This window comes from Kitasatospora sp. NPDC004745, from assembly GCF_042873275.1.
Taxonomy (GTDB): Bacteria; Actinomycetota; Actinomycetes; order Streptomycetales; family Streptomycetaceae; genus Kitasatospora.
This window is the reverse complement of sequence record NZ_JBIALK010000013.1, coordinates 108,444-163,522: the sequence shown is the minus strand read 5'-3', so window position 1 is coordinate 163,522 and position 55,079 is coordinate 108,444. Positions and strand designations below refer to the sequence as shown.

Sequence of the window (55,079 nt, the reverse complement as noted above, 5' to 3'; positions counted from 1 at the left end):
CGCCCACCGGTAGAGTGACCGGCTCCCGTGGGAGCGCGAGGTGTTGACGACCAGCGGTGGCACCCGGCCCGACCGGCCCGGCCCGCCGACGGCAGGAACTGGGAAAGGGGACAACCGTGGACACGGCGGCACGACGACCGCAGACCGTGCGACTGGGCTTCCTGTGGCGGGCGGCCGGCGCCCCCGTCGGCTGTGTGCTCGCCCTCGCGATGGGCGCCGTCCTGGCCGACTCCGGGGACGCCGGCCGGATGGGCGCCGTCCCCGCACTCCTGCTCTCCGGCGCCGCGGTCCTGTGCGCGGCCCTGCCCGTCCCGTACGGCTTCTGGGTCCGCGCCGACGAACACGGCCTCACCCTCGTCCGGGCGTTCGTCCCGCGCCGCTACCGGTGGCGCGACATCGACGGCCTCACCATGGACGCCGGACGCGACACCGACTCCGGCATCCCCAGGCTCGTCCTGCTGCTGCGCCTGAACCCGGACCCCCGCGCCACCGCCCGTCCCGTCCGCTCCCGCCCGTCCCTCCGCTCCCTCCGGCCCCTCGGCTCCCTCCGAGGGCCCGGCCGCGCCGACCGGGGGACCCGCCTGCACGGGCCCGTCCTGGGCATCCTGGGCACCACCCGCGACGGACTGCCGCGCGGCACCGAATCCCGCCGCCTCGCCGACCTGTTCGACCTGCTGCGCCGCCACGGAGTCCCGTTCGAGGACCACCGCTACGCCGACCTCGTCCTCACCGCCCACGGCTACCCCGCACTCGCCCACACCGCGGGCCCCGGGGCCCGTCCCGAAGCCCGCCCCGCCGCCTGACCCCCGGGCGCCCCTGGCTCTGAAGCGGCCCCCTGACCCTCTGACGCCTGGAACGCCCTGCCGCCGCGTTGAGCCGCCCGGCGGCCCGCGGCCGTAGTCCCCGACGGGTGCGCGCCCGCCGGACGGCGCGCCAGGACGTCAGGAGGGCCGGCGTGCTCAGGTTCCACGGCGCGTGGCGGATCACCGTGGTCGGCAAGAACGCCGACTTCGACCAGCGCGCGGTGGTGCGCAGCCCCTACGGAGCCCGGGTGCTCCCCGGGCGGGTCGGCGCCACCCTGGACGTCGACGAGGACAGCTGGGCGCTCACCCTGGAACACCACCTGTGGGGCCGCAGCTGGCAGCCTAACCTGCGCACCACCCCCGGGCCGGTCACCGAACGCGACGGCGTGCGCAGCCGACTGCTGGTCAGCAACGACTGCCACTGGCCCGGCAAGCCCCTGGACTACGTCAACTTCGTCCTGCGCCTCGACCAGCTCCCCACCGCCGCCCCGCACCCGCTCCCCGTCCGGGCCGCCGCGCGTCACCTCGCCGCCGTGCCCCCGAACCCGGCCCCCGCCCGGGCCGCGCGCCACCTCGCCGCCGTCCCGCCGCCACCGGCCGCGCCCCGCGCCGTGCGCACCTCCTCCGACGGCCCCGCCACGGCCGCGCCCCGCCCGCAGGAGGACACCGCCACCCGGTAGGGCCCGGCCGGCCGCCGTCGGGCCCGGCTGTCGGGCCCGGCTGTCGGGCCTGGCCGTCGGGCCCAGCCGTCGGGCTGCTCCCGGGGTGGCCCCGGGGTCGCGGGCCCACCAGCCTGCCGGGGGCGCGGGCCACGGGGATAAAGTCCCAGGTGAGCACCGTCGCGCCCGAGGAGACCCCGCCATGCCGACCGACCCCGACGCCACCACGGCCCCCGCCGCCGACGCGCCCGCCGACCGCCCGTCGACCGCGCGCTACGGCCTGGGCACCGCAGCCGTCGGCCGGCCCGGCTACATCACCCTCGGACGCGACGCCGACCTGCCCGCCGAGCGCACCGTCGAGGCGCTGCGCGAGCGCACCCACGCCCTGCTCGACGCCGCGTACGCCGCCGGTGTGCGCTACTTCGACACGGCCCGCTCCTACGGCCGGGCCGAGGAGTTCCTCGCCCAGTGGCTCACCGCGCACCCCGAGGCCGCCGCCCACGCCACCGTCGGCAGCAAGTGGGGCTACACCTACACCGCCGGCTGGCAGGCCGACGCGGCGGGCCCGCACGAGGTCAAGGAGCACTCGACGGCGGTGTTCGACCGTCAGATCCGCGAGACCCGCTCCCTGCTCGGCCCGCACCTGGACGTCTACCTCGTCCACTCCGTCACCCCCGACAGCCCCGCCCTGACCGACCCCGACCTGCACGCCCGCCTGGCCGGCCTGGCCGCGCAGGGCGTGCGGGTGGGCCTGTCCACCAGCGGACCGGCCCAGGCCGACACCATCCGCGCCGCCCTGCGCGTCACCGCCGACGGCCGGCCCCTGTTCGCCGCCGTCCAGGCCACCTGGAACCTCCTCGAACCCTCCGCCGGCCCCGCCCTCGCCGAGGCCCACGCGGCCGGCTGGCTCGTCGTCGTCAAGGAGGGCATGGCCAACGGCCGCCTCGCCGACCGCAACGCCACCGGCCCCGACACCACCGCCCTGCGCGCACTCGCCGCCCGCACCGGCGCGTCCACCGACGCCCTCGCCCTGGCCGCGGCCGCCGCACAGCCCTGGGCCGACCTGGTGCTGTCCGGCGCCGCCACCCTCGACCAGCTCGCCTCCAACCTCACCGCCGCCACCCTCCACCCCACCCCCGAGGACCTGGCCGCCCTCACCGCGCTCGCCGAACCCGCCGACGCGTACTGGCGCACCCGCTCCGCCCTGCCCTGGGCCTGACGCACCCGCAGCCTGCGGCCACCGCGGCGGCCGGGCCGTCGGTGCCCACCGAGGGCCGGCTGTCGGTGCCGGCGCCTAGCGTGAGGCGCATGACCCAGCCCCAGCCCCTGCCGCCGCAGGCCACGCTGCCCGTCCCCCTCCCGCCCGGCCGCCCGATAGCCGGCGAGGAGTGGGGGCGCCGCGAGCCGTACCTGTGGATCAGCGACGACGCGGCCCCAGCCGGCCTGTGGCAGCAACTGCACCACGCCCACCCGCAGACCGGCCTGTGGCCGCTGCTGCTCGTACCGCTGCGCGAGGACGGCGAGTTCCGCCCCTGGCTGTCCGGCGAACTCAGCCCCGAGGCCGCCTCCGACCCCTCCTCCTACGACCCCGCCGCGCTGCTGCGCACCTGGTGGCGGGGCATCAGCAGCACCGGCGAGGACGAGGACGGGGACGAGCTCTTCCCGGAGGACGCCGCCGAGCTCCAGGAGGCCCTCGCCCCCTTCGGCCCCCAGTGGCCCGGCCCCGCCCCCGCCGCCACCCTCCCCGAGGGCGCCGCCGGCAGCGAGGCCCGCGCCCTGGCCGACGTCCTGCAGGGCCTGCGCGGCCCGCGCCTGGGCCTGGTCGGCGCCGCGAGCGGCGCCGACGCCCTGGTCGCCTGCGGGTGGCGCGGCCCGACCAACCACGAGGAGGACACCGCGAAGATCGCCGCCGTCCTCGCCGACTGGGAACGCCGCTTCGGCGCCCAGGTCGTCCAGGTCGGCTTCGACACCCTGGACCTGAGCGTCGCCGCCCCGCCCACCACCCCCGCCGAGGCCCTGCGCGTGGCCGCCGAGCACACCGCCTTCTGCCCCGACCTCGTCTTCCAGGGCACCGGCGCCCTCACCGCCTACGCCGAGGAGCTCGTCGGCAGCCACCACTGGTCCTTCTGGTGGGACTGAGCCGGCGGCGAGGCTGAGCCGGTGGGGGCTGCCTGCCGTGCGGGGGCCGGGCAGCAGAGTGGCGTCGTTCCAGCGGTGCCGCGGGGTGCCGGCGGGGCCCGGCCGTGCCGCGCTCCCGGGGGCCGGGGCCGGGGCCGGGGCCGGGGCCGGGGCCGGGGTCGGGGTCGGGGCCGGGCCGCGCAGGGCTGTGGCATGCTGCCGTCCGTCGTCCGGGATCGTGGTGACGGCGCTGGTCCGCGGCCCGGTCGCCCCTCCGCGATCCTCCCCGTCCCCACCGAACCCGAGGAGCGTCCCCTGAACACCGCCTGCGCGGAGGCCCTGTCGATCGCCATGCTGGCCCTGGTCCTGGTCGGCGCGGTGGTGCATCCCTGGGACTGGCCGGAGGCCGCGCTCGCCCTCCCGCTGCCGCCCTGCTGATCGTCACCGGAGCCGTCCCGCTCGACCACGCGACCGCCGAGGCCGCCCGGCTGGGCCCGGTGATCGGGTTCCTCGCCGCCGTCCTGGTGCTGGCCCAGCTGTGCGACGACGAAGGGCTCTTCCACGCCTGCGGGGCCTGGATGGCGCGCAGCGCGGCCGGGCGGCCGCAACGGCTGCTGGTGCAGGTCTTCGTCGTCGCCTCCGTGGTGACGGCCGTCCTCAGCCTGGACGCCACGGTCGTGCTGCTCACCCCGGTCGTCCTCGCCACCGCCGCCCGCCTCGGCGCCCGCCCCGCCCCGCACCTCTACGCCTGCGCGCACCTGTCGAACACGGCCTCGCTGCTGCTGCCCGTCTCCAACCTGACCAACCTGCTCGCCTTCACCGCCAGCGGCCTGAGCTCCAGCCGCTTCGCCGCGCTGATGGCCCTGCCCTGGCTGGTCGCGATCGCCGTCGAGTACGTGGTGCTGCGCCGTTTCTTCGCCGCCGACCTGGCCGCCGGGGCCGAGGCGCCGCCGCCCGGCGAGGAGCCGCGGATGCCGCTGTTCGCCCTGGTCACGGTGGGCTGCACGCTCGCCGGGTTCGTCGTCGCCTCGGCGGTCGGGGTCAACCCGGCCTGGGCGGCGCTGGCCGGGGCCGCGGTGCTGGCCGTGCGGGCGCTGGTCCGTGGCCGCACCACGGTGGCGGCGATCACCCGCTCCGCCGCCGTGCCCTTCCTGGCGTTCGTGCTGGGGCTGGGCGTCGTGGTGCGCGCGGTCGTCGACAACGGGCTGGCCTCCGGGCTCGCCCACCTCATCCCGCACGGCACCGCGCTGCCCGCCCTGTTCGGCCTCGCCGCGCTGGCCGCCGTCCTGGCCAACGTCATCAACACCTGCCCGCCACCCTCGTCCTGGTGCCGCTGGCGGCGCCGGCCGGCCCCGGCGCCGTCCTGGCCGTGCTGCTGGGCGTCAACATCGGCCCCAACCTCACCTACGCCGGCTCGCTGGCCACCCTGCTGTGGCGGCGCATCGTCCTCGACCAGGGCGGCGAGGTCAGCCTGCGGCAGTTCACCCGCCTGGGCGTGCTCGCCGTCCCCGCCACCCTGGCCGCCGCCGTCCTGGCGCTGTGGGCGTCCCTGCAGCTCATCGGGACGTGACGGCGCACCGGGAGGAGAAGGCGCACCGGGAGGAGAAGGCGCACCGGGAGGGGAGGGCGGGGGCCGCGGCGCCCGCCCTCCCCTCCCGCGGTCAGTACTCGGAGCTGGGCGCGGCCGCCGTCGGCCCGAGGTCGGGGGCGTCGCGCAGCTCCACCGCCGAGCCGGGCCGGTCGAGTTCGAGGACGACCAGCTCGTTGCCGCCCGCGCGCCACAGCGGCGCGGGGGCGTAGAGGGTGCGCTGCGGCCCCTCGGCGCTGTGGCGTCCGAGCAGGAAGCCGTTGAGCCACAGCAGGCCGCGGCCCCAGCCGGGCAGGGCCACGAAGGCGTCGGCGGGGGAGTCGAGGACGGCCGTGTAGCGGTGGAACGCCGGACGGCCCCCGGACGCCTCGCCGCCCCCGCCGACGTGGCCGCCGCCGTCCCCGCCGCCGTGGTCCTGCGCATCGTCGTCGTAGCGCAGCCCGGCCAGGTCGGTCAGCGGCAGCGGCCGGATCTGCCAGCCGAACAGCCGCTGGCCGCCGTGCGAGACGCCGCGGGTGATGCCCTTGCGGTCGTCCATCTGCGGGCCGTAGTTCACCCGCCCGAGCGCCTCGACCAGGACGTCCAGCACCACCCCGTCCTCGCCGGTGGCCAGCTCCAGCGTCTCGCCGGGGGAGTTGCGGTCCAGCACGCCGAGCAGCCGCCCGTCCGCGAAGACGTGCGCGCGGTCCGCCAGCCCGTCGATGCGCAGCGGCAGCCCGGGCCGGGGCCCGGGCACCCGGGTGCGGTAGTGGATCAGCCCGCGGTCCTGCCCGAGCTGCTCCATCGGCAGTGGCGCGGCCCGCTCCGCCACCCGGGACAGCACGTCCAGGTGCTCCAGCAGTCCGGCCCGGCCGTCCGCCCGGTCCAGGCGCTGCGGCGCCACCCGGGGCGGGTCGGCGGGCAGCTCGCCCGGCGGCAGCGGCAGGTAGCGGCCGATGACCTCGCGCAGGGCGTGGAACTTCTCCGTCAGCTCGCCCGCCTCGCCGATCGGCGCGTCGTAGTCGTAGCTGGTGACGGTCGGCTCGTACCCGGCGTCGCACGGGTGGGCGCCGGAGTGGTTGGCGCCCGACCACAGGCCGAAGTTGGTGCCGCCGTGCGCCATGTACAGGTTGACGGAGGCGCCGGTGGCCAGCAGCTCGTCCAGCGAGGCCGCGGTCTCCTTCGCGTCGCGCACGTGGTGCGGCAGGCCGAGGCGGTCGAACCAGCCGATCCAGAACTCCATCGCCGCCAGCGGCCCCTGCGGCTGCTGGCGGCGCAGCACCGCCAGGCGCTCGGGCGCGCGCGAGCCGAACGTCGCGGTCGACAGGTGCCCGGGGATCGTGCCGCCCTGCTGCATGGTGTCGTGGGCGCCGTCCGTGGTGAACAGCAGGCAGTCCACGCCCCGGCGCACCAGCCCGTCCCGCAGGTGCAGCAGGTACGCGGCGTCGGTGCCGTAGCTGCCGTACTCGTTCTCCACCTGCACCGCCACCACCGGGCCGCCCCGGCTCGCCAGCAGCGGCAGCAGCTCCGGCACCAGCGCGTCGAACCAGCCGTCCACCTCCGCCAGGTACGCCGGATCGGCGCAGCGCAGCCGCAGCCCCTCCACCGCCAGCAGCCGGGCAGGCAGCCCGCCGAACTCCCACTCCGCGCAGATGTACGGCCCCGGGCGCAGGATCACGTCCAGGCCCAGGTCCCCGGCCAGGCGCACGAAACGGGCCACGTCCCGCCACCCGGTGAAGTCCACCTCCCTGCGCCGCACCTCGTGGAAGTTCCACGGCACGTACGTGTCCACCGTGTTCACGCCCAGCGCCCGCAACCGCCGCAGCCGGTCCTCCCACAGCGCGGGATGGACCCGGAAGTAGTGCAGGGCCCCGGCCACGATCCGGTGCGGCACCCCGCCGCGCAGGAACCCGGTGGCGTCGTACTCCAGCATGCGCAGACCCGCTTTCAGTCGCCCGACATCGGAAGGCGAACCCGCAGGTCGAGGGCCCGCCGGACCCCCACCACCCACAGCCCGCCCCAGCTGCGGCCCCGAGCCTAACGAACCCCGCCCGCGGGGGCCTGAACCTCCACCCTGTCCGCTTTCGCCGGGTTCATTCCTGTGATCCGCACCTCTTCGGGCCGGCGGCTGTTTGTCGATGCGCTGATGGTCGGAGGGGGGGAGGGGTTCTGTGGGCCCCGCGACCCAGGGTGCTGAGGTATGTCCGAAGCCGATTTTCGTCAGCTGGCCAGTGTCGAGCCCAGGCTTCGCGGTGGGTGTTTCGCCAGCTGGGCTGCGTGCGGTTCTACGACTCGGGGTTCTCTGAGTTCATGGCCGGGGTGATCACCGGGACGGCCGTGCCTCCGGGGTGGCCGGACGCGGAACCGGTATGGCGGGCCGTCGAGGGCTCCCCACTGGGTTGATCGCCGGCGCTCGGGGCGCGTGGACGTGAAGGGACGCCGGGACCGGGGAGGGCGGGCGCCGGTCGGCGCCCGCCCCCGTTGCCGTGGTGGGGGGTCAGCTCCAGGGGTTGGCGGGTTGGTCGTTGATGGCGGTCCAGAAGCGGGTGCCGGTGGGGAGGGTGCCGTTGGCCCACAGGCCCCAGCCGGAGGCATCGTGGAACTCGGCCATGCGGAAGCCGGTGCCGAAGGCGGTGGCGCAGGTCTGGTCGGCGGCGGCGCGGCTGGTGAGTCGGCTGCCGGGCAGGGGCTGGGTGGCCCGGACCTCGCCGCGGGCCCAGCTGTGGTAGCCGCTGGTGGGGACGCCGGCGGGGGCGGGGCGGCCGTCCTGGCGGATGCACAGCAGGGGCAGGACGGCGGTGGCCGGGGTGTCGCCGGTGTAGGGGTTGCTGGTGGCGAGGTCGTCGAAGCCGACGTGGACGACGTTGTCGGCGCGCTGTTCGAGGGTGGCCCAGGTCATGCCCTTGTGCTGGGCGGGCCGGCTGCCGAACAGGGCGTCGTAGGTGCTGCGGTAGACGTTCCACTGCTGGTAGGAGCCGCCGTCGCAGCCGCGCATGACGATCTTCCAGCCGCCGAAGTTCTTGCGGGAGTTGTCCAGGCAGTTGGAGCTGGAGACGTTCTTCAGTCGCAGTCCGACCAGGTCGTACAGGGGTGCCTCGGCCTGGAAGGGGGTGATCTCCCACTGCTGCGAGGTGGCGCCGTTGACGCAGCCGACGAGGGTCGGGAGGTCTCCGGAGGTCAGGCAGTAGTCCGCGTTGACGGCGCTGTTGACGGTGTACCGCTCGGGGTATCCCGGGACGGGCTTGATGACCCACATGCCGGGGTTGTCGGACGGGGCGCAGGGGTGCATGTCCTGGATCCCGGCCAGGGACCCGTCCGGACAGCGCTCGGAGTACTGGTTGAACAGGACGGTCGAGGGGGTGTCGGCCGAGGCGGCGCCGGGCAGCAGGGCCAGGCCGCCGAGGGCGAGGGTGAGGCTGAGGACGACACGCCGGACTAGCGAACGCACGGGCTCTCCAGGGAGCGAGACGACGGGGTGCGGCGGTCGGACCGGAAGGCACGGGGGTGCCCGCCGGGCCGTCCGCCGCCGTCAGCTTGTCAGTGTGCGTTCAATGGCTGGTATCCCAGATTCCTGGGGTGGTGGCGCGTCGCCCCGCCCTGCTACCGGCCCTGCCCGACCGGGGGCGTCAGGCCGCCGTCAGGGTGTCCGCCAGCCAGGGGGTGATCACGGCCATCGCCTCGCCGAAGCGCGAGATCGCGCAGTGCCCGGTGTCGGGGATCAGGACGACCCGGGTGTCCCGGCGGCCCTCGAACGCCAGGGTGTCCTCCAGCGGGACGTGCACGTCCTCGGTGCCGTTGACCACCAGCATCGGCCCGTTGGCGTCCCGGTCCAGCAGCGGACGCAGGTCGAAGGCGGCGAAGGCCGCCTCGCGCTCGGCCGTGCCCGGCAGGGCGTCGAAGCCCAGGGCGTTGCCGACGATGCCGTCCATGCCGAAGGCGAAGCCGCGGCCCGGGGCGAAGGAGCGCTCCACCGGGCCGCCGAGCACCACGGAGGCGTCCACCGCGCCGGTCAGGCCCGTCCGGGCGGAGTAGTGGCCGCCCATCGAGATGCCGAAGTGGCCGACCCTCCCGTTGCCGGCCGCGCGGGCGTGGGAGACCAGCCCGGCGACCACCTCGGCCCCGCCGTCCGGGGTCATCGGCAGGTGGGCGCTCTCGCCGGTGCCGGCGAGGTCGAACAGCAGGAGCCGCGCCGGCAGGGCGAGCGCGAGCTGCTCCCACATGCCGTGCAGATCGGTCTTCCAGGAGTCCACGCCGCCGCTGGCCAGCACGACCGGCGCGTCGGCGGGCAGACCGGGGGCGGCCATCAGGTGGACCGGCAGGGTGGTTTCGCCGCCGCGGTAGGGGACGGTGAGCGTGCGGCGCTCGAACTCCACCGGGAAGCCGGGGGCGGCGAGGACGTACTGCTCGACCTGGCGGGCGAGCGCGGTGCGCTTCGGATCGTCGGCGAGCGAGGGGAACTTGGCCCAGCCGTACGCCTGCGCGGCCAGGCGGTGGCGCCCGGCCGCGGCGTGCCGGGCGGCCAGGGCGGACCACTCGTGCACCCAGCCGCCGGGCCGGTCGGGCCACATCTCGGTGACGGCGGCGCGGACCGCGTCCACCTCGTCGGCGGGCAGGCCGAGGGTCATCTGCGGGTAGCGCTCGACGAACAGGTCCTGCGGGTCCAGGGGCCAGGTGAAGGGCATGGTGGTGCCTCCTGCTGCGCTTAAAGCCGGAACTCTTGCCTTAGTGACTATGCGCCCGGTGCGACGCTTAAGGCAAGAACTCCTGCGTTAAGGTGGTGGCCGAGGTGATCGACACATGACCGAGCACGCACCGGAACCGATCCGCCGCCGCCCGGGCGGCCGCGCCGCACGCGTCCGCCAGGCCGTCCTGGCGGCCGCCCTGGACGTGCTGGTGGAGGAGGGCATCACCCGGCTCACCGTCGCCGGGGTGGCGGCCCGCGCGGGAGTCAACGAGACCACGGTGTACCGGCGTTGGGGCAGCCGGGAGAAGCTCGTCCTGGACGCCATGCTCGCCGGCAGCGACGATGGCATCCCCGTCCCCGACACCGGAGCCGTCCGCACCGACCTGGCCGCCTTCGCCCGCGCGCTCGCCGAGTACCTCGCCACCCCGGCCGGCCGCGCCGTCGCCCAGGCGGCCGTGCTCAGCTCCGACGGGCCCGGTGCCGGGACCGGCCCCGACTCCGGCTCCGCCCGCGACCCCGAGCTCGCCGAGGCCTGGCAGGCCTTCTGGCGCTCCCGCCTCGACCAGGCCGGAGTCATCGTCAGCCGGGCCGTCGAGCGCGGGGAACTCCCGGCCGGCACCGACACGGCCCTGGCGCTGGAACTGCTCTGCGCCCCGGTCCAGACCCGCGCCCTGCTCGGCCACCGCCCGATCGAACCGGACCTGCCGGAGCGCCTGGCGGACCTGGTGCTGGACGGCCTGCGGGGAGGTGTCGGGGGCTGACCCCGGGATCGGAACGCGGCTACCCGGTTCCGGGCCCGGGCGTCCTCGTTCTGGCGGCGCCGATCCCTGTGCAGCCCGCCGGCCCGCCAGCCGTCAGTCCGCGGCCAGGATCTCCACGCCCTGCGCGGCGAGCCGGTCGAGGACCGGGTGGTGGGGGTCGGCGTCGGTGATCAGGCCGCTGACGTCCTCCCAGGGCAGGACGCGGAAGCGGGAGGCGGCGCCGATCTTCTCGGACGAGGCGAGGACGTAGGTGTCCGCGGCGCGGGCGGCCAGGGCGCGCTTCATCGCGGCCTCCTCGGCGTCGCCGGTGGTCAGTCCGGCCTCGGGGTGGACGCCGGTGACGCCGAGCAGGAACAGGTCGGCGGACACGTTCAGGGCGGCCTCGGCCGCGGCGGCGCCGCAGGTGACCGCGGAGTGCTTGAAGAGGCGGCCGCCGAGGAGGAAGACCTCGGCGCGGGGGTGGTCGAGCAGGGCGGCCGCGATCGTGGGGCTGTGGGTGATCACGGTGCAGTCCAGGTCCGGCGGGAGGGCGTGGACGACGGCGAGGGCGGTGGTGCCGCCGTCCAGGATCACGGCGCCGCCCGGCCGCACCAGTGCGGCGGCGACCGCGGCGACCCGCCGCTTGCCGTCCGGGGTGACGCTCTGGCGGGCGGCGTAGTCGGCGACGGCGGGGGAGGCGGGCAGCGCGCCGCCGTAGACCCGCTGGCACAGCCCTTCGGCGGCGAGGTCGCGCAGGTCGCGGCGCACGCTGTCCTCGGAGATCCCCAGGTCGGCGGCCACCTCCTTGGCGACGATCTTGCCCTCCCGGGCGAGCAGTCCCAGCAGGTGGTCACGCCTCTCGGCAGCCAGCATCCGCGTTCTCTCCTGTTCTTGCACGTTTCTGCGTGTATCGTAGCGCGCCATGACCGACCAGCCGATGGCGACCGACCAGCCGATGGCCGACCAGCCCACGACCGACCAGCCCCTGCTCGTCCTCATCGCCGGCCCCTACCGCTCCGGTACCGACGGCGATCCGCAGGCCATGGCCGCCAACCTCGCCCGCCTCGAAGCCGCCGCCTGGCCGGTGTTCGCCGCCGGACACGTCCCGGTGATCGGGGAGTGGATCGCCCTGCCCGTGCTGCGCTCGGCCGGCGCGGGCCCCACCGACCCCCTCGCCGACCAGGTCCTCTATCCGACCGCCGAGCGCCTGCTCGCCCACTGCGACGCCGTGCTCCGGCTCCCCGGCGACTCCGCCGGAGCCGACCAGGACGTCGCCACCGCCCGTCGCCGCGGCCTGCCCGTCTTCCACGACGTAGCCGAACTCCCGCGCCGCACCCCGCAGGAGAACGCGTGAACCCCCGCCCCGGTATCGACACCCCCGACCACCGCGGCCGCACCGGTCTCGACGAGGCCGGCCGCGACCTGCACCGCAACCCCGGCGTCCTGGTCCGCGACGTGGAGCTCACCTCCCGGGGCTGGCACGTCCTGCGCCGCACCACCTTCGACTACCGCCGCCGTGACGGACGTTGGGTCACCCAGCAGCGCGAGACCTACGACCGGGGCAACGGCGCGGTCGTCCTGCCCCACGACGTCGAACGCGGCCGCGTCCTGCTCACCCGCCAGTTCCGCTACCCCGCCTACGTCAACGACCACCCGGACGGCATGCTCGTCGAGGCCGCGGCCGGGCTCCTCGACGGAGACGACCCGCTCGCCGCCATCCGGCGCGAGGCCGCCGAGGAACTCGGTGTCACGCTCGGACCGCTCACCCACGTCCTCGACGCCTACATGAGCCCCGGCTCCGTCACCGAGCGCCTGCACTTCTACGCCGCCCCCTACACCCCGGCCGACCGCACCGGGGACGGCGGCGGACTCGAGGCGGACGGCGAGGACATCGAGGTCCTCGAACTGCCCTTCACCGAGGCCCTCGCCATGGTCCGCGACGGACGCATCACCGACGGCAAGACCGTCCTGCTCCTGCAGTGGGCCGCCCTGGACGGGCCGTTCGCCGCAACGGCCGCTGCCTCGCCCGCTGCCTCGTCCGCGGCTTCCCCCGCCGCCTCGCCCGCTGCCTCGTCCGCCGCCCGGTGACCCACGGCGGCGGACGGACACGTCCGCAGGCGTCGGATCCCGCGCTCCGCCGGTAAAACCCCTGGTGGAGGGCCGGCCGGCCCGGGAGGATACGGGCATGCGCGACACCTTCGACGACCCCGAGACGCGAGACTTCCTCAAGCGCTACGCCGTGCCCGGGCGGTGGCAGTTGCGGCTCGGCCCTTCCCTGTTCCGCCGGGACGACGCCGAGCGGGACCGGACGGCGCAGCAACTCGCCCGGGCGGCGGGTGAGGTCACCCCCCGCGTCCTCGACGTCCTGCTGGAGGGCGGCTGGCGCGACCGCAAGGTCGCGACCTGGCTGATCGTCGTCTCCGGCCGGACGGAGTACCGCGAGCGGATCGGCGAACTCCTGCTCGCCAGCGAGGGGCCCTACGTCGGTGCCTCCTACTGCACGGCCCTCGCGGTCTTCGCCACCGAGGCCGACGCAGCCCTGCTGGTCGCCTACCTGGAGCGGTACCTGCGCAGGCCCGACCTGTACTACGACCAGCTGTTCGCCATGGTGGCGCTGCTCCACCTGGACGGGGAGTCGGGGCGCGACGACGCGCTCAGGTTCCTCGCGCCGGGCGGCCTGTGGCACCAGTGGTGTGCCGCCCGGGCCGCCGAACGCGGGACCGGGACACCCGACCCGCAGGCCTGCCTGCCCGCGGTGGAGCAGCTGTGCGCCTTCGCCCGCAGCACCGCGCGGCTGATGGACGAACCGTCGCACCGGTGACCGGAATCGGAGACCCGCGGGCAGCCGGCCGGCGACTTCGTCGAGCCCGCCGGCAGCTTCCTCGAGCCTGTCGTCGGCGGCCTCGGACCGGACGGACGAGGGCCGTCGTTCCGGTCCGCGAGCCGGCCGGTACCGGACGGTCGGCGGCCTGGCTGACGCGTCCGAAGGCCTGGACCCACCGGCGGACCCCGCGCCGGAGCGAGTCGCCTCGGGCCCTTCGCCGCCCGGGCCGTCGCTACCCGGCCGCGCCCTGCGCGACGAGCTTCTGCGCGTCGGCGACGTGCCGGCTGACGCCCTGCGCGAACGCCGCCAGCTCCTGCGGGTGCGCCGCGATGTACTGCCGGTCGTAGGCGGCCTGGACGGCGACCGCGATCCCCATGAAGTTGGTGGACCGCTTGCAGGCGTCGTCGGCGGCCGCGGTGGCGAGCTCGGCCGGGGTGTGGTCGGCGGGCGCTGCGGCGCCCTGCGTCCGGCCGCTGCGCCAGCGCGGGTCCATGTAGGCGTCCGCCGGGGTGGCGTAGGCGAAGCCGCGGTCCTTCATGCAGCTGCTCCACTGCCGGTCGGCGGCCACGACGCGAGGGTCCGTCAGGGGCTCCTGCGGGCCGCCGCCGGGCAGGGCGGAGGGGTCGGAGGTCAGGAACACCGCTCCGCCGACGGCGTCCAGGCCCTCCTGGAGGCAGCCGCCCCTGGGGACGGCCCGGCCCTGGAAGTCCGCGACCGGGGTGCCGGTCGCGTCCCGCCCGGTGAGCACCTGCACGGTGGCGGGGGAGGCGGGCTGCCCGGTGCCCGTGGCCACGACGGCGTCGTAGCCGGTGGTGGCGACGCGGTCGGGCGCGAAGTAGCCGTAGAGCCGGGAGCGGACGTCCCCGTCGGCGGGTTCGGCCCGGGCCGGGTCCGGGCCGGGGGGCTCCGTGATGCCCAGCCGCCGCAGGCAGCGGGCACTCGTCAGGTAGGCGGCCCGTTCCACCGTGCGGCTCTGCGCCGCGGTGGGGAGGTAGGCGTCGATCGGGCGCACCACCTGGGCGACGCCGGTGATGGTGGGGATGTCGCCCAGCTGCGGGGGCGCCGGGCGGGTGCCGCCCGTGGCGCCCGTGCCGCCCGTTCCGCAGCCCGCGAGGGCCGTCAGCAGGAGGAGCGTCAGGGCCGAGGTCGTGGAGCGCTTCATCTTTCCGTCCTCCGGGAGCGGGCGCGGCGGAGCGGCACCCGCCACGGGCGACCGCGGGTCGGTGGCGGGTGCCGGATTCACGGACCGGTGGGGCCGGGGATCACGTCCAGTTCGGGTTGTCGATCTCCAGCGCGTAGGTGATCACGCCGCCGAGGTAGCCGGTGGACTGACCGGGCTTCAGCTTGATGACGCCGCTGGAGTTGTAGAAGGCGGCCCAGTTCCACTGGGTCGACTCGTAGATGACGTGGTCGATCTGGCCTATCCCGAACAGGCTGCTGGTGTTCTTGTAGCCGATGGAGCCCGCGGCACAGTAGTTGCCGTTGCCGCTGGTGGTGACCGTGAGCCCGTTCGTCGGGCAGCCCACCCCGCCGATGGCGTTCGCCGGTGCCGCCACGGCCACGCCGGCCAGGGCGAGGCCGGCGGTGGCGGTGAGGGTGAGGAGCTTCCTGCCGATCTGCATGGGGAATCCTTCGGTCGAGGTGTCCGGTGTCGAGCCGCCGGGGTGATCGCGGCCCATGAAGAGCGTCGCCGCCGGGGCGCAACGGCGACGCGAGCCCCTCGACCGGGGATCGAGCAGCCACGAAACCACCCCGAAGTTGCACGGAACACGACATGTTCGCCCACCGCCGGCCATCGACCCGCCGGGGAGAGCGACGATCGCCTTGCGCTTCACCGTGTAGGCCCCGGCCCCGCCCGGGCACCGCCAGTACCGGTGCCGCGCTCCGTGCCTGGGGAGGTCGACCGGATTCATGCGGCCGTCCAGGCCGGCACCGCCCCCGGCACCTCCGCGTCCGCGGTCCTGCGCCGGCTCGGTGCCCTGTGAGCGACCACGCGGCTGCGGCGAGACGGTGAAGGCACGGACGGCGGCGGAGCGGCCGCGGGCAACAGCTTGCCGTCAGCGGTCGACGCCTTGGCGCAAACGAACCGGACTCGCACCTGAAGCGCACCAAGGCTGTGGCAGGCGGACCACCCAGTCTGGACGGTGCAGACACCTGGGAGGACGTGGACGTGATGATTTCCTGCCGCGACGGGCCACCTCCGTGTACCCGCTGGCAGACCGGCCGTGGTGCGGGCGCCCACCATGGGGTTGTTGCCGGGTAGTCTCGCTCCGGAGGAGAGGAGTGCCGCAATGAGTCAGCCGGTGCACGATGGAGTCGAGCTGATCCCCCGACCCGAGCAGAGTCCGGCCGCGCTCAAGGCCGCGCTGGCCGTCGTCGCTCCGGACCGGCTCCCGGAAATGATCGACGGGCAGACGAGAGCGATGGCCGAGGCCATCGAGGCCGGGAGCGTCCAGCCGATCCGCTCGTTCGTCACACACTGGGCCGCCGTGGTGGAGATCGAGCGGTACCCGGCCACCGCTCAGGCCTACCACCGGGCGAACTACCTGGCCAACCACGCCGGCACCGTCCACGAGTGTCGCGAGCATGCCACCACCGTCGCCGAGGTCTACCGCGCGGCCTACGCGGCGGTGACCGCATGACCTGGAGCTGGGAGTACCTCCCCAGCGAGCAGCACGTCACCGCTGGCGCTCCCGCTGAATTCCTTGCCGCCGTCGAGCAACGGGCTGCCGAACTCGTCCGCGCCGCTGCAGCGTTCTACCTGGACGGCACCACCTACCAAGGCAGCGGCGAGCCGATGCGCTACCTCGACGTCGCAGGCGGTCTCGTCGCCCACTACGTCGTCCCCCGCCTCGAACTCGTCGTGATCTGCCAGGTCACGCCGCCACCGACCCCCTGTTCGTAGCCTGGGCTCGCGCGTGGGCCGGTCCGCCCGTGTGGGGTGGATGGCGAGCGCCCGGCGGACGGACCGTCCGCCGGGCGCTCGCCATCATCATTCGCGAACAGAGGTGCTGATCACTTCCGCCGGCCGTCACGTCGTGTGCCGGGCCGGGTGGGTGGGGCAAGTGTCGGAGGCGGGGCCTACGTTGGGCTCCAACGTGCCCGCCGTCGCAGCTCCGGAGAGTCCGATGAACCCGCCGACCCCGCCCTCGAACCCGCTGCCGACCCCTGCCGCCGAGCACGGTGCCGCGCTGACCGAACGCGTCGTCGCCGCCGTCCGGGCCGATCCGCAGCGCGCCGTCCTGGACTACGACCGGTTCGCCGGTGCCTGGGTGGAGGGGGAGGCGCAGCCGTTGGCCGCCGGGGTGCTGGAGGCGGCGGTGTTCCCGAGCGGGCGGCCGCTGCCGCCGAGCCTGCGCCGGTGGCTGGCGTTCGACACCGGGCTGCTGCGGCGCTTCGGGTGGTTCGAGGAGCAGGACGAGGACGGGGACGGTGCGCCGGTCTTCGCGCCGCGTCCGCTCGGCGAGTTGGCCGTCGAGGAGTTCGGCGAGGGCTGGGGCGCGTTCTTCGCGGCGCTCTCGGAGCGCTTCGACGAGTGCTTCCTGCTGCCCGGCGGCTCCGACTCGCGCCGGGTGCTGGCCACCGGCACGCCCGACGCGCACGGCGAGTACCCGGTGTTCGTGCTCGACGTGGACGACCTGCCCTGCATCGAGCTGATGTACCCGGGCCTGGACGTCTACCTCGCCGACACCGCGGGCCTGTTGGCGCGCGGGGCCGACGGCGAGGGCTACTCCGCACTGGCCGCCGACCCGGTGTACGGCGGGCGGATGCGCGAGCACGCGCGGCACTACCTCGACGGGGAGCTGTCCGAGGAGTGCCTGGACTGGCCGGCCGACCTCACGTTCTGAGCCGGGCCGACGCGTTCGGGCCGGCCCGTGGCCCGGCTCAGCCGGTCGGCTGCACCGGCGGGATCGTGATCACCGGGCCGCCGAGCGCGTGGCACTGCCCGTCCCAGGTCATGATCTGCAGCGGCGGGCAGTGCGCGGCGGTCGCGGGGACGGGCAGCACCGGGAGGGTGGGCATCGGCGGGCGCGGCGGCACGGTCCAGTCGGGGGACGGCTTCGCGGCCGGCGGCGCGGGCGGGGCCGGTGCTTCGGCGGCGGGCTGCGTGGCGGCCGGGGCCTTGGGCCTGGCCGGGGCCGGCGGCGTCGTGGCCTGGGCCGGCTTGGCGGCGGGGGCCTTGGGCCGGGCGGCGGACGGCTGCGCGGCGGGCTGCGCCCCGGCATCGGCGGTGGCGTCGGCGGTGGCGTCCGTGCCGGCTTCCGCGGTGACGGTGGGGGAGGAGGCCTGATCGGCCGGCGACGCAGGCGCACCGGACGCGGTCGCCTCGCCGGACGCGGATATCGAGGCGCTGGGCGATGCGCCCGAGGTGACGCTCGCCGAGGCCGCCGGGCTCGGGCCGCCCGCCGGACCGGCCGCCGCGCCCCCGCCCGCACCGGCCAGCAGCAGCGCGCCGACGCCGGCCGCGCCCACCGCACACGCCCCCGCGACGACGGCGAAGGTCCGTCTGCGACCGGGGGATTCCGTCGTGCCCTGCATGTTCCGTCCCGCCCCTGCTGATCATCCGTCTGAGCTGCGCGGATGCTAGCAGAGAGCCGCCCGTCGAGCCCCGCTCCGGGTGGCGCCGATCTTCTTACACGCCTTTGCCGTCGCTCTGCCGAACGGCTGACCCGCGCCGTGCAGTGTCGTCCCCGCACCGAACAGCACGACACCGACCGCACCGGCGGCACCGACCGCAGGACATCCGGAAGGCACACCGATGACGACGTACACCACGAAGACCGCGAAGGCCCCGAAGACCACGACCCGCACCGCCCTGGCCGCCGGCGCGCTCGCCGTCCTGGCCGCGGTGCTCCCGCCGGCCGGCGCGCCCACCGCGGCCGCGGCCCCGACGGGCGGCTCCGCCGAGCCCGCCTGGTGCCCCACCGCCCCCGGCCACCGCGTCGACTGCACCACCATGCGCCGCCCCTGGGTGGACGGCGAGCCGCGCCTGGGCACCGTCGACGTCGCCTACGCGGTGGTCCGCCACACCCGCCCCGGCCCGGCCAGGGGCACCATCGCCCTCAATCCGGGCGGCCCCGGCGAGACCGCCATCAGCCGCACCGAGCAGCTCGCCCAGGCCCTGGAGGGCGTCCTCGACGACCACGACCTGCTCCTGCTGGACCCGCGCGGCACCGGCTTCTCCGGGCGGGTGCCCTGCGGCGTCACCGACGCCGACTTCAAGTTCGCCCCGCGCGCCGGCCAGCACGAGGCCGTCGCCCGCTGCGCCGAGCAGCTGGGCCCGCGGGCCCGCGGCTACACCAGCGCCGCCACCGCCGATGACCTCGACGCCGCCCGCGCCCGCCTGGGCGCCCCCAAGCTGGTCCTGTACGGCCTGTCGTACGGCACCTACCTGATGCCGGTCTACGCCGACCGCCACCCGCAGCGCGTGGAGTCGATGGTGCTCTCCGGCGCCTACCCGCTCGCCTTCGACCCGCTGGCCCGCCCCGGCGCCCAGCAGATCTCGGTCACACTGCGCCGGATCTGCGAGCGCAGCGGCTCCTGCGACCCGGACACCGCCGTGCGCGACCTCGCCACCGTCGCCGCCCGGCTGCGCACCCGCCCGATCACCGTGGACGTCACCGCGGCCGGTGCCCGCCGCAGTCACACGTTCAGCGAGGACAAGCTCGCCGACCTGCTCTACGAGCCGGCCAGTCGCGGCATCGGCATCGACCCGGGCGCCCCGACCCTGCTCGGCGAGATGCCCGCGGCCCTGCACCGGGCCGCCGCCGGCGACGACGGGCCGCTCACCGCGCTGGTGCGGGCGGAGGCCGAGCACGCCACCGCCGAGGACCAGGCCTCCTACCTGGCCGTCACCTGCAACGACTACGTCCGCGCCTGGGACCACGACGCCCCGCTGCCGCAGCGCCGCCGCCAGTACCAGCGCGCCCTGGCCGCCGCGGACCCGGCCGACTTCGGCGCGTTCAGCGCCAAGGGCTACACCGAGGGCCAGACCGACGGCGCCGACTCCTGCCTGACCTGGCCGCGCCGGGGCACCGCCCAGCCCCAGGACGTCGACCTCGACCTGCCGGACGTCCCCGTGCTGGTCCTGTCCGGCGACCTCGACACCAACACCCCCGAGGCCAACTCCCGCCTGGCCGCGGCCCAGTTCCACCGCAGCACCTTCGTCTCCGTGCCCAACACCGGCCACGTCCCGGAGATGGACTCCACCGGCTGCGCGCTGGGCGTCTCCACGCACTTCATCCGCACCGGCGAGCCCGGCGACACCTCCTGCCTGGCCGCGGTGCCCCCGATCGCGGTCACCGCGACCACCCGCTGAGCCCCGGCCGGCCCACCGGACACCCAGCCGCCCCTCCCTCCCTCCCCCCCCCCCGCCCGGCACGACCACGCCCACCACCAGCGAAGATGACACCATGACAGATCACACCGCGGTCGGACGCACCGTCCTGGTCGTCGAGGACGACCCCGGCGTCCGCAACACCCTCGACCACCTCCTGCGCTTCGAGGGCTACCGGGTGCTCACCACCGCCGACGGGCAGGAGGCCCTCGAACTCCTGGAGCACCGGCGCCCCGACCTCGCGGTGGTGGACGTGGTCATGCCCCGCCTCGACGGCCTCGCCCTGTGCCGGATGCTGCGCCGGCGCGGCGACCGCCTGCCCGTCCTGGTCCTCACCGCCCGCCACCAGCTCGGCGACCGCGTCGCCGGACTCGACGCCGGCGCGGACGACTACCTCGCCAAGCCCTTCGCCACCGAGGAACTCCTCGCCCGCATCCGCGCCCTGCTGCGCCGCACCACCCCGCCCGGCGGGGAGGACCAGACCCTGCTGGCCCTCGACGACCTCACCCTGGACGCCGCCGCCCGCCGGGCCCACCGCGCAACGCGTCCGCTCGACCTCACCAAGACCGAGTTCGACCTGCTCGAACTGCTCCTGCGCAACCAGGGCACCGTGCTGACCCGCCACCAGATATACGAGCGCATCTGGGGCTTCGACTTCGACACCGACTCGCGCTCCCTGGACGTCTACATCGGCTACCTGCGCCGCAAGACCGAGGAGGGCGGCCGGCCCCGGCTGCTCCACACCGTCCGCAACGTCGGCTACACCGCGCGGTCCGCCTGATGCTGCGCACCAGGATCGGCCTCCTCGTGATCGCCGCGGTGCTGCTGGCGATCGCCGTGCCCGTCACCTCCGCCTACCGCGGCGTCAGCGACCTCGTCGCCGAACAGCTCGACCGCGGCCTCGACGACCGGGCCGACACCGTGATCGCGGCCCTGGACACCGACCGCCGCCCGGCCGCCCGGCCCGACACCGTCGAGCAGCTGCTCCTGCCCGACGGCACCGTCCAGCCGCTCGCCGCGCCCGCCGGGACGACCGAACCGCCCGCGCCCCCGCGCCCGGCCCTGCCGGTCTCGCCCCGGGCGCTGGAGGTGGCCCGCACCGGGCAGGGCGCCCACCAGGAGGACGCCACCGTCGCCGGCACCCCCTACGGCGTGCTCACCAAGGCCCGCCCGGGCGGCGGGGGAGCGGTGATGGTCGGCCAGACCTACGCCGGGGCCGAACAGGTCGACGACGCGTTCCTGTCGCGGATCGCCTGGACCAGCACCGCCGCCGCCATGGTGTCGGCGCTGCTCAGCTGGCTGGTCCTCGGCCGGATCCTGCGCCCGGTGCGGCGCCTGGCCCACGCCGCCGAGCACATCACCACCACCCGCGACCTGGCCGTCCCGCTGCCCGCCGCCGGACGCGACGAGGTCGGGCGCCTCACCCGCGCCTTCGAGGCGATGGTCGGCGCGCTGCGCCGCTCCCGCGAACAGCAGCAGCGCCTCGTCCAGGACGCCAGCCACGAGCTGCGCACCCCGCTGACCTCGGTGCGCGGCTGCGCCGAACTGCTGCAGCGCGCCCGCGGACGGCTCGACCCGAAGGACGAGGAGCAGATCCTGGCGACGCTGGTCACCGAGACCGTCGCCCTGGACGAACTCGTCCGCGAACTCGTCGAACTGGCCACCGACCGGCAGACCGGGGAGGACACGGAGGCGGTCGACCTGCCGGCCGCGGCGCAGGACAGCGCGGCCCGCTTCCGCCGCCGCACCGGACGGGAGATCACGGTGACCGCCGAGGGCCCGGTGCCGGTGCTGGCCCGGCCGCGCGCGGTGCTGCGCTGCGTGGACAACCTGGTCGGCAACGCGGTCAAGTTCAGCCCGGCCGGGACACCGGTGGAGATCCTCGTCACCGGCGGCCGGCTCGCGGTGCGCGACGGCGGGCCCGGCATCGCCCCCGCCGACCGGCAGGCCGTCTTCGAACGCTTCCACCGCGCGGCCGGCACCCAGTCGACGCCCGGCTCCGGGCTCGGCCTGGCCATCGTCCACGACCTCGTCACCGCCGACGGCGGCGAGGTCTTCGCCGCGCAGGCCCCGGGCGGCGGCGCCGAGGTCGGCTTCCGGCTGCCGCCCGCTCCGGGACAGATCTGACTCATCGTCATATTCTTTGTTCAGTAGTCCTGTTGATGACATCCGCAGGCCGCGCCCGACCCCGGGAGCGGTCTGCGGTTCGGTGGGGACGGCGCGGCCTGACGGCCCGGCCGACCTGCGCGGGGGCTGGGCGACCGCCCGCGCGGCGGGTAGATTCCACGCCGTCGGGACGACCGCCGCCCCGGTGCGGTCCCTGTGAGAGCGAGTGCAGCGTGACGAGTTCACCACCCCACCAGGCCTCCGCCGCCCGCAGCGCCGACCTCGCCCAGGCGCTGCGCTCGGGCCCGTTCGACCTCGCCCTGCGCACGGCCATCCGCGACAGCGGGCTGAGCCTGGAGGGCATCCAGCGCCGGCTCACCCGCCGCGGCCTGCAGGTCAGCGTCTCCAGCCTCAGCTACTGGCAGCGCGGCCGCAGCAGACCCGAGCGGCCCGACTCGCTGGCGGCGGTGCGCGTCCTGGAGGACGTGCTGGGGCTGCACCGCGACGAACTCGTCGTGCTGCTCGGCCCGCGCCGCCCGCGCGGGCGCTGGGTCGACCACATCCCCGGCTCGCTCGACTACGCCAGGACCTTCGGCGACCAGGCCGTCGAAGGCGTCCTGGCCGGACTCGACCCGCGCACCAACGCCCGGGTGGAGAGCCTGCACACCCGGGTCGACGTGCACATCGGCGCCCACCGCGAGGAGCGGCGCGTCGACGTGCTCCAGGTCGTGCGCGCCCTGGCCACCGGAGCGGACCGGCTGATCCTGCTGACCCAGGCCAAGCCCGAGATGTCCGCCGGCGCCGATCTCGGCCTGTCCGGACTGGTCGCCTGCCGGCTCGGCCGGCGCCGCATCGACCGCGAACTCGGCGTCGCCGCAGCAGAATTGCTGTTCGACCTGCCGTTGCAGCCAGGGCAGACGACGGTCGTCGAGTACAGCTACGCCTATCCGTCGACCGAGGTCGCCACCCACTACCAGCGGATGGTGCGCTTCCCCGGCCGCGGACTGGTGCTGCGGGCCTGCTTCGACCCCGCCGCGCTCCCGGCGGGCTGCACCGCGGCCTGGCGCCCGCACCACGACGCGCCGCCGCAGGCCGTCGAGGAGGTCCCGGTCTCGCCGGCCGGCCACGCCTGCGCCGCCTTCCCGGACGTCAGCCCCGGGATCTACGGACTGACCTGGGAGTGGAACGACCAACCCGGGGAAGCGATCTGACGAAGCGTCAGCGCACCACGGCGGCCGCCAGCGCGGCCCGCACCAGCAGCGCGGGCGCACCGGAGCCGTCGGCCGGCACGCTCCACAGGTCGGTGCCGTCGTCCCCGGGCAGCGCGTACGCCAGCGTGCCGTCGTCCAGCCACAGCGCCTGGTCGTCGACGTCGCGCTGTTCCGCGGTCGCGCTCTCCGCCATGGTCCGCAGGTCCAGCACGTACAGCCGCCAGGGCGCGTCCTCCGGCAGCCCCGGCACCCGCTTCTTGTACGCGACCCGCGTCCCGTCGGGGGACAGCGACGGGCACTCCACGTCGCCGTGCAGCGTGGTCAGGGTGCGCCCGGCCACCCCGCCCGCGGCGAGGTAGGTGCGGCCCCCGGTGGCCACGGTGGCGTAGAACCGGTCGTCGTCGGCGAAGGTCACGCCCCACACGTTGACGTCGGGGGCACGGTACGGCGCGCCGTCGACGGTGAGCGCGTCGTCCTCCAGGTTCTCCTGCAGCGTCCACGTCCGGGTGTCCAGCACCGAGGTGCGGGTGGAGAAGGAGGTGCCCGCATAGGAGTCACCGCTCAGGAACACCGTCCAGGCCACCAGGCGCCCCGAGGGCGAGACCCGGGCCCGGGTCGGGATCCCGGCCAGGTCGTAGTGCCGCACCTCGTGCAGCGCCGCGTCCAGCACGACGGCGCGGTACCCGTCCTGGACCAGCCCCGGCACCGCCTGCAGGCAGATCCCGGTACCGGCCGCCGCGTGGAAGCGCAGACAGGACGGCCCGTCGGCCACGGTGCGCACGGCGTCCGGGCGCGCCAGCGGGACGGCGGCCAGCCGGTCGCGCTGCGCACCCCAGGTCATGGTGCGGAACACCAGACGCGGACCGCCCGCCCCGGCGCCGAGCGACACCGGCCCGGACACCGCCGGCACCCCGGACGTCCGCCCGCCCCGGGCCCGCTCCGCGGCGTGCAGCACGGCCAGGGTGCCGGCCCCCGCCAGCAACGCCACCGCGACCAGCAGGACCAACAGCCTGCGCCCGGCGCTCACACCCGCCCCCGCCCGTCGGCCGGAGCACCGTCACACCCGTCGGCCGGGGCACCGTCGCCCGCCGGCTCCGCGCCACCGCCCGGACCCAGCACCCGCGCCGCGAGCACCACCGCCCCGACCAGCGCACCCGCCACCACCGCCAGTGCCGCACCGTCGCCCCAGCGCGCCCACAGCACACCCACCGCCAGCGAGCAGCCGAACCGCCCCGCCGCCTGGCCCGTACCGACCAGCGCCAGACCGGCCCCCCGCTGCGCCGCGTGCACCGCCGAGGCCGTCGCGGCCGCGAGCATCCCGTCGGTGGCCGCGTAGAACAGGCCGTGCAGGGCGAGCACCGCGCAGGCGGGTGCCGCCCCGCCGGCCGGGCGCAGCAGCAGGACGGCGTACCCGCCGAGCAGTGCCAGGTGCCCGAGCACGAAGACCCGTCGCCGGCCGAACCGGTCGCCGGCCGCGCCCAGCGGCACCGCCAGCAGCAGGTAGACCGCGGCCGTGCCGAGCGGCAGCAGCGGGAACCAGCCGGTGGGCAGGTCCAGGCGGCGCTGCGCCAGCAGGTAGACGAAGGAGTCGCTGAGGGTGGCGAGCCCGAGCAGCGCGGCGCACAGGGTGACCCGGCGCAGGCCGGGCAGGCGCAGCAGTCCGGCGACGGGCCGGCCGGCGGGCAGCACGGCGGTGAGGGGCGCCGTGCCGGCCGGGTGGCGGGGCACGAACAGGACGAGGACGAGCACGCCCAGGGCCGCCACGCAGGCGCTGACGGTGAACACGGCGTGGTAGCCCCCGGGCGCGGCCCGCAGGACGAGGAAGGCGAGCAGCGGCCCGGCCAGGGCGCCGGCGGTGTCCATCGCCCGGTGCACGCCGAAGGCGCGGGCGCGTCGCTCGGGCGGGGTGGCCAGTGAGATCAGTGCGTCGCGCGGTGCGGTGCGCAGCCCCTTGCCGACCCGGTCGACGGCCAGGACCAGGCCGAGCACGGGGGTGGTGCGGGCCAGCAGCAGCGCCGGTTTGCACAGTGCCGACAGGCCGTACCCGGCGGCCGCGACGGCCTTGTGCCGCCCCCATCCCTGGGCCCCCGTTCCGTCCGGTCCTGCTCCGTGCGGCCCCGCTCCGTGCGGCGGGCGGTCGGCGAGCAGCCCGCCGAGCAGGCGGACGACGACGGTCGCGCCGTTGTAGACGCCGTCCAGCACGCCGAACCCGAGCGGGGACACGTGCAGGGCGGTGACCAGGTAGAGCGGCAGGACGGCGGTGACCATCTCGGAGGAGACGTCCGTGACGAGGCTGACCGTGCCGAGGGCCAGCACGGTGGCGGCGATCCGGGCGGGCCGCCCCGGCCGCGGGGCCGGGGCGGCGTCGTCGGACGCCGGGGCGTGGCGGCTGTCCGCGAGGTACACGGTCAGTTCCAGATGCCGGTGATGTCGTGGGCGGAGGAGGACTTGCCGGCGTGCGCGCCGGTGCCGGCCAGGTCCTCCAGGGTGTGCAGCAGGTCGTAGTGGTTGTAGGAGGTGCTGCTGGTGGCGCCCGCCTTGGCGGGCTGTCCGTAGATCAGGGTGGGGATGTGGTTGCCGCTGTTGCGGTCGTCCTCGTCGTAGGTGACGACCAGCAGGCTGTTGTGGGTCTTCGCCCAGGAGGCGTAGCCGCCGAGCTTGTCCTTCAACCAGGTGTCGCCGGTGCCCACCGAGCAGTTGTGCATGTCGCTGCAGAGGTTCGGGATGACGAAGGAGACCGTGGGCAGCTTGCCGTAGTCGGTGGGGAACTGCGCGAAGGTGTGCGCGGTGGAGGTGGGGACGTTGCCGAAGCCCACCCAGGGGGCGTGCTTGCGGGCGTAGTCGCCGCTGCTGCAGGTGGTGGAGCCCTGGCTGGGCAGCGACTCGCTGTAGCTGCCCCAGCTCTTGCCGGCCGCGCTCAGCTCGCCGGCCAGGTTCGCGGCCTTGCTGAAGCCGGGGGAGTAGCAGGAGTCGTCGGTGATGCCCTGGGTGCTGCCGGAGAACACCGCGAAGTAGTTCGGCTGGCTGGGGTGGGTGATGCCGTAGGAGGCCTTGAGCAGGGCGCCGCCGGTGGCCAGGGAGTTCAGGAAGGGCGCGCTGGAGCTGCCGATGATCTGCCCGTAGGCGTGGTTCTCCAGCATCACCACCACGACGTGGTCGGGGGAGGGGAGGGCGGTGGCCGAGGCGGCGGTGCCGGCGGTCAGGGCGGTGGCGCCGGTCGCGCCGGCCAGGGCGGCGGCCAGGACCAGCGCGGTGCGGGAACGGGCGCCGGGTGAACCGGCGGTGCGGGAACTGACGGTGCGGGAGCGGGCGGTGGCGAAGGGCATGCCTGTCTCCAGGATGGGGTCGAGAGCGGGGTGGGGGTGGGCGGCCGGACGGGGCGGGGGTGGTGAGCCGCTGATGGTGGTCGACGGTCCCGCGGCCCCGACGGTGCGTCAAGATCGCCGGGGGGCCGGGGTGGAGAGCTGTCAACGGCGGCCCAACTGTGTGGACGTCCCGGGCCCGTGACCCCGGGGCGGGGGCCGGTTCGCGGGCGGTGGCCGGCGGCCAAAACTGTGGATTCCTCAGCTGGGTCCGGCCGGGTGGCGTGCCGCGGCGGGCGTCGACTGGCGAATCCACAGAATTGCCCGCCGGCCCGGCCGGGGGCGGTGCGTCGCCGCAGCTTCGCGGGTCCGGACCCGCTCCGGCGTCAACTGTCAAGAAGCCTGAGCGGGAAGGCCGTTGACCACCTCACCGGCACCGGAGAACACTCTCGTCCCGCACCGCCCCCGCCCCTCGGGGCCCGTCGGGCGGCTGCCTTCCCCGGACCCCCGCCGGTCCGGCCCGGCCGGGCGCCGGGCCGGCGGGACCATCCCACTCCCCCCGTCAGGAGCCCTTCGTGCCTCCACACCCGTTCACGCCCTCCGCCGCCCGCTCCCGCCTGCGCTCCTTCGCCGGCGGTGGTGCCGCCCTGCTGCTGTGCGCGCTGCCGACCGCCACCACCCCCGCCCTCGCCTCCTTCTCCGGGGTCTCCACGGCGGCCCCGCGCGCTGCCGCCGGCCTCACCTCCGGGAACTGGTCCGGCTACGCGGCCACCGGTTCGACGTACCAGTCCGTCTCCGCCACCTGGACCCAGCCGAGGATCACCTGCTCCGTGGCCGGCGCGGTCTCGATCTGGGTCGGCCTCGACGGGCAGGGCACCAGGACCGTCGAGCAGACCGGCACCCAGGCCGAGTGCGCCACCGTCAACGGCACGCCCCGCTACTTCGCCTGGTGGGAGAACTACCCGGACCCGGAGTCCCCCTACCGCGACGCCGTGCGCCCCGGCGACACCATGACCGCCTCCGTCGTCTACGACCACGGCCACGACACCTACACCGCGAAACTCACCGACGAGACCCTCGGCTGGACGGAGACCAAGTCCTTCGCCCGCTACGGCGGGGCCACCAACGGCAGCGCCGAGGTGATCGCCGAGGCCCCCAACCGCAACGGCTCCCGCACCCCGCTCGCCGACTTCGGCAGCGTCACCTTCACCCGCGCCGCCATCGACGGACGCACCCTCGCCGCCGCCTCCGCCACCACCGTGACGATGGCCCGCAACGGCGTCACGGAGGCCACCGCCGGCCCGCTCGCCAGCGGCGGCGACTCCTTCACCGACACCTGGAAGCACTCCTGACGACCGCCGACACCCCTGCAAGGAGCCGTTCATGACGATACGTCAGATCCTCGCCCGACCCGTTCCGTCCGCCGTCACCCTCACGCTGGCCGCCGCCCTGGCCGCCGCCACCCTCGCCCCGGCCGCCCACGCCGGGGCCGCGGCCACCGCCCGCCAGCGGCCCTGGCACCAGCTGTGCGCGGCCCCCACCGAGACCACGGCCGGCTGCGACGTCCTGGAGGTCGACACCCCCGCCGGGGCCGCCCCCCGCCTCGGCACCCAGGCCGCCGCCCCCGCCGGCTACGGCCCCGCCGACCTCCGGTCCGCCTACCACCTGCCCGCCGACGGCGGCACCGGCCAGACCATCGCCGTCATCGACGCCTACGACGACCCCAAGGCCGAGAGCGACCTCGCCGTCTACCGCAAGCAGTACGGCCTGCCCGCCTGCACCACCGACAACGGCTGCTTCCGCAAGGTCGCCCAGAACGGCCAGGCGAGCCCGCTGCCCTCCCCGGCCAGTGCCAACCAGGGCGCCGAGGACTCCCTGGACCTCGACCTGGTGTCCGCCGTCGCCCCCAACGCGAAGATCGTCTTCGTCGAGGCCGCCAGCGCGAAGATCTCCGACATCGGTGCGGCCGTCAACCAGGCCGTCAGGCTCGGCGCGAGGTTCGTCTCCAACAGCTACATCTTCAAGGAGTCCGCCGACGACTCCACGTACGACAAGAACTACTACGACCACCCCGGCGTCGCCATGGTCGCCGGCAGCGGCGACTGGGACTACTCCTGGGGCGTCGGCTACCCCTCCAGCTCCCCCTACGCCACCTCCGTCGGCGGCACCTCCCTGGTGAGGGCGGACAACGCCCGCGGCTGGAACGAGAGCGTCTGGAACACCAAGGCCGGCGAGGGCACCGGCTCCGGCTGCTCCGGCTACGAGCCCAAACCGGCCTGGCAGAAGGACACCGGCTGCACCCGGCGGATGGCCACCGACGTCTCCGCCTCCGCCGACCCCGGCCACGGCGCGGCCGTCTACGACAGCTACCAGAAGAGCGGCTGGAACACCTACGGCGGCACCAGCGCCGCCACCCCGATCATCGCCGGCGTCTACGCCGACGCCGGCACCCCCAGCACCGGCTCCAACCCCGCCTCCTTCCCCTACGCCCACCCCGGCGCCCTCAACGACGTCACCACCGGCAACAACGGCACCTGCAGCCCCGCCTACTTCTGCACCGCCGGCAAGGGCTACGACGGGCCCACCGGCCTCGGCACCCCCGCCGGCACCGACGCCTTCCGCGGCTGAACCCGCCCGACGGCGCCCGCGGCGCCCCCGGTCCGCACACCCGCGGACCGGGGGCACCGCCACGCGCCCGGGCCGGGGGTGCACGGACCGGAACCGCGGCCACGCACCCCCCTGCCGATACGCGACGGATTCGCCCCCGCCGCGGTGCCCACTACCGTCGGGGACGTCAACCACCGCACCCCACCAGGGAGAACAACGATGACCGCCTACGCGATCGCCCAGGTCCACTCGGTCGAGTTCGGCCCCGACATCGTCGAGTACCTGCAGCGCATCGACGCCACCCTGGACCCCTTCGGCGGCCGTTTCCTCATCCACGGCGACCGCTTCGAGGCCGTCGAGGGCAGCTGGGGGCGCCACCTCATCCTCATCGAGTTCCCCGACCACGACCGCCTGCGCGCCTGGTACGACTCGCCCGCCTACCGGGAGATCCTGCCGCTGCGCACCCGGCACATGGTCGCCGACGTCGTCCTCGCCCACGGCGTGCCCGACGGCTACCGCGGTGCCGACGCGCTCAAGCACTGAGCCGCCGGTCCCCGCCGCCCGGCCCCGGCCGTGCCGCCGCGCCCGCCGCCGTGCCGCCGGGCGTGCCCGCGCCCGCCGCCCCGCCGCTTGCTCAGCGCCCCGCGGTCCGCTCGCGCCACCAGTGCACCGTGGCCGCGACCTGCTCCTCCAGCGGAGTGGCGCGCACGGTGAAGGCGGCCTCGTAGGCGGAGGTGTCCAGGACGAACGGGCGGTCGAACTGGTAGCGGACCTCGCGCAGTTCACGCAGCAGCGGGGAGAACAGGCCCGCCACGCCCAGCAGCGCGGGGGAGAAGCGGCGCACCGCGACCGGGCCGGTGCCGGCCTGCGCGGCGAGGCGCTCCACCATCGTGCGCACCGGCAGGGCGGGGGCCGTCGGCACGTGCCAGGCCCGCCCCCAGGCCCGTTCCTCGCCGGCGATCTCGGCCATCGCCCGTGCCACGTCCGGCAGGTAGGTCCAGCTGTGCGGGGCGTCCGGGTCGCCGAGGACGGCGATCGAGCGGCCCTTGAGCAGGCCGGGCACCACCCGGGAGGCCAGGTGGCCGCCGTCGGTGACGCCGGGGCCGAAGAAGTCCGAGGCCCGCACCTCCACCGCCCGGATCCGCCCGGCCTCGTGCAGTGCCCGCGCCCGTTCCCATCCCGCCGCCCGCGCCCGCCCCTTGGGGCCGGTCGCCGCCAGGGGCAGGTCCTCGGTCATCGGGCCCGCCGCCGGCCCGTAGCCGTACAGGTTGCCGAGCAGGACGAGCACCGCCCCGGAGGACTCGGCGGCCGCGCACAGCGAGTCCACCAGCGCCGGCCACCGCTCGGCCCACTGCGCCAGCGGCGGCGCCGCGCACCCGTGGATCGCCACCGCCCCGCCCGCGGCCCGGGCCAGCGCCGCGGGCTCGGCGGCGTCCAGCGCGACGTGCTCCACCCCGGGCACCGACGCCGTGCCCCGGCCCCCGCTGCGGGTCACCACCCGCACGGTGTTCCCCTGCTCGGCCAGCAGACGGGCGGTGGCGGCCCCGGCGGGCCCGTATCCGACAACCACATGAACGCTCACCCGCCCCACCCTAGGGTCTGGCCCGTGGCGCCCCGTCAGGTGCCCCGGGCCGGTGGGGTCGACGCAGGGCGGACCGGGTCAGCCGGGGCCGGTGCCCGTCCAGCCGTGGTCGAGCAGGTCGAAGACCCGGTCGAGGGCGGTGTCGGGGTCGTGGGACCCGCGGACGAGGGCGGGCGCCTCCAGGGCGAAGTGGGCCAGGGCCCGGCAGCCCGGGTCGTCGGCGGCCAGTCCGGCGTCCTCGGCGATCGCGGCGGCCAGGGCCTGCTCGTGCCGCAGCCACATCCGGCGGGCGTACTCGCGCAGCGCCGGGGTGGTGTCGATCAGGCGCAGGAAGTCGTCGAACCGCGGGTCGGTGTGGACCCGGCGGGAGTGCGCGCCCAGCAGCAGCCGGTGCAGGGCCCGCGGCACGGACTGCCCGGCGGGGCGCTCGCGGACCGCCGCGACCAGGGCCGCCTCGCGGTCCTCGTCCTGGTCGAAGACCAACGCCTCCTTGCCGTCGGGGAAGTGCTTGAAGAGCGTCGTCACCGAGACGTCGGCGGCGTCGGCGATCTCGCGCACCCCGACCTCCTCGTAGCCCCGCTCGGTGAACAGCCGCAGCGCCGCGTCGGCGAGGGCCTGGCGGGTGGCTGCCTTCTTGCGCTCTCGGCGCCCCATCTCGGTCACCCGCTCACCCTACCGCGTTCATGGATCGGGTAAGAAAGTTTAGCTGTTACGCTTTTTTAGCGGTTGCACCCACAAGGGTGCCGCCGCACCCGTTCGCGACCCGTTCGCGCTCCGCGCCACCCGAGGGAAGGCCCCGATGACGAACAGCACACCCCGGATCCACATCGTCGGCGGCGGGCCCGCCGGCCTGACCTGCGCCCGCGTCCTGCAGGGCCACGGCATCGACGTCACCGTCCACGACGCCGACGACGCCGTGGACTCCCGCGACGCCGGCGGCACGCTCGACCTGCACGCCGACTCCGGACAGATCGCCCTCGAGGACGCCGGCCTGCTCGACGCCTTCACCGCGCAGGCCCGCCCCGAGGGCCAGGCCAAGACCCGCCGCGACCACCACGGCACCGTCCTCGCCGAGTTCACCCCGGCCCCCGGCGACGAGGCCGCACCCGAGATCGACCGCGGCCGGCTGCGCCGCCTGCTCGCCGACCACCTGCGACCCGGCACCGTCCACTGGGGCCACCGCCTGCAGCGGGTGACCCCGCTCGGCCACGGCCGGCACCGCCTGGACTTCGCCGACGGCACCAGCGCGCAGGCCGACCTGCTGATCGGCGCCGACGGGGCCTGGTCGAAGGTGCGCCCCCTGGTCAGCGACGCCGTGCCGCAGCACCTGGGCGTCTGCTTCCTGGACGCCCGCTACGACGAGGTCGACTCCCGCCACCCCGGGATCGCCGCACTCGTCGGCGACGGCCACCTGTTCGCCAACGACGGCGACGGCCGCGCGGTGATCCTGCAGCGCAACGGCGACGGCGTGGTCCGCGGCTACCTCGCCTTCCGCGCCGCACCGGACTGGCACGTCGGCGCCGGCGTCGACCTCGCCGACCGGGAGAGCATCCGCTCCCACCTGACGCGGGAGTTCGGCCACTGGTCGGAGGCCCTGCGCACGCTGATCGTCCGCAACGACGGCGACTACGTGCCGCGCTCCTTCCAGGCCCTGCCCGCCCCGCTCACCTGGGAACACGTCCCCGGCGTCACCCTGATCGGCGACGCCGCCCACCTGATGGCGCCGTTCGGCGGCCACGGGGCCAACCTGGCGATGCTGGACGGCGCCGAACTCGCCCACGCCGTCAGCCGCGCACTGACCGGCCCCGACCCGGCCGCCGGCCTCGACGCGGCGACCGGCCTCGACGCGGAACTCGCCCGCTACGAGGCGGACATGTTCGCCCGCACCGCGGACCTGGCCGTGAGCTCGAACCAGGCCCTGCGGGACTTCTTCGCCACCACCGACACCCCGCACCTGCCGCCGGACCACGAGCAGGAGCACCGCGACTACCTCGCCCGGGCCCAGGCCTACCGGCAGGACCGCGCCCGGCGGACGGCCACGGAGCCCACCGGGGCCTGACCCCCGCCCGACGGACCGACGCGCGGTGCCGGGCACCCCGGCGCCGCGCCCGTCCGGGCGTGCACCCGGCAGAGCCCGCCGGACGGCGGCTAGCCGCCGTCGCCCAGCACGTGCCGCCGGCCCCAGGCGCCCAGCGGGGCCAGCGCCTCGTTGAGCCGCAGCCCGGCCGGCGTGAGCGCGTACTCGACCCGCGGCGGCACCTCGTCGTACGACTCGCGGTGCACGATGCCGTCCGCCTCCAGCTCGCGCAGGTGGGCGGCGAGCACCTTCTCGGTGATGCCCGGGACGTTGCGGCGCAGCTCGCCGAAGCGCAGGCACGGCCGTTCGGCGAGCGCCCAGAGGATCAGCACCTTCCACTTGCCGCCGATCACCTCCATCGCGGCATCGATCCCGCACACGTGCGCGCCGGGCCTCGCCCCGGTCGTCGTCCCCGCCGTCATCCCCGCCCACCCCGTCCATCGCCCGACCTGCTCGCTCACCTCAGGGTAACCACCCACTCCGAAGTGCGTACTTGATCATCCGGGGGAGCCGCGGCGAGCCTGAACGGCATGACGCACACCATGACTGACACCCCGTCGGACCACGCCGGCGACCGCGACCGCCCCGCCTCCCCCACCCCCCTCACACTGCTCGGCCTCGGTGCGATGGGCACCGCGCTGGCCGAGGCCTGGCTGGCCGCCGGGCACCCGCTCACCGTCTGGAACCGGACCGCCGCCCGCACCGAACCGCTCGCCGCGAAGGGCGCCACCGTCGCCGCGACCGCGGCCGCCGCGGTCGCCGCCAACCGGCTGGTGGTGGTCTGCCTCCTGGACGACGCCTCGGTCGAGGAGGCCCTGGCCGGGGCCGACCTGACCGGCAGGGACGTCGTCAACCTGGTCACCGGCACCCCGGGCACGGCCCGGGCCCGCGCCGCCGCGGTGACCGCGCGCGGCGCCCGCTACCTCGACGGCGGCATCATGGCCGTCCCGCCGATGATCGGCGTCCCGGCGGCCGGCCCGTACGTCTTCTACAGCGGTTCGCGCGCACTCTTCGAGGAGCACCGGGCGGCCCTCGCCGCCCCGGCCGGCACCCGGTACGTCGGCGAGGACGCCGGCTTCGCCGCACTGCACGACGTGGCACTGCTCAGCGCGATGTACGGCATGTTCGCCGGTGTCGCGCACGCCTTCGCGCTGGTGCGGGGCGAGTCCGTGGACCCACTGGAGCTCGCGCCGCTGCTCTCCTCCTGGCTCACCGCGATGACCGGCTCGGTCACGGCCACGGCGCGGCAACTGACGGCCGGCGACTACACCAAGGGCGTCGTCTCCAACCTGGCGATGCAGGTCGCGGGCGTGCCCACCTTCCTGCACACCGCGCAGGAACAGGGCGTGAGCACGGAACTGCTGACGCCCTACTTCGACCTGATGAAGCGCCGCCTGGCCGCCGACGACCGCAACGGCGCCGAGGACCTCACCGGCGTGGTCGACCTGCTGCGCGCCTGACCGTCTGAGGCGGCCGGGGTTTCGAATCCGCGGGTTGCGGAGCGCCCATATCATCGAAAGCGGCAAACAGTGGCCGTCATGGCCGAGTGGCCCCTTCGCGTATCGGATCCGCGGTTGAATCGACGCGGCCCGGGCGGATGAATCCGCGCGGGCCGGCATGTGCACGCCGAATTCGATCCGGAAGGCCACATGAACAACCCGTACAACCCGTACAACCCGTATGGTCCGGACGGATGGCGCGGGCCGGACCCGTACCCCCACCCCGGATATCCCCATCCGGGATATCCGGGCCATCCGGCGCCGGACCGGTCCTGGTCAGCCCCGATGAGGCCGGTCTACGCGAGCTGGAAATCCCGGGTGGCGGCATTCCTCCTGGGCTGCGCCATCGAGCTCATCCCTCTCGATTTCTTCGTCTTCACCTTGCTGAAGGACATCGGCGTCGGGGTGACTCTCCAGGCGGTCTCCGTCGTCATGTCCATCGTGGGTATGGCCACTTTCCTGCACGAGCAGGGCGAGGGGCAGACCACCGGCATGAAGCTGGTGGGCATCAAGCTGGTCCGCGAGCGCGACGGTTCCCCGATAGGTCTCCGGATCGCGATCCTCCGCCAGTTCGCGCATCTCGCGGATTCCGTCATGATGCTCGGCCTGCTGTGGCCGATGTGGGATCCGAAAGGCCAGACCTTCGCGGACAAGATCTGCGGCACCGTCGTCATCAGGACGCGCTGATGATCCGCCACCGACCACGGCCTCCCCGCACGGGATGTCTCCTACGTCGCCCGGTCCACCGCGCCCGCCCCGTCCGCGCCGCCGTCCACCCCGTCCACCCCGTCCGCGCCGGCGGTGAGCAGGGTGCCCGTGCGGGTGCGCAGGTGCAGGGCGGTGCGGCCGCAGCGGCGGGTGGCCACCAGGCCGGCGCCGCGCAGGGCGCCCAGGTGCTGTGAGACGGCTCCCGGGGTGACGCCCAGGCGGTCGGCCAGTGCGGGCGTGCTCAGCGGCTCGCCCAGCGCGGCGAGCAGCGCCGCCCGGGTGCGGCCCAGGACGGCGGCCAGACCGGCCGACGACGCCCGCGGCTGCTCCCAGAGCAGCCCCACCCCGGCCGCGGGGTAGCGGATCGAGGCGGCGGCGCGCGGGGCGTGGTCGACGATCACGTCCGGCCAGCCGAAGACGGTCGGCATCAGCACCAGGCCGTGCCCGCCCGCCTCGACCGTCCACGCCGCGCCGGTGCGCCGGCGCCCGTGCACCAGCAACTCGCCCTCCCGCCACACCACGTCACCGTGCAGCTGGGCGAACAGCCCCTCCACCCCGCCGTCCACCAGCGCCACCGCCCGCCGGCCGAGGTCCGCCTCCAGCACCGCCCGCATCCGCCCCCAGTGCGGGGCCACCAACCGCTCGTGACAGCGCGCCAGCGCGTCGGCGACCCGCTCCGTCAGGGCCGCGGGCGCGGGCAGCCCGCGGGCCCGGGGGCCCAGCGCGGCGGTGCACTCCGCCGCCACGTACGCCGCCTCCGCCGTGCGCACGGCGGCCAGCTCGGCCTCGAACGCGGGCAGCCGCTCGCCCGGCACCGGGAACAGGAAGGACGGCAGGCACCCCTCCAACAGGGCCCGCAGCAGCCCCAGTTCCGACTCCCCGGCCAGCACCTCCCGCGCCTCGCGCACCCACGGCCGGTGCACGTCGTGCCCGCCGGCCCCGAGTGCCGCCCGCACCCCGAGCACCGTCTCGGCCAGCGGCGACACCGCGAACCGCACCCGGGCCACCTCCGCCGCCGACAGCCGGATCTCCACCGCCACGCCGGCACCACCCCTCGATCGTTTAGCCCTGGCTGAACGATAGCCGCGCCCCGCCGCCACCCCGCAGGCTGTCCGCCATGACCACCACCCGCCCCCGGCGCCCGCAGACCACGCAGACCACGCAGACCTTCACCTCCCACGACGGGACCGAGCTCGCCTACCGCACCGTGGGCGACGGCCCGCCGCTGCTCTGCCTGCCCGGCGGCCCCGGCCGCGCCGCCGAGTACCTCGGCGACCTCGGAGGCCTCGCCGCCCACCGCACCCTGGTGCTGCCCGACACCCGCGGCACCGGCGCCTCCGCCGCCTCCGCCGACCCGGCCGGCTACCGGGTCGACCGCCTGGTCGCCGACGTCGAGGCGCTGCGCCGCCACCTCGGCCTGGACCGAGTCGACCTGCTCGGCCACTCCGCCGGCGGCAGCCTGGCCCTGCTGCACGCCGCCGCGCACCCCGACCGGCTGAGCAGCCTGACCCTGGTCACGCCCTCGTTCGCCGCCGTCGGCCTGCCCTCCGACACCGGCGCCGAGGAGGTGATCGCCGCCCGCGCCGGCGAGCCCTGGCACGCCGGGGCCGTCGCCGCCTACCGCCGGGTCAAGGCCGCCCGCAGCTTCGCCGAGGCCGCCCCGCACCGCCCCGCCTTCGAACCCCTCATGTACGGCCGCTGGGACGGCACCGCCCGCGCCCACGCCGCCGCCGACCCCCGCCAGCGCTCGCTGACCGTCAGCGAGCACTACTACGCCGACTACACCCCCGACACGGCGGACCTGCGCCGACGCCTGGCCGCCCTGCCCTGCCCGGTGCTGCTGCTCGCCGGCGAGCTGGACCTGTGGCCCACCGCCGTCTCCGCCGCCGGGGCGGCCGCGCTCTTCCCCGACGCCGCCCTCACCGTCCAGCCGGGCGCGGGCCACTACCCGTGGCTGGACGACCCGCAGGCGTTCACGGCGGCCGTGGCCGGCTTCCTGGCCTCGGCCGCGGGCCGGGCGGACGGCCGCTGACGGCCGGCGGCGCGGGTGCGGAAGGGGCGGGTGCCGGCGGGGTGCCGGCGGTCGGTGGCGTTCCCCGGACCGGCGGCGGTGGCGTGGTCAGCAGTCCGTGGCGATGTAGAGGAGGACGAGGCCGTCGTCGGTGGTGAACTCGTACGCCGCGTGGACGGGCGGATCCGTCGCGTCGAACCGGGCCCGCGCTTCGAGCCAGGCGCCGGGGCGCTCGGCCTCCGTCAGGAAGCGGGGCAGCCACCACCCGACCCGGTCGTCGTAGTGGTCGCCCATCGACATCATGTCGGCGCTCACGACCAGCCGCTTGGCCCGCCGGGGATCCAGCGGCCCGCGGGCGAGCCGCCAGTGACGGCCGTCGGCGTCGGTGAAGCCGCGGGCCATCAACGGCGAAGGGACGTAGGAGCCGACGGACTCCGCCTCGGGCGCCGGGCCCATGGCGGCCACGACGTCGGCAAAGGCTCCGGCACGTTCTCGCTTCTTCGGCACCCGCTCAGGATGGCAGGACCACCCCCGACGGTCGATCGGGATCGGCGGTGCGCAGGGTGGCCGCCGACGGGCCGCGGGGGCAAGCGTCCTGACCAGGAAAAACCTGGTATGGAGAACATAAAAGACGATCTATGCTGTCAATGTTCACGAGTTCTCCGTACGAAGCAGGTCTGCTGAATGAAGCTGCCCCGGGTGTCCGCCGTCGTCGCGGCCGCCGTCCTGGCCCCGACCGTCCTGTTCCCGTCGATGGCCTCGGCCGCCGACAACCCGCAGCCGGCCGGCGTCTCCGGCCCCGACACCGGCTCCGAGGGCGCCGCGGACCAGACGGGCGGTCAGGAGGAGCACGACCGGGCCGAGGTGCAGCGCCTGCTCGCCGACCCGGAGAGCGGCCCGGGTGTGCGCGAGGCCGCGCAGAAGGCCCTCGCCGGCACCGCCGCGGACCTGCGGCAGTTCCTGACCGTCGAGCTGGCGCGCCAGCGGGGCGACGACAACCGGGTCAAGCTCTCGAAGATCATGGTCGCCGGCGGCCCCGCCGTGCGCGAGGCGGCCGGCCACGCGCTGGACGGCACCGACGCCGACGTCCTGCAGTTCCTCACGGTGGGCCAGTTCACCGCCCGCGCCGAGGACCAGGACCGGGCCGAGGTGCAGCGCCTGCTCGCCGACCCGGAGAGCGGCCCGGGTGTGCGCGAGGCCGCGCAGAAGGCCCTCGCCGGCACCGCCGCGGACCTGCGGAAGTTCCTGACGACCGGGCTGGCCCGCCAGCGCAGCGACGACAACCGGGTCAAGCTCGCGCAGATCATGGACGTCGGCGGCCCCGCCGTGCGCAAGGCGGCGAGCCACGCGCTGGACGGCACCGACGCCGACGTCCTGCAGTTCCTCAAGGTGGGCCAGTTCACCGCCCGCGCCTCGGACGAGCGCGTCCTGGCCGTCCTCACCCTGTCCGACCCGGACAACGGCCCGCACGTGCGCGAGGCCGCGGTGAAGGCCCTCCAGGGCACCCCCGCCGACGTCACCCGCTTCCTGACCACCGAGCTTCCCGCGCTGCGCGCCACCGACCACCGGATCAAGGTCTCCCAGCTCGCCGAGACCGGCGGACCGGCCGTGCGCAAGGCCGCCCTCGCGGCCCTGGACGGCGCCGACGCGGCCGTCACCGCGTTCCTCAAGGCCGGCTGGGCCACCGCCCGCGCCGCCGACGAGGCCGCCGCGAACACCCCCGCCCCGCAGCCGACCCGGTCCGCCGAGCAGCAGCCCGCGGCCCCCGCCGCCCGGCCCGCCGCGCTCACCACCACGACCGGCACCACGGCGGACACCGCGGCAGGCGCCACCGGCGCCACCGGCACGACCACGGCCGGCACGACGGCCGCCGCGGCCGAGGTCCGCCCCGGCCAGCTGGCCGCCACCGGCACCGAGGGCCTCGGCTGGGAGGCCGGCGGCGCCGCCGCGCTCGGCGCCGTGGGCGCGGCGCTCGTCGCCGTCTCCCGCCGCCGCCCCGCCGAGGACTGACACCCCGGCGCTCCTGCGACGCCCTGACGTCGGCTGACGTCGCCCGACGCCCCCGGCCGCCCGTGCGGCCGGGGGCGCGGTGTGTGCCAGGATGCCGACGACACCGATCACCCGAACCGAAGGAGTCCGCCATGGCCAAGGGCCTGTTCGCGACCCTGGACACCACGCTGGGCCCGATCCGGCTGGAGCTGCTGCAGTTCCACGCGCCCAAGACGGTCCGCAACTTCGTCGAACTCGCCGAGGGCACCCGCGAGTACACCGACCCGCGCACCGGCGAGCCGGGCAGCGGCCCGTACTACGACGGCACGTCCTTCCACCGCGTGATCGCCGGGTTCATGATCCAGGGCGGCGACCCCACCGGCACCGGCACCGGGGGCCCCGGCTACGCCTTCGCCGACGAGTTCCACCCCGAACTGCACTTCACCAAGCCCTACCTGCTCGCGATGGCCAACGCCGGCCCGGGCACCAACGGCTCCCAGTTCTTCATCACGGTGGGCACCCCCGCCCACCTCAACCGCCGCCACACTATCTTCGGCCAGGTCGCCGACGCCGCCTCCAAGGCCGTCGTCGACGCCATCGCCGCCACCCCCACCGCCGACGAGCGCCCCGTCGAGGACGTCGTCATCACCAAGGTCACCATCGAGCGCCTCTGACCCCCGCCCCGGGCCCGCCACGGCAGCCCCCGGGACCGGGGTGGGGTCAGAGCCAGCCGCGTTCGTCGGCGATCCGCAGGGCCTCGGTGCGGTTGCGGGAGGTGGTCTTGGCGATGGCCGAGGAGAAGTAGTTGCGCACCGTCCCCTCCGACAGGTGGAGGCGGGCGGCGATCTCGGCGACCCCGGCGCCGGCGCGGGAGGCGTTGAGCACGTCGCGCTCGCGGGCGGTGAGCGGGGAGGCGCCGGCCGCGAGGGTCGCGGCGGCCAGCTCCGGGTCCACCACCCGCTCGCCCGCCGCGACCCGGCGGATCGCGTCGGCCAGCACCTCGGCCGGGGCGTCCTTGACCACGAAGCCCAGCGCCCCGGCCTCCATGGCCCGGCGCAGGTAGCCGGCGCGCCCGAAGGTGGTGAGGACGACCACCCGGCAGCCGGGCACCTGCTCGGCCAGCACCGCGGCCGCCGCCAGGCCGTCCAGCCCGGGCATCTCGATGTCCAGCAGCGCCACGTCGGGGCGGTGCTCGCGGGCCGCGCCCACCACCTGGTCGCCGCGGCCGACGGCGGCGACCACCTCGAAGCCGTCCTCCAGGTCGAGCAGCGCGCACAGCGCGGTGCGCACCAACTCCTGGTCCTCGGCGAGCAGCAGACGGATCGTCATGTCGTCCCTTCCCCGGCCGGCGGGCGCCCCCGGTGGGCACCCGGCGGGACGGTGACCAGCAGCCGCCACCCGCGCGGGCCCAGCGGCCCGGCCTCGACGGTACCGCCGGCCGCCGCGACCCGTTCGCGCAGCCCGGCCAGCCCCCGCCCGCCGCCGCTGTCGACGCCGGAACCACCGGACCCGCCGTGGCCACCGGACCCGCCGTGGCCGCGGTAGCCGCTGCCGTCGTCGCGGATCTCCACCGAGGAGGCGGTGAGCAGCACCGTGCAGCGCCCGGCCCGGGCGTGCCGGACCACGTTGGTCAGCCCCTCCCGCACCACCCAGCCGAACAGCTCCCGCTCCGCGGGGGCCACCGCCTCGGCCGCCGACGGCAGGTCGGCCACCACCCCGGCGGCCCGCAACAGCTCGCGTCCGCGCGCCAGTTCGCCGGCCAGTGTCACCTCGCGGAAGCCGGAGACGGCCGCCCGCACGTCCGTCAGCGCCTGCCGGGACAGCTCCTCCACGGCGGCCATCTCCGCCTGCGCCCGGTCGGCGTCCCGGTCGGCCAGGCGCTGCGCCAGGCGGGACTTGACGGTGATCGCGGTGAGGGAGTGCCCGAGCAGGTCGTGCAGGTCGCGGGCGATCCGGTCGCGTTCGGCCTCCGAGGCGAGGCGGGCGACCTCGGCCCGGGCCGCGACCAGGGCCCGGTTGGTGCTGGCGATCTCGGCGAAGGCCCCCACCGTCAGCGCGTTGAACAGCAGTGCCAGGGCCTGGAACCCGCCGGGGCCGGTGTGCCAGGGGGTCACCGCCCACGGCACCAGCAGGGCGGCCAGCGTGCCGGCGGTCACCACCGGGGCGGCGCGGCGGGGCCACAGCACCACGGCGAAGGAGACCCCGACGGTGGCGAGGAAGAACGCGTCCTCGTGGGCGAACGGCAGCGCGGCCAGGAACAGTGCGCCCTGCACGGCCAGCAGCCGGGCCGCCCGGCGCCGGTGGCCGCGCACCATCGCCCGGGCGGTGGCCAGGTAGCACAGGCCGAACGCGGTGACCACGGCGTACCCGGCGGCCGCGGCGGCGCCGGACACGGTGGAGCCGACGGCCATGGCGGTCAGGGCGGGGTAGACCAGCATCCCGGTGCCCAGCAGCGTGCGCCGCCAGCCCTGCGCCCAGCGTTGCGGGGACGGCGGCGGGGGCGGCTGCTGCCCGTCCTGCCGCCCCCGCCGGGTCGTCCGTCCGGACCCGTCCACCCGAACCCGCCTCACGTCGCGTCAGACCGTGCGGAACAGGGTACGCAGCCGGCGCCCGTTGACGAGGACGGCGACACCCAGCAGCGCCAGTCCGCAGAGCCCCTGCTCGACCTTCATCCAGACGGGGAAGGTCCCGGGTGCGGCGATGATGGCGACGACCGCGGCGACCAGGACGGCCGAGACGATCCGCAGCCGGCGGTAGGCACGGTGCGATCCGCGGGCGGCCCGCCCGGTGAGCGCGAGGGCGAACGCGGCGCTGGCGGCGGCCGCGGTGCCGCGGATCCACACCGCGGAGTTCACCGCGTCGTGGTGGTCACGGAGGGCGAGGGCGGCCACCAGGGTGGCCACGCTGAGGCCCAGGTAGGCGAGTACGAGTCGCCTGACGTCGCGCAGTGCCCGGACGGTGTCGGGGTGGCTCGGGTCGGTGGAGGTCATGCCCCCATCGTGGCCGGGCCCGGGCTCCGCCCGGCAGTGTGCAGGTGCACCGCCGGACGGTGACAATTGTCAGCCGCCGCCCGGCGGGGCCGGGCGGCGGCTGGGGTGGAGCGGGTGGAGCCGGGGCGTCAGGCGCAGGTGGTGAAGGTGGGGCTGGTGTTGGCGATGTAGAGGGTGGCGCCGCCGCTGGGGTCGGAGGTGAGCGGGATGGTGATGGTGTCCTCGGCGGTCCACGGGATGCCGCGGGCGTCGAAGGTCCAGGTGCCGGTGACCTTGCGGGCGAGTTCGGCCAGGGTGACCCAACCGTACTGCTGCGGCGGGACGTTGACGGTGACGCTGTTGTTGACGGTGGTCGAGCCCTGCCACACGTTGGTGTAGTTGACGCTGGTGGTGACCGCCGCCTTGAACACCTCCCCGGCCGTGCCGCCGATCTCCGACCCGATCTGGCCGCCGATGCTGCTGGACCAGCCGCTCATGCTGGTGACGGCGAAGTTCTGCTGGGCGGCGCTGCTGGTGTTGTTGAACCAGACGGAGGAGACGCAGATCCTGGGCAGCGGCGCGGCGGGGGCCTCGCTCTTCAGAGCCCAGGAGCAGGAGCCCGGGTCCTTCTGGCACTGCTTGGCGGCGTGGTCCAGGGCGAGGCTGCGGGCGGCCGCGGGGAAGCCGGTGGACCACTGCTGGTTGACGGTGCCGTTGCAGGTGTACTGGTCGGTCCAGGCGTCGTCGTACTGGGCGCCGAGCAGCAGGTCCAGGCAGGTGTTGTCGCCCTGGTGGCGGATCATGAACGCGTCGGCGGAGCCGGCGACGGGCTGCAGGAACCAGCGCTGGCTGGCCTGTCCGGCGCAGGTCTGCTGGCGCAGGGCGGGGGTGAAGAAGGCCAGGTCGATGCACTTGCCGGTGTCGTTGTTGACGATGGTGAAGGAGTAGTCGGACGGGTCGACGCTCAGCCGCCAGGACTGGTGGTAGCCGGGCGCGGAGTTGGTGACGACGTAGGCGCCGTCGCCGGTGTTGCCGTTCTGGACGTCGAGCTGGCGCCCGTTGCTCAGGGACTTGATGGTCAGGCACTGCTGGGGTGAGCTGCAGGCCGCGGCCGGGGCGGCGGCGGCCCGGGCGGTCGCGAACGGGGCGGCCGTCAGGCCCAGGGCGGCGCAGCAGGCCACCAGGAGGGCGGCGAGCAGGCGCAGCCGGGCGGCCGGGCGGCTCGGGGTCGCGGTGGAGGGCACGGGGGCGGGGTCCTTTCGTCGGGGTGGGTCGTGTCGGGGGCCTGCGGGATCCGCACGGGGTGCGGCCCGGGGTGTGACCGGGGTGTCGCCGGAGGCCGGGGAGAGGGGCGGCAGGTCGGGCCTGCGGGCCGGGAGGCCTGCAGGTCAGGCGGCTGCGGCGAAGGCCGCCTCCAGGCGCGGGACGTAGTCCACGAGGTCCTGCGCCCAGCAGCCGGGGCTGTGGCCGCCGTTGCAGGCGGGGCCCCAGGCGGCGCCGTTGCCGTAGTCGACGTAGTGGTGGGGCAGCCGCAGGGCGTCCAGGCGGTCCTTGAGGCGCTTGGCGGTGCCCTCGGCCCAGAACTCCATGTCGCCGGCGTTGCCGTTGCCGTTGCCGGTGTAGACGGCGATGCCGGTGTCGGCGAGCAGGCCCAGCCGGGAGACCGGGTCGGCGGCGTTCCAGCGCCAGTCGGCGTTGAACACCGGGTAGGGGGAGCCGAAGACGGCGTCGCTGGACACGGTGGGGCCGAAGTCGAGGCCGCAGGGCCGGCCGTCGCTGGGGCCGCACAGCACGGTGCCGGCGTTGGTGAGGGTGGCGACCACGGCGCCGCGGATGATCATCTCGTCGACGGACAGGTCGTTGGCGCCGGACATGGTGAGGACCTGGCCGAACAGGTCGGGGCGGTCCTGGGCGTAGTGCAGGGCGCCGAAGCCGCCCATCGACAGGCCGCCGACGGCCCGGCTGCCGCGCCCGGTGAGGGTGCGCAGGTTGGCGTCGACGAACGGGACGACCTGGTTCAGGTGGAAGGTCTCCCAGTTCTGCGCCCCGGCGGCGGTGTTCTGGTCGAGCCAGTCGGTGTACCAGCCGCGCAGCCCGCCGTCCGGGATGACGGTGATCATCGACCTGGCCGCGGTGAGGGCCGGGTAGGCCAGGGCCGGGTCGCTCGGGTTGTCCGAGGCGCCGTGCAGGAAGTACAGGACGGGGTAGCGCCTGGTCGGCTCGGCCGCGTAGCCGGCGGGCAGCAGGATCCGGACGGTGTGCTGCCCGGCGACCTGGGGGGTGGTCACGGTGATCACGAAGTTGGTGGCGCTGCCGGTGGCGGTGCCGACCTGGGTGAGCCCGAAGCCGTCGTGCAGCGGCGGCGGGGCGTCGGGCGCGGCGAGGGCGGCGGGTGCGGCCGGCAGCAGCAGGAGCAGGCAGGCGGCCAGGGCGGTGAGCGCCGCACGGGCGCGCCGGTGCGGGCCGCCTCCGGCCGAGGTGCTGGAGGCGGTGGACTTCGGCCGGGTGCGTCCGGGCAGGGGGAACGGGGGCCGGGCAGGGGTCATGGGCCGTCCTTGGCTGGGGGGTGCTGCGCCGCGAGTGCCGCCGCTGCCGTCGCCGCTGCCGCTCCCGCACATGTCTGGACACCGACAACTCTGGCGAGATCGTCTCGCCGGACGCCAGAGCGCCCGGCGGCCCAGTTGGGCCACTGGCGCATGTGCGCCACCGGCGCGGGTAGCCTCCGGCGGTCCGTACGCTCCGCACACGACGAAACACGGGGGGTCTCGTGCACGACGTGCTCGATCCCGAATCCGAACGCGGCCGGGTCTACCGCTGCCTGGTCGGCCATCCGCAGGCACGGGCCGCGGAACTGGCGGCCAGGGCGGGCCTGGAGGAGGGCGCCGTCCTGGCCGTGCTCAGGGGGCTCGCCGAGGAGGGCGTCGTGGTGGCCTTCGACCGCTCCGCCGCCGACCGCTCCGCCGCCGCCGACCGCTCCGCCGCCGCCGACCGCTCCGCCGCCGGTGGCCACTCCGCCACCGCCGATGGCCACGACTCCGGCCGGGGGCGTGACGTCGGCAGGGACCACGACCACGGCTGGGAGGCGCTGCCGCCCGGCCGGATCGTCGAGGCGGTGCTGCAGAGCGACGCCCTGCGCCAGGCCACCGCCCGCCGGGCCGGCGCCGAACTGGAACGCCTCTACCGCTTCGCCCGGCGCGACGCCGGCACCTACGGCGCCCTGGAGGTGGTCGAGGACCGCGCCCAGGTGCTGGCGGCCAGCCGGCGGCTGCAACTGGCCGCCCGCCACCAGATACGGGTGATCGACGTGCCGCCGTACTCCGGCAGTACGGCCTTCTACCTCGACCAGGAGGTGCTGCAGCGCCAGCGGATGGCCGCAGGCGTGGCCTACCGCTCGATCTACCACGGCTGCGCCTTCGACGACCCGGTCGCCGGCCCCAACATGGCGCGCATGATCGAGGCGGGGGAGCAGGCCCGCACGCTGGACGATCCGCCGCTCAAACTGGCCCTGGGCGACGACGACCTCGCGATCGTCACGCTGCCCGCCGACGGGCGCCCGGGCGTGGTGTCCCTGCTGATCCGCCCCTCCGCCCTGCTGCGGGCGCTGGCCGCGGTGTTCGAGACGCTGTGGCGCCTGGCCGTCCCGGCCACGGTGGACGGCGTCGGCCTGCAGATCGACGACCGGGACCGCCGCATCCTCACCCTGATGGCCAGCGGCGCCACCGACGACGCCATCGCCCGCCGGCTGGGCCTGGGCCGGCGCACGGTGGTGCGCCGGGTCTCCGCGCTGCTGGCCCAGCTGGGCGCCACCACCCGCTTCCAGGCGGGCGTGCAGGCGGCCCGGCGCGGCTGGCTGTGAGCCGGTCCGCACCGGGCCGTCCTGCCCCGCCCCGGGGGGACGGGGGCGGGGCGGGGCAGGGTTTCAGGTGGTCGTCAGCAGATGAGCGGTGGTCAGCAGGTGGTCAGCAGGTGACCGCCGGGCGGTCGCGGACCACCAGGTCGGGGCCGCCGCCGGTGGCGTCCAGCCAGACCACCCGGGTGCCCTGGTCGGCCGCGGGCTGGTCCTGGTCGCCTCGGTCGCAGGAGACGCGCTGCGGGGCGCCGCCGGCGAGCGGGACCTGCCACAGCTTGGGCAGCGCGGCGTTGGTCCAGCCGCCGGCCGGGGCGGGGCCCAGCAGCGAGTGCGGGACGGCCCGGTAGGTGACGGCCTGGTCGGAGGCGGTGATGAGGGAGCCGCGCGTGGGGGCGTTCGGCGCGTCACCGGACAGCACCTCGCTGGTGCCCGAGCCGTCCAGGGCGCCGGAGCGGATCGAGCCGTGCGCACCGGCGTCCTCGCGCGGGATGTCCACCCACAGCAGCCGCCCGCCGGCCAGCCGGGTGCCGTAGGCCTCGCTCGGCCGGGCGCCGGCGCCGGCGTGCGCGGTGTACTGCGCGGTGACCCGGCCGGCGGCGATCGAGTAGACGGTCGGCGCGGTGACCTGCTGCTCACCCTCGTGCCAGGACTCCGTCCAGCCGAGGAGGCCGTCCCGCAGGGTCAGGTCCGACGCGCCGTGGCCCTCGGGCAGCGGGATCTCGACGGCCGGGGCCCCGTCGTGGGACAGCCGGACGCCGGTGCGCCCGGCGTCGCGCACCAGGAAGGCGACGTCGCGGCCGGAGACCTGCACCCCGCTGGGCTGCTGGGTGGCCGAGTGGAACAGGCTGCGCACCGGGCCGGCGCCGGTCAGCGGTGCGGTCAGCACCTCCTGGCCCCAGCCCCGGGCGTCGGTGCCGACCGCGATCCAGACGGCGCCGGCGCCGTCGGTGGCGGCGTAGCTGTGGTAGCGGCCGTCGTCCGGGCTGAGCCGGACGGGGGCGGTGCGGCCGGTGGTCGGGCCGGTGTACAGGGCGTTCCGGTCGGTCCGGCCGGAGATGGGGCCCATCGCCACCCAGTGCCCGTCGGCGGCGGCGGGCAGGCTCATCGAGCCGGAGACGTCGGGCAGCAGCGTGCGGCTGTCCGTGCCGATCCGGTGCTGCCAGCCGGCCTTGATCCCGTGCGCATCGAACGCGGCGGCCACCGTGCGCAGTTGGGCGCGGCTGAGGCCGAGCGAGCGGCCGGCGGCGAGCACCGCGTCACGTCCGTCGACGAAGTCGTCGAGCGGGGTGAGGTAGTCGGCGAGCGCCCGGTAGACGACCCGGTCGGCGGTGAGCGGGTCGAGGGTGCGCCGGATGTCCCACAGGGCGCCGGCGAAGACGGGGGAGTTGAGGTGCACCCCGCCGTTGTCGAGCGCGCCCGTGGCACCGAGGTAGTCGGCGACGGTGGTGCGGTGGTCGTCCAGGTGGCGGTCCGCGCAGGCCTGCGGGGTGCCGGTGCGGCACTTGTCCTCGCCGAGCAGCGCCGCCTTCGGGTCGTTCATGGACAGGCCGCGGGCGGTCACCTGGATGGCGTTGCCGAAGTAGTCGGCGAGGGCCTCGTCCATCGCGCCGGACTGGCCGAGGTAGGTCAGGTTGGCGGTGTGCGCGACGACGCCGTGGGTCATCTCGTGCCCGGTGATGTCGAGCGCCGCCGAGAACGGGAAGTACGCCCCGCCGCCCGAGCCGTAGACCATCTTGGTCCCGTCCCAGTAGGCGTTGGCGTACGGCTTGCCGCCGCTGGTCACGTTGACCACGGAGACGATCGGGCCGCCCTTGCCGTCCAGGCCGTCGCGGCCCAGCCGGTCGCGGTAGAAGTCGTACACGGCGCCGGCGCCCAGGTGGGCGTCGGTGGCGCCGCTGGTGCCGGTGGCGGCGGGGAAGTCCGGCCCGGGGGAGGCCGCCGGGACGGCGTCGGCGGGCAGGGCGCCCACGAAGTCGTCCGCGTCCCGCCCGGCCGCGTCGTAGGTGGTGATGACGGAGTGCCGGGTGAGGTCGGTGAGCCGGTAGCCGCCGTCCGGCAGGCGGACCGCGTTCACCTTGACGGAGTTGCCGTGGACGTCCGGGGCGGTCCCGGTGGCGGGCTGCGGGTCGCCGCCGGGGGAGGGGGCGGCGTCCCCGGCGGGGGAGGGGGTGCGGGCGTCGTAGGCGAGGGCGACCACCCCGGCGACGGCGTCCACGTACACCTCACGGGCCGCCCGGTCGCCGCCGGCCGGGTCGGTGGTGCGCACGGTGAAGTGCCGGGCCAGCCGGCCGGCGCCGCCGGGCAGCACGACCGCCCCCCGGTCCTCGGCGGTGGCGCCCGCCCGGGCCCGCGCGTCCTGCACCGCGCCGAGCGCCAGCTCCCGCAGGGCGGCGTCCGGGACGGTGGCGGAGGTCGGGGCGCTCAGGCCGGTGAAGTACTTCCCGCCGACCGACTCGACCCGCTGCGCGGCGCCCTCGCCGGTCAGGTGCACCAGGTACTGCGCGCCGAACACCGGTATCCCGCCGTGGCGCTGCTCGAACCTGACGGTGCGCCGGCCGTCCGCGTCGCGCTCGGAGCCGGCCTCCACCAGCTCCCCGGGGTCGACCCGGTAGCGGTCGGGGTGGGCCGCCAGGTGGGCGCGGGCGGCGTCGGCCGGGGCGCCGGCGGCCGGCTCGGACAGGCCGGTGACCAGCTGCGGGGCGGCGGTGTCCTGGCCGGCCACCAGGGCGGGCACCGGATCGGGGGCGGCGTCGGCGGGCAGCGCCAGGGCGGGCGGCGCGGCCAGCGCCAGCACCACGGCGGCGGCGGTGGCGACGCCGAACGCGTGCGGCGTGCGGGTACGACGGAGCACGGGCGGTCCTCTCGCGGGGTCGGAAGCGGAAGGCGGCGGCACACCGCTGCGGCGGCCCCACCGACGCCCACGATAAGACACTCTCCGTCATATGTCGATTGACTGCTTATGGTTGGGGGGTGACGGACGGCGGACGGCGGACGACGCAACCCCGGAATCCCCCAACCCGCCCCGCAGCACGAGCGATTCGTACAAGACGCCACCCCCGCGCCCACCCGACACTGCCCGCATGACCCAGCCCGCCCAGCCCGCCTACACCCCCGCCGCCGGCCGCCTCGCCCCCCTGCGCCTCTACGACCCGATCGTCTCCCTCACCCGCGAACGGCTCTGGCGCAGCCTCCTCGCCATGCACATCGCCCCGCGCCCCGACGACGTCATCGTCGACGTCGGCTGCGGCACCGGCTCCCTGGCCGCCCTCCTCGTCCGCGTCGAACCGCAGGCCCGCGTCATCGGCGTCGACCCCGACCCCGCAGCCCTCGACCTCGCCCGCCGCAAGGCCGCCGCCGTAGGCGCCGCACCGACCTGGCACACCGGCATGGGCGACGACCTCGCCGACATCGTCGGCCCCGCAACGGCCGACACCGCCGTCTCCAGCCTCGTCCTCCACCAGTGCCCCGTCCCGATGAAACGGGCCGTCCTCGCCGCCATGCACACCGTGCTGCGCCCCGGCGGCAAGCTGGTCATCGCCGACTACGGCCGCCAGCGCACCACGGCCATGCGCCTGGCCTTCCGCATCGTCCAACTCGCCGACGGCAAGGAGGACACCCAGCCCAACGCCGACGGCATCCTGCCCCGCCTGATCGCCGACGCGGGCTTCCGGGGCGTGCGCGAGGCCGAGACCGTCCCGACCGTCACCGGCTCGCTCTCCGTCTACGTCGCCCGCCGCGCCTGACCCGCCTGACCCGCCGGGCGCGCCCGCCGCACCCGACGCGGCGCCGGAACGGCCGCGCCCCGCGCCCCCGTTCCGGCGCCCGCACCCGGCCCGCGCAGCGCCGGCAGCACCTCCGACGGCGTCAACCCCGTCATCTCCCGCATCCGGCGCCCGAAATGCGCCTGATCCGCGAAACCGCCCGCCAGCGCCGCCTCCGCCAGCGTCCCGCCCCCACCCAGCACCCCGACCGCCCGCGCCAGCCGCCGCCAGATCCGCCACCGCGCCAGCGGCAGCCCCAACTGCCGCTGCGCCAGGGCCCGCAGACGCTGCGGCGACAACCCGACCAGGGCGGCCAGCCCCGACAGCGGCACCCGGTCGTCCGCCAGCGCCTGCATCGCCGCCCACAGCCGCGGATCCACCTCGGCCGACGGCAGCGCCCCGGCCGCCCGCAGATCCGCCTCCGTCAGCCCCCGCCACCGCGGCGCCACCGTCACACCCGCCCCGCACCCCGCCCGCAGCCGGTCCGCGAACGCACAGTGCGGATCCACGAAGAACACCAGCACCGACCGGGACGGCGCCATCCGGTGCCGCACCATCGGCGCCACCACCACCGCGTCCCCCCGGTGCCGCACCCCGGCCCCGTCCGTCACGCTCACCGGGCCCCCGCCCACCGCCACGGCCACCTGGAACGCGGCATGCCGGTGGAACACACTGTCCGCCAACGGCCCCCGGTACACCGCGTACCCGTCCCCCACCACCAACTCCGGCCCCACCCCGATCTCCACCCCCAGGATGCTGCCAGACCCCACCCCTACGGCGGCGACAGCAGGCCCAGGTCGCGGACGCGGGCGGCCAGGTTGGCGGCGAAGGCGAGGGTGCCGAGGAGGCCGGCCAGGGTCAGGACGACCCAGAACGGGATCGCCAGCAGGCCCGGCTTCTCGGTGATCATCCGGTCGCCGTCGACCCAGACCCGGGTGCGGTGGCCGTCCGGGAGGAGCTCGTGGGTCGGCCGCCGTTCGCTGGACTCCCGGTCGTCGACGCTCCAGTGGTACGTGCAGCCGTACACGTCGTGGCCCCGCCCCTGGTCGTCCAGCTCCCGGCCGGTGGTGCGGCAGTCGGTCACGGTGGCCGCCACCGCGCGCGGCTCGTGCAGCCGCAGCCCGATCGCGTGGGTGGCCTGGGCGGCCGCGAACACGGTGCCCAGGGCCACCGCCAGCAACAGCACCACCCCCACGACGGAGGCCGCGTAGTCGGCCGCCGTGACCCGGCGGCCCAGCGGCACCGAGGCGGCGACGCCCGCCAGCAGGGCCACGCCGCAGACCACCAGCCACCCCCGCCGGTCGCCCGGCGCGTCCTGCGACTCCGCCCACACCACCGGCGCGGCCGCCACCCCCAGCACCGCCACGGCCGCCACCACCCCCGCCGCGCACAGCCGCTGGAACGCGCTCCAGCGGCCGGAAGCCTCCCGCCCCACCCCCGACCCCTCCCCCCTACGGACCCCTCTCCCGTCCTCTTCCCGCCCACCGGCGCCGACCCACCCCGCGACCGGCTTCCGCTCCCGACCGGTGACCGATCCGCGACATCGTCACACCCACGGACCACCCGACGACCCACCCGCCCCGCGTCCACCCCGCGCCCGCCGGGCGGCCCGGCGGGCGCGGGGCGGCCCGATCACCAGCGGTCGTGCACCTGCGCCCGGATCCGCCGGTCGTACAGCCCCCGCACGGCCTCCAGCACGTCCTGCGGCAGCGGCGCCAGCTCGGCCGCCGCCGCGTTCGCCCCCGCCTGCGCCACGTTGCGGGCCCCGGGGATCACCGACGTGACGCCCGGCTGCTGGACGACCCAGCGCAGCGCCGTCTGCGCCGGGCTCGCCCCCTCGGGCGCCAGCGCCGCGAAGTCGGCCGCCGCCGCCACACCCGTCGCGAAGTCCACCCCGGAGAAGGTCTCGCCCTGGTCGAAGGACTCGCCGTGACGGTTGTAGGTGCGGTGGTCGTCCGGGGCGAACACCGTCCGCTCGGTGTAGCGGCCCGACAGCAGCCCCGACGCCAGCGGCACCCGCGCCAGGATCCCCACCCCCGCCGCCGCGGCCGCCGGCAGCACCTCCTCCAGCGGCTTGAGCCGGAACGCGTTCAGGATGATCTGCACGCTCGCCACCCCCGGACGGGCGATCGCGGTCAGCGCCTCCGCGCAGGTCTCCACGCTGACCCCGTACGCGGCGATCCGCTCCTCGGCGACCAGCGTGTCCAGGGCGTCGAACACCTCGTCCGAGGAGTAGACCGGCGTCGGCGGGCAGTGCAGCTGCACCAGGTCCAGCCGCTCGACCCCCAGATTGACCCGCGAACGGTCCGCCCAGTCCCGGAAGTTCGCCAGCCGGTAGTGCTCCGGCCGCTGCTCCACCCGGCGCCCGAACTTGGTGGCGACGAACACCCCCGCGTCCGGCCGCTCCCGCAGGTAGCGGCCGATCAGCCGCTCGCTGCGCCCGTCGCCGTAGACGTCGGCGGTGTCGAAGAGGGTGACCCCGGCCGCCACCGAGGCGTCCAGCACGGCGAGGGCGTCCTCCTCCCGCACCTCGCCCCAGTCGGCCCCCAGCTGCCAGGTGCCCAGACCCACCACCGACACACTCCGGCCCGTCCGGCCCAGTACGCGCTGCTCCATGCGCCCGAGCCTCTCACGCCCCGCGACCCGCCGCCCCCGCGCGGACCGGCACCCCGGCCGGGGCTCCGAGCAGGCCCCCGAGCAGGTCCCCGAACGCCGTGGCGGCGCACTACGCTCGACAGCATGGGCACGCCCGGAACCCCCGACACCGACCACGCCGACCGGACCGGCCACGCCGGCCACGCCGGCCGGGCAGAACAGGAAGACCGCGCCGACGGGCCCGACGGGCCCGGCCTGGAGGCCCTGGTGCGGCTGCTGGCCGACCGCGGCGCGGTGGTCCTGAGCGGGGCCGGCCTGTCCACCGAGTCGGGCATCCCCGACTACCGGGGCGCCACCGGCCGCCGCCGCACCGCCACCCCGATGACGTACCAGGAGTTCACCGCAGGCGAGGCCGCCCGCCGCCGCTACTGGGCCCGCAGCCACACCGGCTGGCCGGCCATCGCCCGGGCCCGGCCCAACGCCGGCCACCACGCCGTGGAGCACCTGCGCCGCACCGGCCGCGTCACGGCGGTCATCACCCAGAACGTCGACGGCCTGCACCGCGCCGCCGGCACCGGCGCGGCCGTCGAACTGCACGGCCGGCTCGACCGGGTCGTCTGCCTCGACTGCCGGCACACCACCGCCAGGGCGGAGCTCGACCAGCGCCTGGAGGAGCTGAACGCGGGCTTCCGCACCGCCGGGGCCGTGCTGCGCCCGGACGGCGACGCCCACCTGCCGCAGGAGGCGGTGGACGCCTTCCGGGTGGCGCCGTGCCGGGTGTGCGGGGGAGTCCTCAAACCCGACGTGGTCTTCTTCGGCGAGAGCGTCCCGGCGCCCCGGGTCGAGCAGTGCTACGAACTGGTCGGCGCCGCAAGCTCGTTGATCGTCCTCGGCTCCTCGCTCAGCGTCCTGTCGGGGCTGCGCTTCGTGCGCCACGCCGCCCGGGAGCGGATCCCCGTCGCCATCGTCAACCAGGGCGCCACCCGCGCCGACGAGCTCGCCGCCGTGCGCCTCGACCGGCCGCTCGGCCCCACCCTGACCGCGGCCGCCCGCCTCCTGGACGCCACCGCACCCTGACGGGCACCCGCCCCGCAGCCCCGCCGACCCGGCACCGGTCACCGGCCGACCCGCCCGCCCGGCCCCGATGTCACGTTCCCGCCCCCCGTCCGGTCCTCACGGTGACGAGGGGCGCGGCCGCCTGCCGCGCCGACGGACCGGAGGAAGGGAAAGCCACCGTGGAGACCGTGACCGTGGAGACCGTGACCGTGCGACGGGTCATCGAGGCACCGATCACCGAGGTGTTCGACTGGTGCGCCACCACCACCCACTACACCCGCTCCCCGTACGTGCTGCGGGCCCGGCTGGCCCGGCCCGGCGCGGGCGCGCCCTACGGGGTGGGCGCGGTGCGCCTGCACACCTGGCTGATCGGCTGGTTCGAGGAGCGGATCACCGCCTACCGCGCACCGCACGCCTTCGACTACACCGTCGACCGCAGCTTCCCGCCGGCCCGGCACGACTCCGGCCGGATGACCTTCCAGGAGGTCCCCGGCGGCACCCTGGTGATCTGGACGACGGGCTTCGCGCTGCCCGTCCCCGTCCTCGGCCCGGTGCTCGCGCGGCGGGTCGCCGGGCCCGTCATCGGCCACGTCTTCCGCGGCATCCTCGACGCCGCGGCCGCGGAGCTGGAGACCGGCCGGACCCGCCCGCCCCGCTGAGGAACCGCTGCTGGGAACCGCCGGGGGAGCCGCCCCGGCGGGCGCCCATTGCGGTTGGATCACGGCGTGTCCGATTCATCGGTCATTGGGGGGGAGTGCGCCGATTCATTTTGTTGGCAGTGTTGTCAACGAACTCTCATAATTCCTGCTGAGCCGCGTGACGGGCGGTCCGGAGAGCCTCGGCAGGGGGAGTGGTTCTCGCGAGGGCCCGCACGCGCCATTCCACTTTTCCCCGGGGGAGTTCCTTGTCCGCGCCCGAAAACGAAAGCGCCGCCGCCGAGCCGTCGGTTCCGGCCCCGTCGGCCGCACCGGCTCAGCCGGCCCCGTCGGCCGCACCGGTCGTTCCCGTCGAGCCGCCGGCCGCAGCCGAGCCGCTGCCCGCGGTCGAGCCGGCGCCCGCGCCCGCCCGCCGCCTGCCGCGCGCCGTCGGCGTCGCGCTGGCCACCGCCGGCCTGCTCGCCGTCACGGCGACCAGCGCCGCGGTGACCGTCGCCGTCGGCAAGCCGGACGCCCGCCCGGCCGCCGCCGCGCCGCCCGCCACGGCCGCCGCCACGGCGAGCGCCTCGCCGACCGCGAGCGCGAGCCCGACGCCCTCCGCGGTGCCGGTCCCGGTGCCGACCGCCGTCCCGACCACGCCCAAGCCGGCCAGCACCGTCAAGGGCACCGTCAGCGGCGGCAAGCACGAGGGCGACCTGCGCTACTTCCTGCTCCCCATCCCCGACGGCGGCGAGTCCTACGGGCCCGCGGACGGGATGACCATGACCAACGACGACGTCGCGGACCTGTTCGGCAAGCAGGACGGCATCATGGACATCCTCGGCTCGTACGGGTACAAGGAGGGCGCCTCCCGGATGTACCGCACGGCCGACGGCAAGGCCGAGGTGACGGTCACCCTGCTGCGCTTCAGCTCCACCGCGATGGCCACCGAGTTCGTCAAGGGATACACCGTCAAGTCGCAGGACCCGATCGACATCGACGGCGACCCGAACGCCCACGGCTACGTCAAGAAGCCCAGGCAGCAGGCGTTCACCGGCTCGATGACCGGCATCTCCAGCCAGGGCGACGTCCAGTACACGATCGACGTCGAGGTCAAGGGAACGCCCGACAAGGGTCTGCTGAACACCCTGATGAAGCGCCAGCGCGAGTGGCTTGCCGGCGGCTGAGCCCGCGCCGCCGCCCGTCCACCCCTGACGCCACCCCCTTCTTTCCCTCCTCTGGAGCCACCTCGTGACCACCGAACCCGCGGAGCCGTCGCCCGGCGCCGCGCCCGCACCGGCCGCGCCCGCCGCACCGCCGGCCGGGCCCCCCACGCCCGCAGCGTCGCCCTGGGCCGCCCCGTCCGCCGAGACGCCCGCCGCCGCCCCG

General features: G+C 75.8%; 54 protein-coding genes and 1 pseudogene (1 of these 55 only partly in view). 31 read left to right on the top strand and 24 right to left on the bottom strand.

The genetic code is table 11. The features are described 5' to 3' along the window. Window positions 1-116 precede the first annotated feature (116 nt). From ACFYUY_RS21975 to ACFYUY_RS21955, 5 genes and pseudogenes are all read left to right on the top strand, one after another. Complete coding sequence (locus tag ACFYUY_RS21975; protein ID WP_387902662.1) at window positions 117-803, top strand: hypothetical protein; 687 nt, start codon at window positions 117-119, stop codon at window positions 801-803. Window positions 804-955: 152 nt separating this feature from the next. Then, window positions 956-1,483 carry a hypothetical protein gene (locus ACFYUY_RS21970; RefSeq protein WP_387902659.1) on the top strand — a complete coding sequence of 176 codons (528 nt, stop codon included), beginning with the start codon at window positions 956-958 and terminating at the stop codon, window positions 1,481-1,483. Between the two features lie 181 nt (window positions 1,484-1,664). After that, window positions 1,665-2,681 (top strand): aldo/keto reductase, encoded by a 1,017-nt coding sequence (locus tag ACFYUY_RS21965; RefSeq protein WP_387902656.1) that lies wholly within the window; start codon window positions 1,665-1,667, stop codon window positions 2,679-2,681. Between the two features lie 89 nt (window positions 2,682-2,770). Then, a complete protein-coding gene (locus tag ACFYUY_RS21960; protein ID WP_387902653.1) occupies window positions 2,771-3,601 on the top strand; it encodes a DUF4253 domain-containing protein in 831 nt (276 codons plus the stop codon). Window positions 3,602-3,931: 330 nt separating this feature from the next. Then, a pseudogene (locus ACFYUY_RS21955) lies at window positions 3,932-5,150 on the top strand (SLC13 family permease). A gap of 91 nt (window positions 5,151-5,241) precedes the next feature. On the opposite strand, the gene ACFYUY_RS21950 reads toward ACFYUY_RS21955, so the two are convergent. From ACFYUY_RS21950 to ACFYUY_RS21940, 3 genes are all read right to left on the bottom strand, one after another. Then, window positions 5,242-7,080: a beta-galactosidase family protein gene (locus ACFYUY_RS21950; protein ID WP_387902650.1), complete on the bottom strand. Its 1,839-nt coding sequence runs from the start codon at window positions 7,078-7,080 to the stop codon at window positions 5,242-5,244. 564 nt (window positions 7,081-7,644) lie between these two features. Further along, the gene (locus ACFYUY_RS21945) at window positions 7,645-8,595 is read right to left on the bottom strand and encodes a hypothetical protein (protein ID WP_387902647.1); all 951 of its coding nucleotides are present in this window, start codon (window positions 8,593-8,595) and stop codon (window positions 7,645-7,647) included. A 178-nt stretch (window positions 8,596-8,773) separates the two neighbouring features. Further along, window positions 8,774-9,829 (bottom strand): alpha/beta hydrolase, encoded by a 1,056-nt coding sequence (locus ACFYUY_RS21940; RefSeq protein ID WP_387902644.1) that lies wholly within the window; start codon window positions 9,827-9,829, stop codon window positions 8,774-8,776. A 115-nt stretch (window positions 9,830-9,944) separates the two neighbouring features. On the opposite strand from ACFYUY_RS21940, the gene ACFYUY_RS21935 reads away from it, so the two are divergent. After that, window positions 9,945-10,592 (top strand): TetR/AcrR family transcriptional regulator, encoded by a 648-nt coding sequence (locus ACFYUY_RS21935; RefSeq protein WP_387902641.1) that lies wholly within the window; start codon window positions 9,945-9,947, stop codon window positions 10,590-10,592. A gap of 93 nt (window positions 10,593-10,685) precedes the next feature. Here ACFYUY_RS21935 and ACFYUY_RS21930 read toward each other — a convergent pair whose 3' ends face one another. Beyond that, window positions 10,686-11,444 (bottom strand): DeoR/GlpR family DNA-binding transcription regulator, encoded by a 759-nt coding sequence (locus ACFYUY_RS21930; protein WP_360210610.1) that lies wholly within the window; start codon window positions 11,442-11,444, stop codon window positions 10,686-10,688. Between the two features lie 82 nt (window positions 11,445-11,526). Between ACFYUY_RS21930 and ACFYUY_RS21925 the strand changes: the two genes are divergently transcribed. The 3 genes from ACFYUY_RS21925 to ACFYUY_RS21915 all read left to right on the top strand — a co-directional run bounded on the left by ACFYUY_RS21925 (window position 11,527) and on the right by ACFYUY_RS21915 (window position 13,392). After that, the gene (locus ACFYUY_RS21925) at window positions 11,527-11,925 is read left to right on the top strand and encodes a DUF4406 domain-containing protein (RefSeq protein WP_387902788.1); all 399 of its coding nucleotides are present in this window, start codon (window positions 11,527-11,529) and stop codon (window positions 11,923-11,925) included. Next, a complete protein-coding gene (locus ACFYUY_RS21920; RefSeq protein WP_360210608.1) occupies window positions 11,922-12,659 on the top strand; it encodes an NUDIX domain-containing protein in 738 nt (245 codons plus the stop codon). The genes ACFYUY_RS21925 and ACFYUY_RS21920 overlap by 4 nt, the downstream gene beginning before the upstream one ends. Before the next feature lie 97 nt (window positions 12,660-12,756). Beyond that, window positions 12,757-13,392 (top strand): DUF6000 family protein, encoded by a 636-nt coding sequence (locus tag ACFYUY_RS21915; RefSeq protein ID WP_360210606.1) that lies wholly within the window; start codon window positions 12,757-12,759, stop codon window positions 13,390-13,392. Window positions 13,393-13,627: 235 nt separating this feature from the next. On the opposite strand, the gene ACFYUY_RS21910 is transcribed toward ACFYUY_RS21915, so the two are convergent. Both ACFYUY_RS21910 and ACFYUY_RS21905 read right to left on the bottom strand, forming a co-directional pair. Continuing rightward, a complete protein-coding gene (locus tag ACFYUY_RS21910; protein WP_387902637.1) occupies window positions 13,628-14,557 on the bottom strand; it encodes a hypothetical protein in 930 nt (309 codons plus the stop codon). 100 nt (window positions 14,558-14,657) lie between these two features. Further along, complete coding sequence (locus ACFYUY_RS21905) at window positions 14,658-15,017, bottom strand: hypothetical protein (protein ID WP_360210602.1); 360 nt, start codon at window positions 15,015-15,017, stop codon at window positions 14,658-14,660. A gap of 669 nt (window positions 15,018-15,686) precedes the next feature. Between ACFYUY_RS21905 and ACFYUY_RS21900 the strand changes: the two genes are divergently transcribed. From ACFYUY_RS21900 to ACFYUY_RS21890, 3 genes are all read left to right on the top strand, one after another. Further along, on the top strand, window positions 15,687-16,037 hold the full coding sequence (locus ACFYUY_RS21900; protein ID WP_387902634.1) for a hypothetical protein: 351 nt from the start codon (window positions 15,687-15,689) through the stop codon (window positions 16,035-16,037). Then, the gene (locus ACFYUY_RS21895; RefSeq protein WP_360210598.1) at window positions 16,034-16,300 is read left to right on the top strand and encodes a hypothetical protein; all 267 of its coding nucleotides are present in this window, start codon (window positions 16,034-16,036) and stop codon (window positions 16,298-16,300) included. Before ACFYUY_RS21900 ends, ACFYUY_RS21895 begins: the two co-directional genes overlap by 4 nt. Before the next feature lie 223 nt (window positions 16,301-16,523). Continuing rightward, window positions 16,524-17,243: a hypothetical protein gene (locus ACFYUY_RS21890; protein WP_360210596.1), complete on the top strand. Its 720-nt coding sequence runs from the start codon at window positions 16,524-16,526 to the stop codon at window positions 17,241-17,243. Window positions 17,244-17,280: 37 nt separating this feature from the next. On the opposite strand, the gene ACFYUY_RS21885 is transcribed toward ACFYUY_RS21890, so the two are convergent. After that, entirely contained in the window at window positions 17,281-17,934 is a 654-nt protein-coding gene (locus ACFYUY_RS21885) for a hypothetical protein (protein ID WP_387902629.1), read from the bottom strand. 220 nt (window positions 17,935-18,154) lie between these two features. Here ACFYUY_RS21885 and ACFYUY_RS21880 point away from each other — a divergent pair, with 220 nt between their 5' ends. From ACFYUY_RS21880 to ACFYUY_RS21865, 4 genes are all read left to right on the top strand, one after another. Continuing rightward, complete coding sequence (locus tag ACFYUY_RS21880; protein ID WP_387902627.1) at window positions 18,155-19,714, top strand: alpha/beta fold hydrolase; 1,560 nt, start codon at window positions 18,155-18,157, stop codon at window positions 19,712-19,714. A 94-nt stretch (window positions 19,715-19,808) separates the two neighbouring features. Next, the gene (locus ACFYUY_RS21875; protein ID WP_360210590.1) at window positions 19,809-20,513 is read left to right on the top strand and encodes a response regulator transcription factor; all 705 of its coding nucleotides are present in this window, start codon (window positions 19,809-19,811) and stop codon (window positions 20,511-20,513) included. Beyond that, on the top strand, window positions 20,513-21,859 hold the full coding sequence (locus ACFYUY_RS21870) for an ATP-binding protein (RefSeq protein WP_387902624.1): 1,347 nt from the start codon (window positions 20,513-20,515) through the stop codon (window positions 21,857-21,859). Before ACFYUY_RS21875 ends, ACFYUY_RS21870 begins: the two co-directional genes overlap by 1 nt. A 212-nt stretch (window positions 21,860-22,071) precedes the next feature. Next, window positions 22,072-23,049 (top strand): hypothetical protein, encoded by a 978-nt coding sequence (locus tag ACFYUY_RS21865; RefSeq protein WP_360210586.1) that lies wholly within the window; start codon window positions 22,072-22,074, stop codon window positions 23,047-23,049. Window positions 23,050-23,056: 7 nt separating this feature from the next. Here the strand turns inward: ACFYUY_RS21865 and ACFYUY_RS21860 are convergent, their stop codons facing one another. Genes ACFYUY_RS21860 through ACFYUY_RS21850 form a run of 3 tightly spaced genes read right to left on the bottom strand, consistent with a single transcriptional unit; the run spans window position 23,057 to window position 26,375 of the window. Beyond that, complete coding sequence (locus ACFYUY_RS21860; protein WP_360210584.1) at window positions 23,057-24,076, bottom strand: TolB-like translocation protein; 1,020 nt, start codon at window positions 24,074-24,076, stop codon at window positions 23,057-23,059. Beyond that, entirely contained in the window at window positions 24,073-25,455 is a 1,383-nt protein-coding gene (locus ACFYUY_RS21855) for an MFS transporter (protein ID WP_387902620.1), read from the bottom strand. The genes ACFYUY_RS21860 and ACFYUY_RS21855 overlap by 4 nt, the downstream gene beginning before the upstream one ends. Before the next feature lie 2 nt (window positions 25,456-25,457). After that, window positions 25,458-26,375 carry an alkaline phosphatase family protein gene (locus tag ACFYUY_RS21850; protein WP_360210580.1) on the bottom strand — a complete coding sequence of 306 codons (918 nt, stop codon included), beginning with the start codon at window positions 26,373-26,375 and terminating at the stop codon, window positions 25,458-25,460. Between the two features lie 551 nt (window positions 26,376-26,926). Between ACFYUY_RS21850 and ACFYUY_RS21845 the strand changes: the two genes are divergently transcribed. The 3 genes from ACFYUY_RS21845 (at window position 26,927) to ACFYUY_RS21835 (ending at window position 29,501) form a co-directional block, all read left to right on the top strand. Further along, window positions 26,927-27,703: a G1 family glutamic endopeptidase gene (locus tag ACFYUY_RS21845; RefSeq protein ID WP_387902616.1), complete on the top strand. Its 777-nt coding sequence runs from the start codon at window positions 26,927-26,929 to the stop codon at window positions 27,701-27,703. Window positions 27,704-27,734: 31 nt separating this feature from the next. Beyond that, entirely contained in the window at window positions 27,735-28,979 is a 1,245-nt protein-coding gene (locus tag ACFYUY_RS21840) for a S8 family serine peptidase (protein WP_387902613.1), read from the top strand. Window positions 28,980-29,177: 198 nt separating this feature from the next. Then, window positions 29,178-29,501 (top strand): DUF1330 domain-containing protein, encoded by a 324-nt coding sequence (locus ACFYUY_RS21835; protein WP_360210574.1) that lies wholly within the window; start codon window positions 29,178-29,180, stop codon window positions 29,499-29,501. Between the two features lie 91 nt (window positions 29,502-29,592). On the opposite strand, the gene ACFYUY_RS21830 is transcribed toward ACFYUY_RS21835, so the two are convergent. Both ACFYUY_RS21830 and ACFYUY_RS21825 read right to left on the bottom strand, forming a co-directional pair. Continuing rightward, a complete protein-coding gene (locus tag ACFYUY_RS21830; RefSeq protein WP_360210572.1) occupies window positions 29,593-30,540 on the bottom strand; it encodes an NAD-dependent epimerase/dehydratase family protein in 948 nt (315 codons plus the stop codon). A gap of 78 nt (window positions 30,541-30,618) precedes the next feature. Next, complete coding sequence (locus tag ACFYUY_RS21825) at window positions 30,619-31,194, bottom strand: TetR/AcrR family transcriptional regulator (protein WP_387902786.1); 576 nt, start codon at window positions 31,192-31,194, stop codon at window positions 30,619-30,621. Window positions 31,195-31,339: 145 nt separating this feature from the next. Between ACFYUY_RS21825 and ACFYUY_RS21820 the strand changes: the two genes are divergently transcribed. Then, window positions 31,340-32,599, top strand: coding sequence for an FAD-dependent oxidoreductase (locus ACFYUY_RS21820; protein WP_387902610.1), 1,260 nt, complete (start codon window positions 31,340-31,342; stop codon window positions 32,597-32,599). 89 nt (window positions 32,600-32,688) lie between these two features. Here ACFYUY_RS21820 and ACFYUY_RS21815 read toward each other — a convergent pair whose 3' ends face one another. Further along, entirely contained in the window at window positions 32,689-33,039 is a 351-nt protein-coding gene (locus ACFYUY_RS21815; protein WP_360210630.1) for a helix-turn-helix domain-containing protein, read from the bottom strand. 120 nt (window positions 33,040-33,159) lie between these two features. Here ACFYUY_RS21815 and ACFYUY_RS21810 point away from each other — a divergent pair, with 120 nt between their 5' ends. After that, entirely contained in the window at window positions 33,160-34,077 is a 918-nt protein-coding gene (locus tag ACFYUY_RS21810) for an NAD(P)-dependent oxidoreductase (protein ID WP_387902783.1), read from the top strand. Window positions 34,078-34,266: 189 nt separating this feature from the next. Then, window positions 34,267-34,803 carry an RDD family protein gene (locus tag ACFYUY_RS21805; protein WP_387902607.1) on the top strand — a complete coding sequence of 179 codons (537 nt, stop codon included), beginning with the start codon at window positions 34,267-34,269 and terminating at the stop codon, window positions 34,801-34,803. Between the two features lie 41 nt (window positions 34,804-34,844). On the opposite strand, the gene ACFYUY_RS21800 is transcribed toward ACFYUY_RS21805, so the two are convergent. Next, window positions 34,845-35,864 (bottom strand): DUF5937 family protein, encoded by a 1,020-nt coding sequence (locus tag ACFYUY_RS21800; protein ID WP_387902604.1) that lies wholly within the window; start codon window positions 35,862-35,864, stop codon window positions 34,845-34,847. 77 nt (window positions 35,865-35,941) lie between these two features. Between ACFYUY_RS21800 and ACFYUY_RS21795 the strand changes: the two genes are divergently transcribed. Further along, window positions 35,942-36,856 (top strand): alpha/beta fold hydrolase, encoded by a 915-nt coding sequence (locus ACFYUY_RS21795; protein WP_387902602.1) that lies wholly within the window; start codon window positions 35,942-35,944, stop codon window positions 36,854-36,856. A gap of 87 nt (window positions 36,857-36,943) precedes the next feature. Here the strand turns inward: ACFYUY_RS21795 and ACFYUY_RS21790 are convergent, their stop codons facing one another. After that, window positions 36,944-37,342, bottom strand: a complete 399-nt coding sequence (locus tag ACFYUY_RS21790; RefSeq protein WP_387902599.1) for a hypothetical protein — start codon at window positions 37,340-37,342, stop codon at window positions 36,944-36,946. Between the two features lie 177 nt (window positions 37,343-37,519). Between ACFYUY_RS21790 and ACFYUY_RS21785 the strand changes: the two genes are divergently transcribed. Continuing rightward, window positions 37,520-38,845, top strand: a complete 1,326-nt coding sequence (locus ACFYUY_RS21785; RefSeq protein WP_387902596.1) for an ALF repeat-containing protein — start codon at window positions 37,520-37,522, stop codon at window positions 38,843-38,845. A 131-nt stretch (window positions 38,846-38,976) separates the two neighbouring features. Further along, entirely contained in the window at window positions 38,977-39,498 is a 522-nt protein-coding gene (locus ACFYUY_RS21780) for a peptidylprolyl isomerase (protein ID WP_360210560.1), read from the top strand. A gap of 46 nt (window positions 39,499-39,544) precedes the next feature. Here ACFYUY_RS21780 and ACFYUY_RS21775 read toward each other — a convergent pair whose 3' ends face one another. The 5 genes from ACFYUY_RS21775 to ACFYUY_RS21755 all read right to left on the bottom strand — a co-directional run bounded on the left by ACFYUY_RS21775 (window position 39,545) and on the right by ACFYUY_RS21755 (window position 44,339). Beyond that, window positions 39,545-40,153: a response regulator transcription factor gene (locus tag ACFYUY_RS21775; protein WP_387902593.1), complete on the bottom strand. Its 609-nt coding sequence runs from the start codon at window positions 40,151-40,153 to the stop codon at window positions 39,545-39,547. Beyond that, window positions 40,150-41,379, bottom strand: a complete 1,230-nt coding sequence (locus tag ACFYUY_RS21770; protein ID WP_387902590.1) for a sensor histidine kinase — start codon at window positions 41,377-41,379, stop codon at window positions 40,150-40,152. Before ACFYUY_RS21770 ends, ACFYUY_RS21775 begins: the two co-directional genes overlap by 4 nt. Before the next feature lie 21 nt (window positions 41,380-41,400). Next, entirely contained in the window at window positions 41,401-41,814 is a 414-nt protein-coding gene (locus tag ACFYUY_RS21765) for a hypothetical protein (protein ID WP_360210554.1), read from the bottom strand. A gap of 128 nt (window positions 41,815-41,942) precedes the next feature. Then, window positions 41,943-43,037, bottom strand: coding sequence for an RICIN domain-containing protein (locus tag ACFYUY_RS21760; protein WP_360210552.1), 1,095 nt, complete (start codon window positions 43,035-43,037; stop codon window positions 41,943-41,945). Between the two features lie 144 nt (window positions 43,038-43,181). Further along, the gene (locus tag ACFYUY_RS21755) at window positions 43,182-44,339 is read right to left on the bottom strand and encodes an alpha/beta hydrolase family protein (protein WP_360210550.1); all 1,158 of its coding nucleotides are present in this window, start codon (window positions 44,337-44,339) and stop codon (window positions 43,182-43,184) included. A gap of 230 nt (window positions 44,340-44,569) precedes the next feature. Between ACFYUY_RS21755 and ACFYUY_RS21750 the strand changes: the two genes are divergently transcribed. Further along, window positions 44,570-45,649, top strand: a complete 1,080-nt coding sequence (locus ACFYUY_RS21750; protein ID WP_387902587.1) for a hypothetical protein — start codon at window positions 44,570-44,572, stop codon at window positions 45,647-45,649. Between the two features lie 103 nt (window positions 45,650-45,752). Here ACFYUY_RS21750 and ACFYUY_RS21745 read toward each other — a convergent pair whose 3' ends face one another. After that, window positions 45,753-48,494, bottom strand: a complete 2,742-nt coding sequence (locus ACFYUY_RS21745; protein WP_387902584.1) for a M4 family metallopeptidase — start codon at window positions 48,492-48,494, stop codon at window positions 45,753-45,755. 229 nt (window positions 48,495-48,723) lie between these two features. On the opposite strand from ACFYUY_RS21745, the gene ACFYUY_RS21740 reads away from it, so the two are divergent. After that, window positions 48,724-49,386: a methyltransferase domain-containing protein gene (locus ACFYUY_RS21740; protein WP_360210544.1), complete on the top strand. Its 663-nt coding sequence runs from the start codon at window positions 48,724-48,726 to the stop codon at window positions 49,384-49,386. Here ACFYUY_RS21740 and ACFYUY_RS21735 read toward each other — a convergent pair. The 3 genes from ACFYUY_RS21735 to ACFYUY_RS21725 form a co-directional block, all read right to left on the bottom strand. After that, on the bottom strand, window positions 49,365-49,973 hold the full coding sequence (locus ACFYUY_RS21735) for a helix-turn-helix domain-containing protein (RefSeq protein WP_387902581.1): 609 nt from the start codon (window positions 49,971-49,973) through the stop codon (window positions 49,365-49,367). The two genes, ACFYUY_RS21740 and ACFYUY_RS21735, sit on opposite strands and share 22 nt — an antisense overlap. 203 nt (window positions 49,974-50,176) lie before the next feature. Next, a complete protein-coding gene (locus tag ACFYUY_RS21730) occupies window positions 50,177-50,839 on the bottom strand; it encodes a hypothetical protein (protein WP_387902579.1) in 663 nt (220 codons plus the stop codon). Window positions 50,840-51,036: 197 nt separating this feature from the next. Continuing rightward, on the bottom strand, window positions 51,037-52,020 hold the full coding sequence (locus ACFYUY_RS21725; RefSeq protein ID WP_387902577.1) for an aldo/keto reductase: 984 nt from the start codon (window positions 52,018-52,020) through the stop codon (window positions 51,037-51,039). A 123-nt stretch (window positions 52,021-52,143) separates the two neighbouring features. On the opposite strand from ACFYUY_RS21725, the gene ACFYUY_RS21720 reads away from it, so the two are divergent. From ACFYUY_RS21720 to ACFYUY_RS21705, 4 genes are all read left to right on the top strand, one after another. Then, a complete protein-coding gene (locus ACFYUY_RS21720) occupies window positions 52,144-53,076 on the top strand; it encodes an NAD-dependent protein deacetylase (protein WP_387902575.1) in 933 nt (310 codons plus the stop codon). A 158-nt stretch (window positions 53,077-53,234) separates the two neighbouring features. Beyond that, a complete protein-coding gene (locus ACFYUY_RS21715; protein WP_387902574.1) occupies window positions 53,235-53,714 on the top strand; it encodes an SRPBCC family protein in 480 nt (159 codons plus the stop codon). Window positions 53,715-53,959: 245 nt separating this feature from the next. Beyond that, complete coding sequence (locus tag ACFYUY_RS21710; RefSeq protein WP_360210530.1) at window positions 53,960-54,877, top strand: hypothetical protein; 918 nt, start codon at window positions 53,960-53,962, stop codon at window positions 54,875-54,877. A gap of 64 nt (window positions 54,878-54,941) precedes the next feature. Then, a protein-coding gene (locus ACFYUY_RS21705) for a hypothetical protein (RefSeq protein WP_387902572.1) crosses the window boundary here: on the top strand, window positions 54,942-55,079 show its start. 798 nt of this gene lie beyond the right edge of the window; 138 of the gene's 936 nt are visible here — the first part of the coding sequence; the start codon lies at window positions 54,942-54,944; the stop codon falls past the right edge of the window.

Coding starts and splice junctions, on each gene's coding strand:
- ACFYUY_RS21720 (WP_387902575.1), top strand. CDS start 52,144: ATGGGCACGCCCGGAACCCCCGACACCGACCACGCCGACCGGACCGGC.
- ACFYUY_RS21795 (WP_387902602.1), top strand. CDS start 35,942: ATGACCACCACCCGCCCCCGGCGCCCGCAGACCACGCAGACCACGCAG.
- ACFYUY_RS21785 (WP_387902596.1), top strand. CDS start 37,520: ATGAAGCTGCCCCGGGTGTCCGCCGTCGTCGCGGCCGCCGTCCTGGCC.
- ACFYUY_RS21900 (WP_387902634.1), top strand. CDS start 15,687: ATGAGTCAGCCGGTGCACGATGGAGTCGAGCTGATCCCCCGACCCGAG.
- ACFYUY_RS21815 (WP_360210630.1), bottom strand. CDS start 33,039: ATGACGGCGGGGACGACGACCGGGGCGAGGCCCGGCGCGCACGTGTGC.
- ACFYUY_RS21965 (WP_387902656.1), top strand. CDS start 1,665: ATGCCGACCGACCCCGACGCCACCACGGCCCCCGCCGCCGACGCGCCC.
- ACFYUY_RS21725 (WP_387902577.1), bottom strand. CDS start 52,020: ATGGAGCAGCGCGTACTGGGCCGGACGGGCCGGAGTGTGTCGGTGGTG.
- ACFYUY_RS21895 (WP_360210598.1), top strand. CDS start 16,034: ATGACCTGGAGCTGGGAGTACCTCCCCAGCGAGCAGCACGTCACCGCT.
- ACFYUY_RS21890 (WP_360210596.1), top strand. CDS start 16,524: ATGAACCCGCCGACCCCGCCCTCGAACCCGCTGCCGACCCCTGCCGCC.
- ACFYUY_RS21885 (WP_387902629.1), bottom strand. CDS start 17,934: ATGCAGGGCACGACGGAATCCCCCGGTCGCAGACGGACCTTCGCCGTC.
- ACFYUY_RS21915 (WP_360210606.1), top strand. CDS start 12,757: ATGCGCGACACCTTCGACGACCCCGAGACGCGAGACTTCCTCAAGCGC.
- ACFYUY_RS21810 (WP_387902783.1), top strand. CDS start 33,160: ATGACTGACACCCCGTCGGACCACGCCGGCGACCGCGACCGCCCCGCC.
- ACFYUY_RS21870 (WP_387902624.1), top strand. CDS start 20,513: ATGCTGCGCACCAGGATCGGCCTCCTCGTGATCGCCGCGGTGCTGCTG.
- ACFYUY_RS21950 (WP_387902650.1), bottom strand. CDS start 7,080: ATGCTGGAGTACGACGCCACCGGGTTCCTGCGCGGCGGGGTGCCGCAC.
- ACFYUY_RS21925 (WP_387902788.1), top strand. CDS start 11,527: ATGGCCGACCAGCCCACGACCGACCAGCCCCTGCTCGTCCTCATCGCC.
- ACFYUY_RS21840 (WP_387902613.1), top strand. CDS start 27,735: ATGACGATACGTCAGATCCTCGCCCGACCCGTTCCGTCCGCCGTCACC.
- ACFYUY_RS21940 (WP_387902644.1), bottom strand. CDS start 9,829: ATGCCCTTCACCTGGCCCCTGGACCCGCAGGACCTGTTCGTCGAGCGC.
- ACFYUY_RS21930 (WP_360210610.1), bottom strand. CDS start 11,444: ATGCTGGCTGCCGAGAGGCGTGACCACCTGCTGGGACTGCTCGCCCGG.
- ACFYUY_RS21850 (WP_360210580.1), bottom strand. CDS start 26,375: ATGCCCTTCGCCACCGCCCGCTCCCGCACCGTCAGTTCCCGCACCGCC.
- ACFYUY_RS21935 (WP_387902641.1), top strand. CDS start 9,945: ATGACCGAGCACGCACCGGAACCGATCCGCCGCCGCCCGGGCGGCCGC.
- ACFYUY_RS21765 (WP_360210554.1), bottom strand. CDS start 41,814: ATGACCTCCACCGACCCGAGCCACCCCGACACCGTCCGGGCACTGCGC.
- ACFYUY_RS21805 (WP_387902607.1), top strand. CDS start 34,267: ATGAACAACCCGTACAACCCGTACAACCCGTATGGTCCGGACGGATGG.
- ACFYUY_RS21960 (WP_387902653.1), top strand. CDS start 2,771: ATGACCCAGCCCCAGCCCCTGCCGCCGCAGGCCACGCTGCCCGTCCCC.
- ACFYUY_RS21825 (WP_387902786.1), bottom strand. CDS start 31,194: ATGGGGCGCCGAGAGCGCAAGAAGGCAGCCACCCGCCAGGCCCTCGCC.
- ACFYUY_RS21775 (WP_387902593.1), bottom strand. CDS start 40,153: ATGACGATCCGTCTGCTGCTCGCCGAGGACCAGGAGTTGGTGCGCACC.
- ACFYUY_RS21780 (WP_360210560.1), top strand. CDS start 38,977: ATGGCCAAGGGCCTGTTCGCGACCCTGGACACCACGCTGGGCCCGATC.
- ACFYUY_RS21910 (WP_387902637.1), bottom strand. CDS start 14,557: ATGAAGCGCTCCACGACCTCGGCCCTGACGCTCCTCCTGCTGACGGCC.
- ACFYUY_RS21835 (WP_360210574.1), top strand. CDS start 29,178: ATGACCGCCTACGCGATCGCCCAGGTCCACTCGGTCGAGTTCGGCCCC.
- ACFYUY_RS21905 (WP_360210602.1), bottom strand. CDS start 15,017: ATGCAGATCGGCAGGAAGCTCCTCACCCTCACCGCCACCGCCGGCCTC.
- ACFYUY_RS21755 (WP_360210550.1), bottom strand. CDS start 44,339: ATGACCCCTGCCCGGCCCCCGTTCCCCCTGCCCGGACGCACCCGGCCG.
- ACFYUY_RS21740 (WP_360210544.1), top strand. CDS start 48,724: ATGACCCAGCCCGCCCAGCCCGCCTACACCCCCGCCGCCGGCCGCCTC.
- ACFYUY_RS21880 (WP_387902627.1), top strand. CDS start 18,155: ATGACGACGTACACCACGAAGACCGCGAAGGCCCCGAAGACCACGACC.
- ACFYUY_RS21875 (WP_360210590.1), top strand. CDS start 19,809: ATGACAGATCACACCGCGGTCGGACGCACCGTCCTGGTCGTCGAGGAC.
- ACFYUY_RS21820 (WP_387902610.1), top strand. CDS start 31,340: ATGACGAACAGCACACCCCGGATCCACATCGTCGGCGGCGGGCCCGCC.